This window comes from Amycolatopsis sp. lyj-90 (genome assembly GCF_046549035.1).
Lineage (GTDB): Bacteria > Actinomycetota > Actinomycetes > Mycobacteriales > Pseudonocardiaceae > Amycolatopsis.
In genome coordinates, this window is record NZ_JAJPWP010000001.1 from 798,490 (window position 1) to 856,160 (window position 57,671).

46 protein-coding genes (2 of these 46 only partly in view) are annotated in these 57,671 nt (G+C 71.2%); 26 read left to right on the forward strand and 20 right to left on the reverse strand.

The window, feature by feature from the left end; genetic code table 11:
• A protein-coding gene (locus tag ACLJPX_RS03215; RefSeq protein ID WP_410598638.1) for an FAD-binding protein crosses the window boundary here: on the forward strand, nucleotides 1-1,078 show its 3' portion. It extends 146 nt beyond the left edge of the window; 1,078 of the gene's 1,224 nt are visible here — the last part of the coding sequence; the start codon falls outside the window, past its left edge; the stop codon is at nucleotides 1,076-1,078.
• Here ACLJPX_RS03215 and ACLJPX_RS03220 read toward each other — a convergent pair.
• Together ACLJPX_RS03220 and ACLJPX_RS03225 are read right to left on the reverse strand one after the other, a co-directional pair.
• The gene (locus ACLJPX_RS03220) at nucleotides 1,075-1,425 is read right to left on the reverse strand and encodes a hypothetical protein (RefSeq protein ID WP_410598639.1); all 351 of its coding nucleotides are present in this window, start codon (nucleotides 1,423-1,425) and stop codon (nucleotides 1,075-1,077) included. The genes ACLJPX_RS03215 and ACLJPX_RS03220 overlap by 4 nt on opposite strands.
• A gap of 19 nt (nucleotides 1,426-1,444) precedes the next feature.
• Nucleotides 1,445-2,149 carry a FadR/GntR family transcriptional regulator gene (locus ACLJPX_RS03225; RefSeq protein WP_410598640.1) on the reverse strand — a complete coding sequence of 235 codons (705 nt, stop codon included), beginning with the start codon at nucleotides 2,147-2,149 and terminating at the stop codon, nucleotides 1,445-1,447.
• A 159-nt stretch (nucleotides 2,150-2,308) separates the two neighbouring features.
• On the opposite strand from ACLJPX_RS03225, the gene ACLJPX_RS03230 reads away from it, so the two are divergent.
• From ACLJPX_RS03230 to ACLJPX_RS03240, 3 genes are read left to right on the forward strand one after another with little or no spacing between them, the layout of a single operon-like run.
• On the forward strand, nucleotides 2,309-3,586 hold the full coding sequence (locus ACLJPX_RS03230) for an SLC13 family permease (RefSeq protein WP_410598641.1): 1,278 nt from the start codon (nucleotides 2,309-2,311) through the stop codon (nucleotides 3,584-3,586).
• Nucleotides 3,587-3,597: 11 nt separating this feature from the next.
• The gene (locus tag ACLJPX_RS03235) at nucleotides 3,598-5,019 is read left to right on the forward strand and encodes an acyl-CoA synthetase (RefSeq protein ID WP_410598642.1); all 1,422 of its coding nucleotides are present in this window, start codon (nucleotides 3,598-3,600) and stop codon (nucleotides 5,017-5,019) included.
• Nucleotides 5,016-5,825 carry an SGNH/GDSL hydrolase family protein gene (locus ACLJPX_RS03240; protein ID WP_410598643.1) on the forward strand — a complete coding sequence of 270 codons (810 nt, stop codon included), beginning with the start codon at nucleotides 5,016-5,018 and terminating at the stop codon, nucleotides 5,823-5,825. The genes ACLJPX_RS03235 and ACLJPX_RS03240 overlap by 4 nt, the downstream gene beginning before the upstream one ends.
• Here ACLJPX_RS03240 and ACLJPX_RS03245 read toward each other — a convergent pair.
• A complete protein-coding gene (locus tag ACLJPX_RS03245) occupies nucleotides 5,806-6,765 on the reverse strand; it encodes a helix-turn-helix domain-containing protein (RefSeq protein WP_410598644.1) in 960 nt (319 codons plus the stop codon). The two genes, ACLJPX_RS03240 and ACLJPX_RS03245, sit on opposite strands and share 20 nt — an antisense overlap.
• A gap of 100 nt (nucleotides 6,766-6,865) precedes the next feature.
• Between ACLJPX_RS03245 and ACLJPX_RS03250 the strand changes: the two genes are divergently transcribed.
• Nucleotides 6,866-7,870: a saccharopine dehydrogenase family protein gene (locus ACLJPX_RS03250; RefSeq protein ID WP_410598645.1), complete on the forward strand. Its 1,005-nt coding sequence runs from the start codon at nucleotides 6,866-6,868 to the stop codon at nucleotides 7,868-7,870.
• On the opposite strand, the gene ACLJPX_RS03255 is transcribed toward ACLJPX_RS03250, so the two are convergent.
• Nucleotides 7,860-8,366 carry a M15 family metallopeptidase gene (locus tag ACLJPX_RS03255; protein ID WP_101608265.1) on the reverse strand — a complete coding sequence of 169 codons (507 nt, stop codon included), beginning with the start codon at nucleotides 8,364-8,366 and terminating at the stop codon, nucleotides 7,860-7,862. The genes ACLJPX_RS03250 and ACLJPX_RS03255 overlap by 11 nt on opposite strands.
• A gap of 154 nt (nucleotides 8,367-8,520) precedes the next feature.
• Here ACLJPX_RS03255 and ACLJPX_RS03260 point away from each other — a divergent pair, with 154 nt between their 5' ends.
• From ACLJPX_RS03260 to ACLJPX_RS03335, 16 genes are all read left to right on the forward strand, one after another.
• Complete coding sequence (locus tag ACLJPX_RS03260) at nucleotides 8,521-9,255, forward strand: response regulator (protein WP_410598646.1); 735 nt, start codon at nucleotides 8,521-8,523, stop codon at nucleotides 9,253-9,255.
• Complete coding sequence (locus tag ACLJPX_RS03265; protein WP_410598647.1) at nucleotides 9,252-10,658, forward strand: ATP-binding protein; 1,407 nt, start codon at nucleotides 9,252-9,254, stop codon at nucleotides 10,656-10,658. The genes ACLJPX_RS03260 and ACLJPX_RS03265 overlap by 4 nt, the downstream gene beginning before the upstream one ends.
• Complete coding sequence (locus ACLJPX_RS03270; protein WP_410598648.1) at nucleotides 10,655-11,116, forward strand: GerMN domain-containing protein; 462 nt, start codon at nucleotides 10,655-10,657, stop codon at nucleotides 11,114-11,116. Before ACLJPX_RS03265 ends, ACLJPX_RS03270 begins: the two co-directional genes overlap by 4 nt.
• Before the next feature lie 96 nt (nucleotides 11,117-11,212).
• Nucleotides 11,213-11,962, forward strand: coding sequence for a 2,3-dihydro-2,3-dihydroxybenzoate dehydrogenase (dhbA, locus tag ACLJPX_RS03275; RefSeq protein WP_101608261.1), 750 nt, complete (start codon nucleotides 11,213-11,215; stop codon nucleotides 11,960-11,962).
• A 101-nt stretch (nucleotides 11,963-12,063) separates the two neighbouring features.
• Nucleotides 12,064-13,260 (forward strand): isochorismate synthase, encoded by a 1,197-nt coding sequence (locus ACLJPX_RS03280; RefSeq protein WP_410598649.1) that lies wholly within the window; start codon nucleotides 12,064-12,066, stop codon nucleotides 13,258-13,260.
• Nucleotides 13,257-14,879: a (2,3-dihydroxybenzoyl)adenylate synthase gene (locus tag ACLJPX_RS03285; RefSeq protein ID WP_410598650.1), complete on the forward strand. Its 1,623-nt coding sequence runs from the start codon at nucleotides 13,257-13,259 to the stop codon at nucleotides 14,877-14,879. The genes ACLJPX_RS03280 and ACLJPX_RS03285 overlap by 4 nt, the downstream gene beginning before the upstream one ends.
• The gene (locus tag ACLJPX_RS03290; RefSeq protein WP_101608258.1) at nucleotides 14,876-15,550 is read left to right on the forward strand and encodes an isochorismatase family protein; all 675 of its coding nucleotides are present in this window, start codon (nucleotides 14,876-14,878) and stop codon (nucleotides 15,548-15,550) included. Before ACLJPX_RS03285 ends, ACLJPX_RS03290 begins: the two co-directional genes overlap by 4 nt.
• Nucleotides 15,547-15,780 (forward strand): phosphopantetheine-binding protein, encoded by a 234-nt coding sequence (locus ACLJPX_RS03295; RefSeq protein ID WP_101608257.1) that lies wholly within the window; start codon nucleotides 15,547-15,549, stop codon nucleotides 15,778-15,780. Before ACLJPX_RS03290 ends, ACLJPX_RS03295 begins: the two co-directional genes overlap by 4 nt.
• On the forward strand, nucleotides 15,777-16,631 hold the full coding sequence (locus ACLJPX_RS03300; protein ID WP_410598651.1) for a siderophore-interacting protein: 855 nt from the start codon (nucleotides 15,777-15,779) through the stop codon (nucleotides 16,629-16,631). The genes ACLJPX_RS03295 and ACLJPX_RS03300 overlap by 4 nt, the downstream gene beginning before the upstream one ends.
• Nucleotides 16,632-16,659: 28 nt before the next feature.
• Nucleotides 16,660-17,664, forward strand: coding sequence for an ABC transporter substrate-binding protein (locus tag ACLJPX_RS03305; RefSeq protein ID WP_101608255.1), 1,005 nt, complete (start codon nucleotides 16,660-16,662; stop codon nucleotides 17,662-17,664).
• Nucleotides 17,661-18,644, forward strand: a complete 984-nt coding sequence (locus ACLJPX_RS03310; protein WP_410598652.1) for a FecCD family ABC transporter permease — start codon at nucleotides 17,661-17,663, stop codon at nucleotides 18,642-18,644. Before ACLJPX_RS03305 ends, ACLJPX_RS03310 begins: the two co-directional genes overlap by 4 nt.
• Complete coding sequence (locus ACLJPX_RS03315) at nucleotides 18,641-19,666, forward strand: FecCD family ABC transporter permease (protein ID WP_410598653.1); 1,026 nt, start codon at nucleotides 18,641-18,643, stop codon at nucleotides 19,664-19,666. The genes ACLJPX_RS03310 and ACLJPX_RS03315 overlap by 4 nt, the downstream gene beginning before the upstream one ends.
• Nucleotides 19,663-20,439 carry an ABC transporter ATP-binding protein gene (locus tag ACLJPX_RS03320; RefSeq protein WP_101608253.1) on the forward strand — a complete coding sequence of 259 codons (777 nt, stop codon included), beginning with the start codon at nucleotides 19,663-19,665 and terminating at the stop codon, nucleotides 20,437-20,439. The genes ACLJPX_RS03315 and ACLJPX_RS03320 overlap by 4 nt, the downstream gene beginning before the upstream one ends.
• Entirely contained in the window at nucleotides 20,433-30,437 is a 10,005-nt protein-coding gene (locus ACLJPX_RS03325; protein ID WP_410598654.1) for an amino acid adenylation domain-containing protein, read from the forward strand. Before ACLJPX_RS03320 ends, ACLJPX_RS03325 begins: the two co-directional genes overlap by 7 nt.
• Nucleotides 30,434-31,840, forward strand: a complete 1,407-nt coding sequence (locus ACLJPX_RS03330) for a DHA2 family efflux MFS transporter permease subunit (protein WP_410598655.1) — start codon at nucleotides 30,434-30,436, stop codon at nucleotides 31,838-31,840. The genes ACLJPX_RS03325 and ACLJPX_RS03330 overlap by 4 nt, the downstream gene beginning before the upstream one ends.
• Entirely contained in the window at nucleotides 31,833-32,882 is a 1,050-nt protein-coding gene (locus tag ACLJPX_RS03335) for a 3-deoxy-7-phosphoheptulonate synthase (RefSeq protein ID WP_410598656.1), read from the forward strand. The genes ACLJPX_RS03330 and ACLJPX_RS03335 overlap by 8 nt, the downstream gene beginning before the upstream one ends.
• Here ACLJPX_RS03335 and ACLJPX_RS03340 read toward each other — a convergent pair.
• The 8 genes from ACLJPX_RS03340 to ACLJPX_RS03375 all read right to left on the reverse strand — a co-directional run bounded on the left by ACLJPX_RS03340 (nucleotide 32,879) and on the right by ACLJPX_RS03375 (nucleotide 41,360).
• Entirely contained in the window at nucleotides 32,879-33,310 is a 432-nt protein-coding gene (locus tag ACLJPX_RS03340) for an SRPBCC family protein (RefSeq protein ID WP_410598657.1), read from the reverse strand. The genes ACLJPX_RS03335 and ACLJPX_RS03340 overlap by 4 nt on opposite strands.
• 110 nt (nucleotides 33,311-33,420) lie before the next feature.
• Nucleotides 33,421-34,044, reverse strand: a complete 624-nt coding sequence (locus ACLJPX_RS03345; protein WP_410598658.1) for a hypothetical protein — start codon at nucleotides 34,042-34,044, stop codon at nucleotides 33,421-33,423.
• 232 nt (nucleotides 34,045-34,276) lie between these two features.
• On the reverse strand, nucleotides 34,277-34,933 hold the full coding sequence (locus tag ACLJPX_RS03350; protein ID WP_410598659.1) for a response regulator: 657 nt from the start codon (nucleotides 34,931-34,933) through the stop codon (nucleotides 34,277-34,279).
• Nucleotides 34,912-35,982: a histidine kinase gene (locus ACLJPX_RS03355; protein ID WP_410598660.1), complete on the reverse strand. Its 1,071-nt coding sequence runs from the start codon at nucleotides 35,980-35,982 to the stop codon at nucleotides 34,912-34,914. Before ACLJPX_RS03355 ends, ACLJPX_RS03350 begins: the two co-directional genes overlap by 22 nt.
• Nucleotides 35,975-37,078 carry a sensor histidine kinase gene (locus ACLJPX_RS03360; protein ID WP_410598661.1) on the reverse strand — a complete coding sequence of 368 codons (1,104 nt, stop codon included), beginning with the start codon at nucleotides 37,076-37,078 and terminating at the stop codon, nucleotides 35,975-35,977. The genes ACLJPX_RS03355 and ACLJPX_RS03360 overlap by 8 nt, the downstream gene beginning before the upstream one ends.
• A gap of 25 nt (nucleotides 37,079-37,103) precedes the next feature.
• Complete coding sequence (locus ACLJPX_RS03365; RefSeq protein WP_410598662.1) at nucleotides 37,104-38,003, reverse strand: TolB family protein; 900 nt, start codon at nucleotides 38,001-38,003, stop codon at nucleotides 37,104-37,106.
• Nucleotides 38,000-39,214 carry an MFS transporter gene (locus ACLJPX_RS03370; RefSeq protein WP_410598663.1) on the reverse strand — a complete coding sequence of 405 codons (1,215 nt, stop codon included), beginning with the start codon at nucleotides 39,212-39,214 and terminating at the stop codon, nucleotides 38,000-38,002. Before ACLJPX_RS03370 ends, ACLJPX_RS03365 begins: the two co-directional genes overlap by 4 nt.
• A gap of 16 nt (nucleotides 39,215-39,230) precedes the next feature.
• A complete protein-coding gene (locus ACLJPX_RS03375; protein ID WP_410598664.1) occupies nucleotides 39,231-41,360 on the reverse strand; it encodes a metallophosphoesterase in 2,130 nt (709 codons plus the stop codon).
• A 190-nt stretch (nucleotides 41,361-41,550) separates the two neighbouring features.
• Between ACLJPX_RS03375 and ACLJPX_RS03380 the strand changes: the two genes are divergently transcribed.
• On the forward strand, nucleotides 41,551-42,450 hold the full coding sequence (locus tag ACLJPX_RS03380; protein ID WP_410598665.1) for an XRE family transcriptional regulator: 900 nt from the start codon (nucleotides 41,551-41,553) through the stop codon (nucleotides 42,448-42,450).
• Nucleotides 42,451-42,598: 148 nt separating this feature from the next.
• Nucleotides 42,599-44,230, forward strand: coding sequence for a choice-of-anchor A family protein (locus ACLJPX_RS03385; protein WP_410598666.1), 1,632 nt, complete (start codon nucleotides 42,599-42,601; stop codon nucleotides 44,228-44,230).
• Here the strand turns inward: ACLJPX_RS03385 and ACLJPX_RS03390 are convergent.
• From ACLJPX_RS03390 to ACLJPX_RS03400, 3 genes are all read right to left on the reverse strand, one after another.
• The gene (locus ACLJPX_RS03390; RefSeq protein ID WP_410598667.1) at nucleotides 44,227-45,105 is read right to left on the reverse strand and encodes a DUF2268 domain-containing protein; all 879 of its coding nucleotides are present in this window, start codon (nucleotides 45,103-45,105) and stop codon (nucleotides 44,227-44,229) included. The genes ACLJPX_RS03385 and ACLJPX_RS03390 overlap by 4 nt on opposite strands.
• 478 nt (nucleotides 45,106-45,583) lie before the next feature.
• Entirely contained in the window at nucleotides 45,584-46,969 is a 1,386-nt protein-coding gene (locus ACLJPX_RS03395) for an alpha/beta fold hydrolase (protein WP_410598668.1), read from the reverse strand.
• A gap of 107 nt (nucleotides 46,970-47,076) precedes the next feature.
• Nucleotides 47,077-49,287, reverse strand: a complete 2,211-nt coding sequence (locus tag ACLJPX_RS03400; RefSeq protein WP_410598669.1) for an RCC1 domain-containing protein — start codon at nucleotides 49,285-49,287, stop codon at nucleotides 47,077-47,079.
• Between the two features lie 246 nt (nucleotides 49,288-49,533).
• Here ACLJPX_RS03400 and ACLJPX_RS03405 point away from each other — a divergent pair, with 246 nt between their 5' ends.
• Nucleotides 49,534-50,427: a helix-turn-helix domain-containing protein gene (locus ACLJPX_RS03405; RefSeq protein ID WP_410598670.1), complete on the forward strand. Its 894-nt coding sequence runs from the start codon at nucleotides 49,534-49,536 to the stop codon at nucleotides 50,425-50,427.
• Here the strand turns inward: ACLJPX_RS03405 and ACLJPX_RS03410 are convergent.
• The gene (locus tag ACLJPX_RS03410) at nucleotides 50,424-51,095 is read right to left on the reverse strand and encodes a GntR family transcriptional regulator (protein WP_410598671.1); all 672 of its coding nucleotides are present in this window, start codon (nucleotides 51,093-51,095) and stop codon (nucleotides 50,424-50,426) included. The two genes, ACLJPX_RS03405 and ACLJPX_RS03410, sit on opposite strands and share 4 nt — an antisense overlap.
• The gene (locus ACLJPX_RS03415; RefSeq protein WP_410598672.1) at nucleotides 51,092-52,525 is read right to left on the reverse strand and encodes an aldehyde dehydrogenase family protein; all 1,434 of its coding nucleotides are present in this window, start codon (nucleotides 52,523-52,525) and stop codon (nucleotides 51,092-51,094) included. The genes ACLJPX_RS03410 and ACLJPX_RS03415 overlap by 4 nt, the downstream gene beginning before the upstream one ends.
• A 138-nt stretch (nucleotides 52,526-52,663) precedes the next feature.
• On the opposite strand from ACLJPX_RS03415, the gene ACLJPX_RS03420 reads away from it, so the two are divergent.
• Nucleotides 52,664-54,109: a GMC family oxidoreductase gene (locus ACLJPX_RS03420; protein WP_410598673.1), complete on the forward strand. Its 1,446-nt coding sequence runs from the start codon at nucleotides 52,664-52,666 to the stop codon at nucleotides 54,107-54,109.
• Here the strand turns inward: ACLJPX_RS03420 and ACLJPX_RS03425 are convergent.
• Genes ACLJPX_RS03425 through ACLJPX_RS03435 form a run of 3 tightly spaced genes read right to left on the reverse strand, consistent with a single transcriptional unit; the run spans nucleotide 54,093 to nucleotide 57,084 of the window.
• A complete protein-coding gene (locus ACLJPX_RS03425) occupies nucleotides 54,093-55,016 on the reverse strand; it encodes an alpha/beta hydrolase (protein ID WP_410598674.1) in 924 nt (307 codons plus the stop codon). The two genes, ACLJPX_RS03420 and ACLJPX_RS03425, sit on opposite strands and share 17 nt — an antisense overlap.
• Entirely contained in the window at nucleotides 55,013-55,972 is a 960-nt protein-coding gene (locus tag ACLJPX_RS03430) for an aldo/keto reductase (RefSeq protein WP_410598675.1), read from the reverse strand. Before ACLJPX_RS03430 ends, ACLJPX_RS03425 begins: the two co-directional genes overlap by 4 nt.
• An 8-nt stretch (nucleotides 55,973-55,980) precedes the next feature.
• Complete coding sequence (locus ACLJPX_RS03435; protein WP_410598676.1) at nucleotides 55,981-57,084, reverse strand: zinc-binding dehydrogenase; 1,104 nt, start codon at nucleotides 57,082-57,084, stop codon at nucleotides 55,981-55,983.
• Between the two features lie 50 nt (nucleotides 57,085-57,134).
• Here ACLJPX_RS03435 and ACLJPX_RS03440 point away from each other — a divergent pair, with 50 nt between their 5' ends.
• Nucleotides 57,135-57,671: the beginning of an amidohydrolase gene (locus tag ACLJPX_RS03440; protein ID WP_410598677.1), read on the forward strand. 843 nt of this gene lie beyond the right edge of the window; 537 of the gene's 1,380 nt are visible here — the first part of the coding sequence; its start codon is at nucleotides 57,135-57,137; the stop codon falls past the right edge of the window.

Consider the following 57,671-nt stretch of genomic DNA (forward strand, 5'->3'; position numbering starts at 1 on the left):
GGACTGTCCGGGCGGCATCCAGCTCGACCTGTCCGCGCTCGACACCGCGGTAGTACTCGACGCGCAGTCCGCGACGATCTCGGTGCCCGCCGCGGCGCGCTATGGCGACATCGCCGTTCAGGTGCACGCGGCCGGATTCGCGCTGGCCAACCTCGCCTCGCTGCCTCATTGCACGGTGGCGGGCACCGTCGCGACGGCGACCCATGGATCCGGACGGCGTAACCAGAGCCTCGCGTCGGCAGTGTCCGGTTTGGAGCTGGTCACCGCGAACGGCGACCTGCGGACCTACCAAGGGCACGACGGCGTGGTCGTCGGGCTCGGCGCGCTGGGCGTGGTGACGCGGCTGACCCTCGACCTGGTGCCGTCCTTCGACCTCCGCCAGGACGTCTTCGACGGTCTGCCCTGGGAGTCGGCCTACGAGCATTTCGAAGAGATCCAGGACGCGGGGTACAGCGTCAGCCTGTTCACGAACTGGGCCCGCGACGAGATCGACCAGGTCTGGGTCAAGGGTCCGGGACGGCCGGGCGCCGACTTCTTCGGCGCGAAGGCGGCGGACGGGCCGCGGCATCCGGCGCACGCGGCCGGCATCCGGGCGGACAACTGCACGCGGCAACTCGGGGTGGCGGGGCCGTGGCACGAACGGATCCCGCATTTCCGCCTGGACTTCACGCCCAGCGTCGGTAACGAGCTGCAGACCGAGTACTTCGTGCCCGTCCGGCACGCCGTCGCCGCGATGGAGGCGATGCGCGGGATCGGGCACCGGCTGGCGCCCGTCCTGCTCACCTCGGAGATCCGCACGGTCGCGGGAGACGACCTGTGGCTCAGCCCGTTCCACGGAGGCGACCGGGTGGCACTGCACTTCACCTGGCAGCCGGACGAGGACGCGGTTCGCGCCCTGCTCCCGGTGATGGAGGAACGCCTGGCGCCCTTCGGGGTCCGGCCGCACTGGGGGAAGCTCTTCCATCAGGCGGCGGACTACCCGAAGCTGGCCGATTTCCGGGCGCTGGCCGTCGAACTCGACCCGGACGGCAAGTTCCGGACGCCGTTCGTCCGGCGGAACGTGTTCGGGGAGCGCTAGTCCGACTGGGACCAGGCGGCGACGGGCAGGGAGAGGTACACGCCGACGTCGTCGATCCCGGTCGCGGATTCGATGCTCGTGCGGAGCAGGTCCACCCGTTCCTGGCGGTTGTCCGCCCGGCTGGGGAACCACTTGGACCGGACCTCGACCAGGAGGTCGAGCCCGAAGCGGTCGAACGGTCCCGGTCGACGGAAGCGCAGTTCGACGTCGCCCGGTTGCAGATCGCCGTCGTAGGGCTCCTCGGGGCACTCCACCGCGAGGGACACGAGATGCGGCAGAACCGAACCCAGCTCATGCAGCTTGGCTTCGGGAAGATGGGGCGAGTAGGTGATTTCCACGAGAGGCACGAGACCGAGCCTAGGGGAGCTAATCGCTCTGGGGGTCCCAGGACAGCAACCGGACCTTGCTGACCGTCTGGACGTGCCGGCGCATCGCGCTCGCGGCCGCCTTCGGATCGCCGTCGCGGATGGCGTCGGCGATCTTCCGGTGCTGGCCGAGCGATCGCGACGGCCTGCCGGGCTGACGCAGGGACTCGGTGCGGCTTTCCGCGATCTGCGCGTCGATCGAGCGCATGAACTCGGCCAGGAGGCCGTTGTTCGCGGCGGCGGTGATCGCTTCGTGGAACCGGCGATCGCCTTCGGCACCGTGCCCGCCCTCGTCGATCTCGGTCGCCATGAAGGCCAGCGCGGCGTCGATGGCGGCGAGGTCCGCGTCGGTCCGCCGCAGCGCGGCCAGTTCCGCGAGCTTGGTCTCCATCGCCTCGCGGGCTTCGAGTACCTCCGGAAGCCTGCTGCGCCGGGCGACGAGGACGTCGACCGGCTCGACGTCCAGAAGGTCGTTGCGCAGGTAGGTGCCCCCGCCGTGGCGGGACTCGAGGAGCCCCTGCACCTCCAGGACGACGATGGCCTGTTTGACCGACGCGCGGCTGACGCCGAGCCGCTCGGCGAGGTCGCGTTCACTCGGGAGCTTGTCGCCCGCGTTCAGGCCGGATTCCTCGACGTGCGCCTTGATCCGCTCGACGACCTGCTCGTAGAGCTTCGCCCGGTTCAACCGGCTCAACGCCTCCGGCACTGGCCCCCCTCGCTCGCACTGGACAAGTGGCTCAGCCAATTTACCACTCGTGGGTTGACAGGTGGTCGACGTCACAGGGAAAGTGGCTGAGCCACTAGTCCACTGAGCCGCCGGTTCTTTTGGCCGCCGCCAGGGCTCCCGCCGTCAAGGAGGACGGTCATGTCCGCCCAGCTGATCTCGATCCTCGTCCTCGTGGTGATCTTCACCCTCGCCACGACCCGCTCGATCAACATGGGGGCGCTCGCCTTCGCCGGCGCGTTCCTCGTCGGCACCCTCGCCGGCGGGCTGGACACCGACGGCATCTTCGCCGGTTTCCCCGGCGACATCTTCGTGGTGCTGGTGGGGGTCACCTACCTGTTCGCCATCGCGCGGGCCAACGGCACCACCGACTGGCTGGTGGCCGCCGCCGTCCGGCTCGTCGGCGGCCGCATCGCGCTCATCCCGTGGGTGATGTTCGTGGTCACCGGCGCGCTGACCGCGATCGGCGCGGTCAGCCCGGCGGCCTGTGCGATCGTCGCGCCGATCGCCCTCGGTTTCGCCGCCCGCTACCGGATCAGCCCGCTGCTCATGGGCGCGATGGTGGTGCACGGCGCGCAGGGCGGCGGGTTTTCGCCGATCAGCGTCTACGGCTCGATCGTCAACGGGATCGTCGAACGCAACAACCTCGCGGGCAGCCCCGTGGTGCTGTTCTTCGCTAGCCTGCGCATGAACCTCGCCATCGCGGCCGTCCTCTTCGTCGTGCTCGGCGGGACCAGACTGCGGCGCCGCCAGGTCGTGACGGCGGGCGGCGCGGCGACGGAGACCGACGAGGAACCGTTGCCGCACGAGCAGCGGATTCCCTTGGACGGCCCCAAGATCGTCACGCTGACCGGGCTGATCGCGCTCGTGGTCGGCACCCTCGTGTTCGACCTCGATCCGGGCCTGACCGCCATCACCGTCGCCGTCCTGCTGAGCGTCGTGTGGCCCAAGACCAGCCGTTCCGCCGTCTCCGAGATCACCTGGCCGACCGTACTTTTGATCTGCGGCGTGCTGACCTATGTGGCCGTGCTGAAGGAGATCGGCACCATCGACTACGTGGGCAACGCGGTCACCACCGTGGGGATCCCGCTGCTCGCCGCGCTTCTGCTCTGCTACATCGGCGGCGTCGTCTCCGCGTTCGCGTCCTCGGTCGGGCTGATGGGCGCGCTCATCCCGCTCGCCGTGCCGTTCCTGGCCCAGGGCACGATCGGGCCGGTCGGCCTGATCGCCGCGCTCGCGGTCTCGGCGACGATGGTGGACGTCAGCCCGTTCTCCACCAACGGCGCGCTCGTCCTCGCCAACGCCAAGGACGTCGACCGGGACAAGTTCTTCAAACAGTTGCTGGTCTACGGGGCGCTCGTGGTGGCCGTCGTGCCGCTGATCGCCTGGCTCGTGTTCGTCGTGCCCAACTGGGGCTGAGGAGGAGATCCATGCTGTCAGGACTGCTCGCCGGGAACGATCGCGTCGCCCTGCGGTTCGGTGCGGAATCCCTGACCTACGGCGAACTCGCGGCCGTCTCGGGATCGCTCGCCGCCGGGCTGGCCGGTCGCGAACGGGTCGCGGTGTGGGCGACACCGACGCTGCGGACCTGCGTCGCGATCGTCGCCGCGCTGACCGCCGGGGTGCCGGTGGTGCCGATCAACCCGAAGGCCGGATCGCGCGAACTGGCGCATATCGTCGCCGACAGCACGCCCGATCTGGTGCTGGCCTCGCCGGACGCCGTGCTGCCCGCGGAACTCGGGGCGCTGCCTCGGCTTCCGATCGAGCTGGACGCTTCGGGGACGCCCTGGCAAGGCGACGAGCCGGATCCGGAGACGCCCGCGTTCGTCATCTACACCTCGGGGACCACCGGGCCGCCGAAGGGAGTCCTGCTCCCGCGACGGGCGGTGGCGTCGAATCTCGACGCGCTCGCCGGGATCTGGGGCTGGACCGACGCCGACGTCCTCGTGCACGCCCTCCCGCTCTTCCATGTGCACGGCCTGATCCTGGGCGTGGTCGGCCCGCTGCGGCGGGGTGGCTCACTGCATCATCTCGGCCGGTTCAGCAGTGAAGCGGCCGCGAAGGAACTCGCCGGTCCGGGCACGATGCTCTTCGGTGTCCCGACCATGTACCACCGGCTGGCGGCCGATTGCGAAGCCGATCCCGCGCTGGCCGCGGGAGTGGGCGCGGCGCGGCTGCTCGTTTCGGGTTCCGCGGCCCTGCCCGCGACCGATCACGAGCGGATCGCCGCCGCGACCGGGCAGCGTGTGGCCGAGCGCTACGGCATGACCGAGACGCTGATGAACTGCGGCGTCCACGCCACGGGAGATCGCCGGCCCGGTTCGGTCGGCCCGCCGGTGCCCGGCGTCGAACTGCGTCTCGTCGACGATTCCGGAGAACCGCTCTACGGTGACACGGTGGGGGAGATCGAGGTCCGCGGCCCCAACCTGTTCCTCGGCTATCTGAACCGGCCGGAGGCCACCGAAGCCGCGCTGCACGACGGATGGTTCCGTACCGGTGACATGGCGGTGCGCGATCCGGACGGCTACGTGCGGATCGTGGGCCGCCGTGCCACCGACCTGATCAAGAGCGGCGGTTACAAGATCGGCGCGGGGGAGATCGAGAACGCGTTGCTGGAGCATCCCGGGGTGGCCGAGGCGGCCGTCACCGGGGAACCGGACGAGGACCTCGGCGAGCGCATCGTCGCCTGGATCGTCCCCGACGGGGTCAGGCCGACGGCGGGCGAACTCGCCGACCACGTCGCCGGTCTGCTCTCGCCGCACAAACGGCCGCGGGTGGTCCGTTACCTGGAAGCCTTGCCGCGCAACGAGATGGGCAAGGTCCTCAAACGCGAGATAAGGGGTTCGGAATGATGAAGGGGATACTCGCCGCGGTCGCGCTCGCCCTCCTGATCGCTCCACCCGCCCAAGCCGCAGGCACCGCCCGCTATGTCGCGATGGGCAGTTCTTTCGCGGCGGGGCCGGGAATCCCGCCGCAGCGGCCGGGGACGCCGGCGACGTGCGGACGGTCGACGAAGAACTACGCGAGTCTCGTGGCCGAGGAGCGCGGATTCGCCCTCACCGACGTCACCTGCAGCGGCGCGACCACCGCGAACGTCCTCACCGCCGGGCAGGCCGGTCAGCCGCCGCAGATCGAGGCCGTCACGCCGGACACCCGGCTCGTGACGGTCACCATCGGCGGCAACGACGTCGGCTACGTCGGCAGCCTGTTCACCTACGCCTGCCAGAACACCGGCGGCGCGAACTGCGGCCAGGTCGACCAGGACGCCGTCCGCGCGGCGCTCGCCACGGTGCACGAGAAGATCGGCGCCGTCGTCGCCGCGGTCCGCCAGCGCGCGCCGCGAGCGCGGGTGCTGGTCGTCGACTACCTGACGATCGTGCCGCGCACCCCTCCCGCCTGCGACGGAGTGCCGCTCACCCCGGCACAACTGGCCTTCGAACGCGAGGTCGCGGACAGGCTCGCGGCGGCGACCCGGCGGGCGGCGCGCACCGAGCGGGCCACCCTGATCCCGGCGGCCGCCGCAAGCGCGCACCATGACGGCTGCGCCGCGACTCCCTGGATGGAGCGGTACGCGACCGCACCGGGACGCGTTCCCTATCACCCGAACGAGGCCGGGATGGCGGCCGTCGCGGACCTGATCACCGCACGGCTCCGCTAGCCGCCTGAGCCCGGAAGGTGCGGCGGTAGCTGTCCGGCGGCACTCCGACGGTCCGGTTGAAATGCCGTCGGAGTGTCGTGGCGGTGCCCATCCCGGTGGCCTCCGCGATGAGGTCGACGCTGTCGTCGGTCCGCTCCAGAAGTTCCTGCGCGCGGCGGATGCGCTGGATCAGCAGCCAGCGCAACGGGGTCGTCCCGGTCGCCGACCGGAAGTGCCGCGCGAGGTTGCGGGAACTCATGTTGGCGTGCCGGGCGAGATCTTCGACGGTCAGCGGCCGGTCCAGTCGTTCGGTCACCCAGGGCAGCAGGCCGCCGAGCGGATGGTCGTCCTGCTCGGGAACCGGGGCGGTGACGAACTGGGCCTGTCCGCCCGCGCGGTGCGGCGGGACGACCAGGCGGCGGGCGACGGTGTTCGCGACCGCCGAGCCGTGGTCGGAGCGGACCAGATGCAGGCACAGGTCCATCGCCGCGGCCTTGCCCGCCGAGGTGAGCACGCTGCCGTTGTCGACGTAGAGGACGTCCGGATCGACCTCCACCAGCGGATGGCGGGCGGCGAGGACGTCGGTGTGCGCCCAGTGCGTCGTCGCGCGGCGGCCGTCGAGAAGACCGGCGGCCGCCAGGACGAAGGCACCGGTGCAGAGGGACGCCACCCGTGCGCCCGCTTCGTGGGCGGCTCGGACGGCATCGACGAGGTCGGCGGGCGGGTCGACGTCGATGTCGGCCCAACCGGGGACGATGACGGTGTCGGCGCTCACGAGCCTGTCGAGGCCGTGATCCGGTTCGAGGAGGAACCGGCCGACCTTCACCGGAGCCGGACCGCAGACGGTGAGTTCGTACCAGGAGCCGTCGTAGCCCGGCAGGCCCGAACCGAAGACCTCCTGGGCGATGGCGAGCTCGAACTGCAGCATGCCGTCGGTGGCGGCGAGGGCGACCGTGCTCATGTCCGAAAGTGTACGCATGATGGCGTTCCGGACACTGTCGACGGGCGGTTCCCGTCGGCAGGATGGTCCACAGTGGATCAGCCGAGGGCAGGAGAAACCCATGGGTACGGGGTATGACGTCGCGGTGTTCGGGGCCTACGGGCACACCGGCCGGTTCGTGGTGGCGGAGCTGCGCGAGCGGGGCATCGGGGTGCTGGCGGTCGGCCGCGACGAAGCGAAGCTGCGCGGCCTTCCTTGGCCGGACCTGGAAATCCGGCAGGCTTCGGTCTACGACCCGGCCTCGCTCGACCGCGCCTTCGAGGGTGCGGACGCGGTGATCAACGCCGCCGGGCCGTTCGCCGACACCGCCGCTCCGGTGATCGAAGCGGCGCTGCGGGCGGGCATCCCGTACCTGGACGTGGCCGCGGAGATCGAAGCGAACATCGACACGTTCGCGAAGTTCGGCGACCGGGCCGAGGGGGCGACGGTGATCCCGGCGATGGCGTTCTTCGGCGGGCTCGGCGACCTTCTGGTCACCGCCGCGATGGGCGACTGGACGTCGGCCGACGAAGCGCACATCGCCTACGCGCTGAGCAGCTGGCATCCGACGGAGGGGACCCGCGCGGCGGGCAAGGTCTCGCGGGAGCGCCGCAACGGTCGGCGGCTCCGCTTCTCCGGCGGCCGGATCGAACACCGTGACGACGCGCTGCCGGCCCTGGACTGGGATTTTCCTGCGCCGCTCGGGACTCGCGCCGTGCTCGGCGAGTTCACGATGGCCGACGTCGTCACCGTCCCGAGCCACCTCGCCATTCCCGAAGTGACCACGTACATGACGGTGAACGCGGCCAGTGAGGTGGTGACGCCCGAGACCCCGGCGCCCGGGACGGACGGCCCGTCCGCGCAGACGTTCGTGGTCGACGTCGTCGTGCGGTCCGGTGATGCGGAACGGCGGATCGTCGCCCAGGGCCAGGACATCTACGCGATCACCGCGCCGCTGGTGGTGGAGGCGGTGCAGCGAGTGCTCGACGGGCGGACCAAGGCGACCGGCGTCGTCTCGGCGGGAGAGGTCTTCGACGCGGCGGACTTCCTGGTGGCGCTGGCTCCCCGGGTGACCGTCACCGCGTGACTCCCACCTGCCAGCCGGGATACGGCAGCCGGGCGGGCGGGGCTTCCCCGGGCCGGTGCTCGAAATGCCACCACTCGTTGTCGTAGATCCGGTAGAGCGCGAAGCGGGCGCCGTGGTCTTCCAGCCACTGCGCGCCTTCACGCGGCCGGACGTCCAGCGCGGTACCCCGGACGTGCGCCGAATCCTGCGGCGGCAGGACGCGTTTCCCGTCCCGCCTGGCCTCGTCGAGGAACAGGCGATGCTGCTCGGCGGCATCGCGGTGACCCGACGTGAGGCCGAGCAGCGTCCGGTGCCGCCAGAAGGCTTCGGTCCTGGCGGCGGTGAACGCGGCGAGGGTTCCGCCGGTGAGCCCGGCCAGGTCTTCGGCGGGGAACCGCAGCGACAGCGCCCATCCGCAGGCGAGCCGCTTGGCGTGGCCGGGGGAGCGCAGCCACGCCGGGATCAGCAGCAAGACCGCGAGGACGCGGGTGATCACCGCGAGAACGAATTCCTTCATACCGTCCACAGTCGACGGCGCTTGTCCGAGGCCGATCGCGACGGCGTGCGCGGACGCCGACGAAAATGTCACCGTTCCGCACGGACCACGCTGTGACAGAACGAAGACATTCCGCGGACGCTCCGTGGATGCCGGGCGGGCACCATGGCGTGTCATGGACGAGCGGATTCCGTCCGGCGCTGCGATAGTCGTCGGCATGCCCAGGGTGCTGCTCATCGAGGACGACCAAGCCGTGCGTGAGGGGTTGAGCATGGCGTTGGGCGGACGGGGTCACGCGGTCGACGCGGTGGCCACCGGAGAGGAAGGTCTCGCCCGGCTCGCGTCGCGGCCGCCGGACATCGTCGTGCTGGACCTGATGCTGCCGGGACTGGACGGCTTCGAGGTCTGCCGCCGCATCCGGGCCACGGGTGATCTGCCGATCATCATGCTCACCGCGCGCAACGAGGACATCGACGTGGTGGCCGGGCTCGCCGCCGGCGCGGACGACTACGTGGTCAAACCCGCCAGGGCGCAGGTACTCGAAGCGCGGATCCGGGCGGTCCTGCGCCGCAGCGGGCAGACGCCGCCCTCCGCGCCCGCGCAGCCCGAGATCGAACAGCACGGCGACCTCGGCGTCGACCGTGCCGCGCTGACGGTGACCAAGGACGGCAAGCCCGTCGCCCTCGCCCCGACCGAACTGCGGCTGCTGCTGGAACTCACCCAGGTGCCCGGCCGGGTGCTCAGCCGCCAGTACCTGCTGGAAAACGTGTGGGAGCACGGCTATTTCGGTGACTCCCGGGTCGTCGACGCCTGTGTGCAACGGCTGCGCGCGAAGATCGAGGACGACTCTTCCGCGCCGGTGTTCGTGCAGACGGTCCGCGGGTTCGGCTACCGGTTCGGGCCACTGTGAAGCTTTGGGGTCTGCGTACCCGGCTGTTGCTGGCGTTCAGCCTGCTGGTCGTGATCACTGCGGCGACGGTCGCCGGTGGTGCCTATGTCCAGTCCCGCACGGTGATCCTCCAGCAGGCGCAGGACGCCACCGCCCGCGTCCTGGTCGACAAGGCCACCGCGCTGTACCCGCTCGGCCCGCTGCCGCCGGCGGGCGGGACGCTGGACCGGATCAGCGGCGAGCTGTCCGACCGTGACCTGAGTTCCCTGGTCCTGTACGAGGACCAGTCGAGCGGGAACGAGCAGCTCCGATCGCTGATCTCACCCGAGCTTCGCGAAGAGGTCGGGTCGGGAAATGTCGCGTGGCAACGTGTCGTCACCAAGGGTGTCCCGATGCTGGTGGTGGGCACCAGGTTCACCGTCGAGCTTCCGGGCGGGAAGCGGCAGGCTTCGGGTATCGAGGCCTACATCGCACGCAGCATGGCTTCGGAGGAAGAGAGCATCGCCGAACTCGCCACCCGTGCCTGGCTGATCGGCGGGGCGGCGCTGGTCTTCGCCATCGGTCTGGCGCTGCTGGCCGCCCGCGGCGTCCTGCGGCCGGTGCGGGAACTGGGCGAAGCGGCCCACCGGCTGGGTTCGGGTGACCTGCGGGCGCGGATCAGCGTCCGCGGCTCGGACGAACTGGCCGGAGTCGCGCGCACGTTCAACGAGACGGCCGAAGCACTGGAACGTCACGTCGGTGAGCTGGAACGGATGGAGGCCGACGCGCGGCGGTTCGTCGCGGACGTCTCGCACGAACTGCGCACTCCGCTGGCCGCGATGACCGCGGTCGCGGACGTGCTGGAGCAGGAAGCGTCACAACTGCCAGGCGACGCCGGCCGTGCGGCGCGGCTGAGCATCGACGAGACGCACCACCTGACCCGGCTGGTGAACGACCTCATCGAGGTGTCCCGGTTCGACGCCAAGGCCGCGGCCCTCGCGCCCGAGGAGGTCGACGTCGCCGAAGTGGTCGCGGCGAGCCTGCGCATCCGCGGCTGGACCGCCGAAGTGGAGGGCGACCTGCCCGCCGGGATCTTCGCCGGGCTGGATCCGCGGCGGGTGGACGTCATCGTGGCGAATCTGGTCGGGAACGCGTTGCGGCACGGGGAAAAGCCCGTTTCGCTCCGGCTCTCCGGAACGGGGGAGTGGATCACGCTGGAGGTCGCGGACCGTGGGCCGGGGCTCGCGCCGGAGGTGCTGCCGCACGTGTTCGACCGGTTCTACAAGGCGGATTCGGCCAGGGCGCGTTCCGGCGGGAGCGGGCTCGGCCTCGCGATCGCCTGGGAGAACGCCCGTCTGCACAAGGGGACCTTGATCGCCGAGAACGGCGTGGACGGTGGCGCGGTGTTCACGCTGCGCCTGCCCCGTCAGGTGGTGACGGCGTGAGGAAGACCTGGCTCGTCCTGCTCCTGATCGTGCCGGTGGTCACCGGTTGCGGCGTCCGGCCCAGTGGCGTGATCCCCGGCGCGCCCGCGCCGGTGGGCCCGGCCAACGGCGCGGTGCTCTACTTCGTGTCCGGCGGGCAGCCTGCCAGGGTGCTGCGCCCGATCGCCGGGGAACTGCCCCCGGCGAGCCCCGTCGACCTGCTCGCCGCCGGACCGGACGAGAGCGAGCGGGAACAGCGCTACACCAGCGAAGTCCCGCCGGGCACCGTTGTTCTCGACCAGACGGCGGGACCGAACGGGGTGACGCTGACCCTTTCGGTCGACGTCGCCGGGCTGTCGGCGAGGGCCGTCGACCAGATCGTTTGCACCGCCAGGGACTCGCTCGGCGGAGCCGCGCAGATCACCTTGCGGGGCGGAGAAACACAACGCGGGCCGCTGTCCTGCCCGCTGCCGGGTTAGGAGTGGCCCGAATCACCGGTGTCGTTCCCTCGCTTTGTCCGGATTCGCCAGCTAGCTTAGGCAAGGCTAAGCAATGGGACGTGGGGTGGTTGTGGCGTGGAAGGGATCGAGGGCAAGGTCGCGCTCGTCACCGGAGGCGCGCGCGGAATCGGGGCGGCCGTCGTGGACGGGCTCGCCGAAGCGGGTGCGATCGTGGCGGCGGTGGACCTGGCGGAAGGGCCGTCCCGGACCGGGGTGACCTCGTTCGTCGCGGACGTCGGCGACCCCGCGGCCGTGGCGCGGGTGGTCGGCGAGGTCGAACGCGAACTCGGGCCGATCGGGATCGGGGCGTCCGTCGCGGGTGTGCTGAAGCCGGGGTCCGTCTGCGAGACGAGCGACGAGGACTGGGCGGCGACCTTCGCGGTCAACTCCACCGGCGTCTTCACCGTGCTCCGCGAGATCTCCCGCCGGATGCTGCCCCGCCGGAGCGGGGTGCTGGTGACGGTCGGCTCGAACGCCGCGGGTGTCCCGAGGACCGGGATGGCCGCCTACGCCGCTTCGAAGGCCGCCGCGACGATGCTGACCCGCTGTCTCGGCCTCGAACTCGCCGGTTCCGGCATCCGCTGCAACATCGTCTCGCCCGGTTCGACCGACACCGAGATGCAACGTCTACTGTGGACGGACGAAAACGGCGCGGACCGTGTCATCGCGGGAAATCCGGAGCAATACCGCGTCGGCATACCGCTGGGCCGGATAGCCGAACCCGCCGATATCGCCGACGCCGTCCTGTTTCTGGCGTCTGATCGAGCGCGGCACATCACGATGCAGAACCTCTACGTCGACGGCGGCGCCACGCTCCGGGCGTGATCTCGATGACGCAACGAAGACTTCTCGGAGTGGTGTGATTAGGTTAGGCTAACCGAATATTACCTGCCTGATCAGTGGTATTTGCGAAAGGGAATCCTGTCGTGTCCTCACCTGCACCGGCCCGACCAAGGCCGGTCCACCAGGCGGCCGATCTGCTGGCGGCGTACCTGCCCGGATCGTTCTACTTCTCGTCCGCTCGAGGATCGCTGCTCGCCGACGGGGTGTACTCCCCGGTCCACGCGGCACCGGGCAGGCGTGCCCGTGCCGCCGCCGAGGTCCTCGACGCCGCCCTCGTGGCGGGCGTGACCGAGCCCGTGGTGGCGGGAGCGATCGGCTTCCGGCCGGATGCCCCGAGCAGCTTGGTGGTGCCCGCGGTGGTGCGCCGGGCCGGCGCGCCGGGAGCGGGCAGGCCGGTGGCTCCGCTCGGTGGCGGGAACTGGTCGGTGTCGCCCCGGCCCGCGCCTGAGGTCTACACCACCGCCGTGGCGAAGGCGCTGGACGAGATCCGCGACGGTGACCTGCGCAAGATCGTGCTGGCCCGCTGCCTCGACGTCACCGGTGGCGACCTCATCGCCGTGCCGCGGCTGCTGGCCCGTCTCGTCCACGCCGACCCGGCGGCCCACGCCTTCGCCGTCGACGTCAGCGCGCCCGGGGATCCCGCGCCGCGCACCCTGATCGGCGCGAGCCCGGAACTGCTGGTCTCCCGCCGCGGGCGGATCGTGACGGCCAACCCGCTGGCCGGATCGCGGCCGCGGGTCGCCGACGAGGCCGAGAACGCCCGGCGGATCGCCGATCTGCTGGCGTCCGAAAAGGATCGTGCCGAACACGCCCACGTCGCGGCGCAGGTGGCCGAGGTGCTGGGCCGGTTCTGCGTCGACCTCGACGTCCCCGCCGAACCCGAGGTGATCGGCACTCCCACGATGTGGCACCTCTCGACCAGGATCAGCGGACGGCTCGCCGACGCGGGCGACGTCGGTTCGTCCGCGCTCGCGCTGGCCGAAGCCCTGCATCCGACGCCCGCCGTCTGCGGCGTCCCGACCGGCCTCGCCCGCGACACCATCGCCGCGCTCGAACCCGAGGATCGCGGCTACTACGCGGGGCTCGTCGGCTGGACCGATCAGGATGGTGACGGCGAATGGGTCGTCACCATCCGTTGCGCCGAGGTCCGTGACCGGACCGTGCGGCTGTTCGCCGGAGCGGGTGTGGTGGCGGGCTCGGACCCGGAGGCCGAACTCGCCGAGACCGGCGCGAAGTTCGGCACCCTGCTTCGGGCGCTCGGCCTGGAGGGAGCGGCGTGAACCCCGACCACGTGCCCTGGCCGCCCGAGACCGCCGCGCGCTACCGGGCCTCGGGCCACTGGCGGGGCCAGACCTTCGGCAAGCTGCTCACCAGCCTCGCCGAGGCGTACGCCGAACGTCTCGCCGTGATCGGCGAAACCGCCCGCTGGACCTTCACTGAACTCGACGAGCGGGCGCACCGTCTCGCGGCGGGGTTCGCCGGTGCCGGGATCCAGGCGGGCGACCGGGTCGTCGTGCAGCTGCCGAACGTGCCGGAGTTCGCGTCCGTCGTCTTCGGGCTGTGGCGGGCGGGAGCGTTGCCGGTGTTCGCGCTGCCCGCGCACCGGGCCAGCGAACTGCGGCACTTCGCCGAACAGAGCGAAGCCGCGGCGATCCTGACCGTCGGCGAGCACGAACGGTTCGACCACGCCGCCATGGCGCGTTCGGTCGCGGCAGAAATCCCTTCGGTGCGGGAGGTCTTCGTCGTCGGCACGGACGAGTTCGCCGCGCTCGAAGCGACCACGCCGCGAGCGCTGCCGGATCCGGATCCCGCCGGGGTCGCGTTCCTGCAGCTGTCCGGCGGCAGCACCGGTTTGCCCAAACTGATCCCCCGCACGCACGACGACTACCTCTACAGCGTCCGGGAAAGCGCCCGGATCTGCGGCCTGCGCCCGGAAAGCGTGTACCTGGCCGCCTTGCCCGCCGCGCACAACTTCCCGCTCAGCTCACCCGGCCTGCTCGGGGCGCTGCACGCGGGCGCGGCCACGGTGTTCGCGCCGCGTCCGGACGCCGACACCGCCTTCCGGCTGATCGAGGCCGAAGGCGTGACGATCACCGGGCTCGTGCCGCCGCTGGCCGCCGCGTGGGCGCAAGCGGCCGCGAGGACCACCCGCGATCTGTCCTCTTTGGACGTCCTGCTCGTCGGCGGCGCCAAATGCGCCCGCGAACTGGCCGAGAAGATCGGGCCCGCGCTGGGCTGCCGCCTCCAGCAGGTGTTCGGCATGGCCGAGGGACTGGTCTGCTACACCCGGCTCGATGATCCGGACGAGTACGTCCTCGCCACGCAGGGGCGGCCGATCTCGCCGGACGACGAGATCCGGGTGGTGAACCCGGACGACCCACTGTCCACTTCGGACGATGTCGTCGCGCCGGGGGAGATCGGCGCGCTGCTGACCCGCGGGCCGTACACGATCCGCGGCTACTACCGCGCCACCGAGCACAACAAGACCGCCTTCACCGAGGACGGTTTCTACCGCACCGGTGACCTCGTGCGGCAGCACCCGTCGGGACACCTCGAAGTGGTCGGCCGGGCCAAGGAACAGATCAACCGCGGCGGCGAGAAGGTGGCCGCGGAAGAGGTCGAGAACCACCTGATGGCCCACCCCGGCGTGCTCGACGCCGCCGTCGTCGCGGTGCCCGACCCGTACCTGGGCGAGCGCACCTGCGCCTACGTCGTCCCCGCGGCCGGCGCCGAGCCCGCCGCGGCGGAACTGCGGCGGTTCGTGCGCGAGCGCGGGGTGGCGGCGTTCAAGGTGCCCGATCTGGTCCAGGTCGTGCCGGAGTTCCCGGTGACCGGCGTCGGCAAGACCAGCAAACGTGAGCTCCGGGCGGCCCTGGCCGCCCTGGCGAAGGAGGGATGAAAGTCGTGTCACTACCCGAAATCCGGTCCTACTCGTTGCCGACGGAGGCCGAGTTGCCCGCCGGACGGGTCGGCTGGAAACCCGACTCCGCCCGCGCCGCGCTGCTGGTGCACGACGCGCAGCGGTACTTCCTCGCGCCGTACGAGGGCTCCCCGGTGCCGGAGATGGTCGCGAACATCGCCGCGCTGACCGAAGCCGCCCGGGCGGCGGGCGTTCCGGTGTTCTACACCGCCCAGCCCGGCCACCAGGCCGCCGAGGACCGCGGCCTGCTCACCGAGTTCTGGGGCGACGGCATCGGCGCGGTCATCGACGAGGACCCCGCCGCCGCCGACGTCGTGGACGAACTCGCCCCGCAGCCAGGGGACATCGTGCTGACGAAGTGGCGCTACAGCGCGTTCCAGCGCAGCACGTTCACCGAACAGCTCGCCGAAGCCGGCCGGGACCAGCTGCTGATCACCGGCGTCTACGCGCACATCGGCTGCCAGGCCACCGCCGTCGAGGCCTTCATGCGTGACATCCAGCCGTTCCTGGTCGGCGACGCGGTCGCGGACTTCTCCCGGGAACGCCACGACCAGGCCTGCGAGTACGTCGCTCAGCGCTGCGGCGCCCTGACCACCACCGCCGCCGCGCTCGCCGCGATGGCCCCGATCCACGCCGGAGTACCCCGATGAGCCTCACCACCGGAAAGATCCACGCGGACGTCGCGGAACTGCTCGGCTGCGACGTGGCCGAGCTGAAGCCCGAAACCGATCTCACCGACCTCGGCCTCGACTCGATGCGGATCATGGGCCTGGTCGAGCAGTGGCGCTCCGAGGGCGCGGAGAACCTGGAGTTCGCCGATCTCGCGGAGCAGCCGAACCTCGGCCACTGGACGAAGCTCCTCACCGGGAACGCCGCGTGAGCCGCGCCGACCACCGCCACCGGCACCTCGAACGCATCGCCGAGGTCCGCGCCGGTCGGCAGGCGGAGAAGGTGCCGTACCCGATCCGCGTCCGGCAGGCCGAAGTCGTCCGCACCGAGATGATCGGCTCCGGGCTGCTCCGTGTCACCCTCGGCGGGTCCGGCACGGCGGGGTTCGAGGCCCATTCGCCCGACGAGCACGTGAAGCTGCTGTTCCCGGAGCTCGACGCCGAGCCGAAGCTGCCGGTGCAGGACGGCGACATGCTGCGCTGGCCGAAGCCGTCGCCGACGTCGCGCGAGTACACGGTCCGCCGCTACGACCCGGCCACCGGCGAACTCGATCTCGACGTCGCGCTGCACGAAGGCGGACTCGGTTCCGGATGGGCGGAGAAGGTGACCCCCGGAACGCCGGTGCACGTCGCCGGTCCGCCCGGCGGGCTGATCGTGCCGCACACCTACGACCGCTACCTGCTCGCCGGGGACATCACCGCGCTGCCCGCGATCGCGCGCTGGCTCGAAGAACTGCCCCGCACCGCCGCGGGCTGGGCGTTCATCGAGGTCACCGACGCGAGCGAGGAGATCGAGCTGTCCGCGCCCGAAGACGTCGAGGTGCACTGGCTGCATCGAGGTGACGTCGCGGCGGGCGACTCCGACGTCCTCGCCCGCGCGGTGCAGACGATCGAAGTCCCCGCCGGTGAACGGCTCTACGCCTGGGTCGCCGGGGAGGCCGGGCAGCTCAAGCCCCTGCGCCGCTGGCTCAAGAACGACCTCGGGCTCGGCAAGGACGACCACGACGTGACCGGCTACTGGAAGCGCGGCGTCGCGGACTTCGACGACGAGCACGACCACTGATCCCCACCAAGAAAACCGAGGAAAACCCATGAGCACCACCAGAACCCGCCGTTTCGCCGGAGCGATCGCCCTCGCGTTGACGGTCGCGACCGCGGCCACCGCCTGCGGCTCCGGCGACGACGCAGGGCAGGCCGGAGGCGGCCAGACCCGGGTGTTCGCCGCCGACAACGGCCAGATCACCATCCCGGTCTCGCCGAAGCGGGTCATCGCCACCGGCTACGCCGTGCCCGCCCTGCTCGAAGCGGGCGCGCCGCTGGTCGGGGTGTCCAGCTGGAAGCGCGGTATCCCGCTGTTCAACGAGCAGGAGCGCAAGAAGTACGACGAGCTGGCGAAGGTCGCCGGCGAGGCGGCCTCGGAGACGAACTACGAGGCGATCGCGCAGGCGGATCCGGACCTCATCGTCATCGGTGTGCCGAAGCCGGTGCTCGCCGACATCGACCTCAAGCGCCTCGAGGCGATCGCCCCGGTCGTGGCGATCGGCCCGTCGGTGCCGTCGATGTGGCGTGAACTGTCCCGCAAGCAGGCCGACGCCGCCGGTGCGGCCGCCGGGTTCGACGCGATCAAGACCGCCTACGACACCAAGGCCAAGGGCCTGGCCGACAAGTACAAGGCCGTGGTGCCGCAGCTGAAGCTCGGCCACGTCGGTGCCTACGGCGAGGTCGCCAAGGGCAACTTCCAGCGCGAGTTCAACGGCTCCTGGGGTACCAACATCGCGCAGGACCTCGGCGCCACCTACTACGGCCAGGTCAAGGTCAAGGGCGGCGGTTCCAAGGACGTCAGCGAGTACCCGTCGATCGAAGAGCTCTCGACGGCGTTCGCCGAGGCCGACGCGATCACCTACTCCGTCGGCCCGGACGGTGCCGTCCCGGCGCCGGTCAAGTACGTCCTCGACTCGCCGCTGTGGAAGGAACTTCCCGCGGTGAAGGCGGGCAAGGTCTACCCGTTCCGCTACACCGAGGCCGCCACCTACCGGGCCGCGACGTCCACTTTGGACGCCATCGACCAGGCGTTCGCGCCGCTGCTCACGAAGTGACCACCACCGGGCGGTCCGCGCTGCTCGGCGCCGCACTGCTCGGGCTCGTCGTGGTCGCCGTGCTGAGCGTCGGCATCGGCGCGCACGCCATCGCCCCCGGCGAGGTCGTGCGCGCCCTGCTGGGCGAAGGGAATCCGAGTGACCGGGCGGTCGTCCTGGACATCCGGATGCCGAGGGCGGTGCTCGCGGTCGGTGTCGGCGCGGCACTCGCCGTCGGCGGAGTGCTCGTGCAGGCCTTGTCCCGCAACGCTTTGGCCGAACCCGGTGTGCTCGGCGTGACCGCGGGCGCCGGATTCGCCATCGCGGTGGGGTCGGCCTTCGGGCTCACCGCGTCGGCTCCCGCCGAAGTCGGCCTGGCGGTGGTGGGCGCGGTCGGCGCCGTGGCGCTGGTCTACGCGGTCGGCAGCCGGTCGCCGCTGCGGCTGGTGCTCGCCGGCACCGCGCTGAGCGCCGTGCTGCTGGGCCTCACCCTCGGCCTGAGGCTGCTGTTCCCGGACACCTTCGACGTCTACCGGTTCTGGTCGGTGGGTTCGCTCGCCGGCCGCGAACAGGCGCCGACCACGATCCCGCTGATCGTCATCGGCCTTTCGCTGCTGGGCGCGTTCGCGGTGAGCCGTCAGCTGAACGCCATCGCGCTCGGCGAGACGGTCGCGCACACGCTCGGCGCCAACGTCGCGCGTGTCCGGGCGTTCACCCTGCTGCTGATCACGCTGATGGCGGGCGCGGCCACCGCGCTGGCCGGGCCGATCCTGTTCGTCGGGCTGATCGTGCCGCATCTGGCGCGGCGGGTGGCGGGCGCGTCGATCCCGTGGCTGATCGCGTTCGCCACGTTGCTCGGCCCGGTCCTGATGCTGGCCGCGGACGTCGGATCCCGGGTCCTGCTGCCGACCGGTGAGGTACCGGTCGCCATCGTGACCGCGTTCCTCGGCGGCCCGGTGCTGATCTGGGCCGTCCGCAAGTACGGGGCGGCGCCGCTGTGACCACGACATTCGTCCTGCGGCGCGGGCGGTTCTCCGCCCGGCTGGAACGCCGCACCCTCTGGTTCCTCGTCGCGATGACCGTGGTCATCGCCGGGCTGACGCTGCTCGGGCTCTGTTACGGTGCGGCGTGGGCGAGTCCCGCCCGCGTGTTCGCCGCGCTCACCGGTTCCGGCGGCGGCCCGGGAGTGGTCATCCGCGAATGGCGCCTGCCCCGGGTCCTGGCCGGGCTGGTGTTCGGCGCCGCGCTGGGCCTGGCGGGCGCGATCTTCCAGAACATCACCCGCAATCCGCTCGGCAGCCCGGACGTGATCGGCCTCGACTCCGGCGCCTACACCGGCGCGCTGTTCGCGATCACCGTGCTGTCGGGGACTTCGACGCAGCTGACGATCGGTTCGGTGCTCGGCGGCGTGATCACGGCGGCCGTCGTGTACGCGCTGTCGCTCGGCGGCGGGCTGTCCGGACTGCGGCTGATCGTCATCGGCATCGCGGTGAACGCGATGCTGACCGCGCTCAACTCGTGGATCGTCCTGCGCGCCGAACTGGAGGTCGCGATCGCGGCCGTCGGCTGGCACGCCGGTTCGCTCAACGGGGTCGGCTGGGACGACGTCGCGATCCCGTTCGGCGTGCTCGCGGTGCTGTTCGTCGTGCTGTTCACCAGGGCGCCCGCGCTGCACCAGGCCGCGCTCGGCGGAGCGCTGGCGGTCACCACCGGTGTCCGCTGGGACCGCCTGCGGCTGCTGCTGGTGCTGATCGGGGTCGGCTGCACGGCCACGGTCACCGCCGTCGCCGGGCCGATCGCGTTCATCGCGCTGGCGGCGCCGCAGATCGGGAGGCGGCTGGCCCGCACCCCCGGTATCGGCCTGCTTCCCGCCGCGCTCACCGGCGCCGTGCTGCTGACGGGCGCCGACCTGGCCGCCCAGATGCTGCTGGCGCCCGTCTCATTGCCTGTCGGCGTGGTCAGCACCGTGATCGGCGGCGGCTACCTGATCTGGCTGCTCACCAAGGAGGTGCGGCGCTCATGAGTGCTCGCTTGACCGCCCGGGATCTGACCCTGCGCTACGGCGACCGGGTCGTGTCGACCCGGCTGAACCTCGACGTGCCCGACGCCGCGTTCACCGCGGTCGTCGGACCGAACGCCTGTGGCAAGTCGACGTTGCTGCGCGCGTTCGTCCGGCTGATGCGCCCGGCCGAGGGCGAGGTCCTCCTCGACGGCAAGGACGTCGGTTCGTTCCCCGGCAAGGGTCTGGCACGGGAACTCGGGTTCCTGCCGCAGGATCCGGTCGCGCCGGAGGACGTCCGGGTCCGGCAGCTGATCGCGCGCGGCCGGTTCCCGCACCAGTCGTTGTTCGCGTCGTGGTCCGAAGAGGACGAACGCGCGGTGCTCGACGCGATGACCGCGGCCGGGGTGGCGGGACTGGCCGACCGGCCGGTCCAGGAGCTCTCCGGCGGGCAGCGTCAGCGTGTCTGGGTGGCGCTGGTGCTGGCACAGAAGACGCCGTACCTGCTGCTCGACGAACCGACGTCGTTCCTCGACATCGCGCACCAGTACCAGTTGCTGGGGTTGCTGGCGCGCCTGCGGGACGAGGGGCGCACGGTGATCGCCGTCCTGCACGACATCAACCAGGCCTGCCGCTACGCCGATCACCTCGTCGCACTGCGAGACGGCCGGATCGTCGCCGAAGGCGCGCCCGCCGAGATCGTCGACGCCGAGCTCATCAAGGAGGTCTTCGATCTCCCTTGTGTCGTCGTGCCCGATCCGGTGACCGGAACCCCGATGGTGGTGCCGTCATGCTGAGCCTCACCGGAGCCCAGCTGGGCATCTGGACCGCGCAGCGCTTGGAACCCGACTCGCCCTACTACGTCGTCGGCGACGTGGTGGAGGTCCGCGGGGAGCGTCCGGTCGACGTCGCCGCACTGGCCGAGGCGATCCGGGCGACCGCCGAGGAGGCCGACAGCCTGCGGCTGCGGGTCTTCGAGACGCCGGACGGCCCGCGCCAGCAAGTGTCGGCCGATCCCGTGCCGACGCCGGAGGTGCTGGACCTGCGCGACGCGGCCGATCCGGTGGCCGCGGCGCACGAGCGGGTGGAGGCCGAACGCCGCCGCGTCGCCGAGGCGTGCCGCGACATGGTCGGCAGGCCGCTGTTCGGTCATCTCGTGCTGCGGCTTTCGGACTCGGAGGTGTGGTTCACCCAGCTCGGGCACCATCTCGTGTTCGACGGGTACACCGCCGCGATGCTCGCGCGGCGCACCGCGGCCCGCTACACGGCCGCCGTGTCGGGGAAGGACGTGCCGCCCTCGACGTTCGCCCCGTTCGCCGACCTGGTCGAGGCGGATCGCGCCTACCGGGAGAGCGAACGGTTCGAGCGGGACCGGGAGTACTGGCGGGAGCGGTTCACGCCGTTGCCGGATGTCGACGACGGCAGCGGCTCCTCGGGGCCTCCGGAGAGCACGGTGACCGCCCGGTCGGTTCTGCCCGCGTCGGATCTGGCGCGGCTGCGCGAGCTGGGCAAACGCGCCGGGACGACCTGGGGCGACGCGCTGATCGCCTGCTACGCGGCCTTCCTGCACCGCGTCCTCGGCTGGACCGACGTCGTGTTCGCGCTGCCGTTGATGTGCCGTGAGGGAACGGCGCTACGGACTCCGGCGATGGCGGTCAACGTGCTGCCGCTGCGGGTCACGGTGCGTCCGGACGACTCGGCCGCGGACCTGACCGCGCGGGTCGCGGTCGCGCTGAAGGAGATGCGCGCGCACCAGCGTTACCGCGGTGAGGATCTGCCGCAGGATCTGGCGGTGCCGGGCGCCGGCGCGCTGCTGCACGGCCGGGGCATCAACCTCAAGGCGTTCGACCTGAAGCTCGACTTCGCGGGCTCGCACGGCACCATGCGCAACGTCGCGGGCGGGCCGCCCGAGGACATGGGCCTGTCCGTGCTGCCGAACTCGGACGGCGGGCTGCTGCTGGGCTTCGAGGTCGACGCGCGCACCCACGACCAGGCCGCCGTCGACGCGAAGCTGACCGCGCTGCGCTGCCTGATCACCGCGCTGACCGACCCGGACGGCCCGGCCGTCGGGGGCGCCGACCTGGTCCCGCAGGGGGAGCGGGACACACTCCTGGACGCGTGGTCCACTCCCGCTCCCGCCGCTGAACTCCTTGGCGTACCGGAACTTCTCGCCGAACTCGATCCCGGGCAGACCGCTTTGGTGTCCGGTGACGAGCGGCTGACCGCCGGCGAACTCGTCGCGAAGGTCCACCGGCTCGCGCGGGCGCTGCGGGCACGCGGCGTCGGGGCCGACGACGTCGTCGCACTGGCCTTGCCGCGGTCGGCCGATCTCGTCGTCGCCCTGCTGGCGGTGCTGGACGCCGGTGCCGCCTTCCTGCCGCTGGATCTCGCCCATCCGGCCGAGCGGTTACGAGAGCTGGCCGCCGAAGCCGGTGCCGTCCTCACGGTGACCCACGATGCGGAGATCGTGCCGGGCCCGCACCTTCTGCTCGGCGAAACCGATCTGTCCACACTGGACGGATCGCCGCTGTCGATTCCGCGTCACCCCGAACATCTCGCGTACGTCATCTTCACGTCCGGCTCGACCGGCCGCCCCAAGGGCGTGCTCGGCAGGGTCGGCGGGCTGGCGACGCTGCTGCGCCATCACCGCGCGACCACGGTCGCCGAAACCGAACGCGCCGCGGGCAGGCGGCTCCGCGTCGCGCACACCTACTCGTTCGCCTTCGACTCCGCGCTCGACCAGCTGATGTGGCTGCTGTTCGGCCACGAACTGCACGTCTACGGCACCGACGTCGCCCGGGACGCCGACGAGCTGCTGGCCGCGTTCGCCCGCGACCGGATCGACGTCGTCGACACCACGCCGTCGATGGCCGCGCCCCTGATCGAGGCCGGACTGCTCGGCGGACCGACCCCGCCCGCGTTGCTCGTCCTCGGCGGCGAGGCGACCCCGCCCGCGCTGTGGCGCCGCGTCGCCGAGTCGGGTGTCCGCGCCCGCAACATGTACGGCCCGACCGAGGCCACTGTGGACGGTGCCGGATCCTGGCTGGACGACGGGGACCCGACGATCGGGACGGCGGTGCCGGGTACGGCCGTCCGGGTGCTCGACGCCGCGCTGCGCCCGGCGCCCGCGGGAACGCCGGGTGAGCTGTACCTCGCCGGACCGCATCTGGCGCGCGGCTATCTCGGGCGTCCCGGCGCGACCGCCGAGCGGTTCGTAGCCGATCCCTACGGCGCGCCCGGCGACCGGATGTACCGCACCGGCGACCTCGCCCGCTGGGTGCCGGGCCGCGGGCTGGAGTACCTGGGCCGCCGTGACGGCCAGGTGAAGGTGCGCGGCCACCGCGTCGAACTGGGCGAGGTCGAGGCGGCGCTGGCCACCGTCCCCGGGGTGCGCGCGGCCGCCGCGGCGGTGCGGGGACCGCGGCTGGTCGGCTACGTCGTCGGCGAGGTCGTCCCGGACGACGTCCGCGCGGAACTGGCCACGCGCGTGCCGGAACATCTCGTTCCCGCCGCAGTGGTCGTCCTCGACACGCTTCCGTTGACCTCCAACGGGAAGATCGACCGGGTGGCGCTGCCCGCCCCGCGCGCGGCGGCGGGCCGGACCGCGGCCACCGAACGCGAGCGGCTGCTGTGCGCGACCATCGCCGAGGTCATCGGCGTCGACGAGGTAGCCGTCGACGACGACTTCTTCGCACTCGGCGGCGACAGCATCACCGCGATCAGCGTCAGCAGCAGGCTGCGCGCGCACGGCCTCGACCTGCGCCCGCGCGATCTGCTGGCCCGGCGCAGTTTCGAGGCGCTGGCGGCGGCGAGCGCGGAGATCGGCGGCCCGGCGGAAGCGCCGGACGAGCCCGTCGGAGAGGTGCCCGCCCCGCCGATCGTCCGCGCGCTGCTCGACCCGCATCCTGACGTCCGGGTGGTCGACGGGTACACGCAATGGACCGCGATCCGGCTCGACGAGGACCTGCCGCCGTACCTGCTGATCGAGGGCGTGCAAACGCTGCTGGACCACCACGACGCCCTCCGGCTGCATCTAGAGGACGAAATGCGGGTCCGCGAACGCGGTTCCGTGCACGCCGCCGACATCGTCGTCGAAACGACGGGCGATCCGAAGGACGTCGCCCAGGATCTCGCGGACTCGCTCGATCTCCGGACCGGAGTGCTCAGGGTCGCGCTGCTCCCGGACCATCTCGTCATCGTGATCCACCACTTGGCGATCGACGGCGTTTCGTGGCGGATCCTCTTGCCGGACCTGCGCGCCGCCTGCGCGGGCCAGAAGCTCGAACCGGCCGGGACGTCGTGGCGGCGGCACGCGCTCCGCCTCGCCGAACAGGGGACGTCCGGTGCCCGGCGCGGCGAACTCGGCCACTGGCGCGACGCGCTCGACGGGCCGCGCCTCGGTCACCGTCCGCTCGACCGGACCGCCGACACGGTCGCCACCGCGCGGCGCTCGGTCACCCTCGCCTCGCCGGAGCAGACCGACGCGGTCCTCACCGATCTGCCCGCGGCTTACCGGGCCGGGCCGGACGACGTCCTGCTCGCCGCGCTCGTGCTCGCCCTCCGGTCATGGCGGGCCGCTCCGGTCACGGCCGAAACCGTGTCTCTCGAAGGACATGGCCGGGACCAGGACGGATTGGACCTGTCGCGCACCGTCGGCTGGTTCACCGCCGAACATCCGCTGCGCGTCCCCGCCACAGCGGTCGCCACGACGTCGGATTTCGAGAGCGCGCTCGCGGGCGGTGACGCGGCAGGAAAGCTGCTGCGGGCAGCCAAAGAGGCCAAACGCGCCGTGCCGGACAGCGGTGTCGGCTTCGGAGTCCTGCGCCACCTCGACCCGCTGACCCGGGACGAACTCGCCGCCGTCCCGCCGCCGGACGTCGTCCTGAACTACCTCGGCCGGTTCGCGGCCCTGCCCGGCACCGGCTGGAAACTGCCGGAGGAAGACCCGTTCGCGGTCACCGAACCGGACGCCAAGTCGCTGGAACAGGTGCTGGCGCTGAACTGCTTCGTCCGCGAGGACGGACGTCCGCGGCTGGCCGTCGAGTGGACCGCCGCGAGCGCGATCCTGCCGCCGGACAGTGTCGAGGCGCTTCAGAAAGCATGGTCGCGAGCGCTGGAAGCGATGGCCGCGCACGCCGCCCGGATCGGTCCGGACGGCGGCGGTCTCACGCCGTCGGATCTGCCGCTGGTCGGTCTCGGTCAAGCCGACATCGACGCGCTCGAACGCCGGGGCCGCATCGAGGACGTCCTGCCCGCGACCCCGCTGCAGACCGGGCTTTCGTTCCACACGCTGGCGCGCGGCGCCGACGACACCGACGTCTACGTGGTGCAGGCCGTCACCCTGCTCAGCGGGGCGCTCGACGCCGGCCTGATGCGCGAGGCCGCGGCGGAAGTGCTGCGGCGGCATCCCGCGCTGCGCGTCCACCTGCACACCACCGACGCGGGCGAGGTCGTCCAGGTGGTGCCGGAGGCGGTTTCGCTGGACTGGCGGCATTCGAACGCGACGCCCGAGGAGGTCGTGGCCGAATGCCGGGTCGAACTGGCCCGCCCGTTCGACCCGGCGACCCCGCCGCTGATCCGGTTCCTGCTGCTGACGCTCGGCCCGGCCGAGCACCGTCTGGTGCTCACCAACCATCACGCGCTGCTCGACGGCTGGTCGATGCCGCTGGTCGGCCGGACGCTCTTGGCCACCTACGCCGAACTCGGCGGCGGCCCGGCGGCCCCGGTCGCCCCGCCGCTTTCGGAGTACCACCGGGTGCTCGGGGAACGCGATCCGGACGCCGCACTGGAGGCATGGCGCGAAGCGCTGGCCGGACTCGACGAGGGCACCCGGCTCGCGCCCGCGAGCCTGGAGTCCACTGTGGAGCGCCCGGAGCGGGTCACCGTGGAACTGGGCGGGGAGTTCAGCGAACGGCTGCGCGCCTTCGCCCGCGAACGCGGGATCACGCCGACGACGGTGTTCCAGACCGCGTGGGGAGTGCTGCTCGCCAGGCTGACCGGCCGCCGCGACGTCGTCTTCGGCTGCCCGGTGTCCGGCCGCCCGGCCGACGTCCCCGGCGTCGAGCGGATGATCGGGCAACTCGGCAGCACGATCCCGGTGCGGGTGCGCTTCGACCCGGCCGACACCGCGGTCACCGTGTTGGAGCGCGTGCACACCGAAAGCGTCCGGCTCACCGATCACCATCACGCCGGGCTGCCGGACATCCAGCGCGCGGCCGGTGTCGGCGACCTGTTCGACACGATGCTGGTGATGGAGAACTTCCCGCTCTCCAGCCGCGCCCGCACCACTTTGGCGCCGGGGCTGGACCTCGTCGGGGTCGACATCACCGACGCCACGCACTACCCGCTCACGGTGATCGTGCTGCCCGGCGACGAGTTCACCGTCGGGCTCGGCTACCAGCCGCAGGCCTTCACGCGCGACGAGGCCGAGTCCTTCGGCCGCTGGCTGCGTGCCGTCCTGCACGAGATCGTCACCGATCCCGCGCGGCCGGTCGCCCGGCTGCGGGCACTCGGCGCCGACGAGGAACGCGCGATGTTGCGCCTCGGGGAAGGACCGGAACCGAAGCGGGAGCGCGGCGGCGCCTTGGCCGAGTTCGGCCGCTGGGTGCGGGAAACCCCGGACGCCGAGGCCGTGGTCTGCCGCGACCGGAGCCTGACCTACGCCGAACTGGACCGGCGGGCCAACCGGCTCGCGCACAGCCTGATCGACGTCGGGGTGAAACCGCAGGACCCGGTCGCGGTCCTGTTGCGCCGCGACGTCGACCTGGTGGTCGCGCTGTTCGGCGTGTTCAAGGCCGGGGCGGTCCACGTGCCGATGGATCCGGACTATCCGGCCGACCGGCTCGCCTACATGCTCGGCGACATCAGGCCCGCCGCCGCCGTGTCCACTTCGGACGTCGACGGGCTGCCGGTGGTCGATCCGGGCGAACTGTCCCTTGTGGACACCGATCCGTCCGTGCCGGTCACCGACGATTCGCTCGCCTACGTCATCTACACCTCCGGCACCACCGGGAAGCCCAAGGGGGTCGCGGTGCCGCACCGCGGGATCCCGAGCCTGATCGCGCTGCAGGAGGACATCGTCGGGATCGGGACCGCCGAGCGGTATTTGCACTTCGCTTCGACCAGTTTCGACGTCGCCTTCTGGCAGTTCATGCTTCCGCTGCTGTCCGGCGGCACCTCGGTCATCGCCCCGGAGGAGGTGCGCGTCTCCGGCGACGACCTGCTCGCCTACGCCGCCGAACACCGCGTCACCGGGCTCAACCTGCTGCCCTCGTTCCTCTCCGCGATGCCCGACGACGCGACCGTCGACCCGGACGTGTTCTTCGTCGTCGGTGCCGAGCGGCTCGACCCGGAACTGGCCCGGCGCTGGGGGAACCGGCGAGCGCTGTTCAACGCCTACGGCCCGACCGAGGTCACCATCAACTCGGTCACCTGGCACTACGACCCGGACGACCCCGGTCCGCTGCCGATCGGCCGCCCGGACCCCGAAGTCCGCGCGTACGTCCTCGACGGAGGGCTGCTCCCGGTCGGGACGAACGTCACCGGCGAGCTCTACCTGGCCGGGCCGAAGCTCGCGCAGGGCTATGTCGGCAGGGCGGCACTGACCGCCGAACGGTTCGTGGCCGACCCGTTCGGGCCGCCCGAAAACACCGCGGCGCGTAGCGCCTCCGTGGGGGGTGGTGGTCGGGTGACGGGTGGGAGGATGTACCGCACCGGTGACCTGGTCCGCTGGCGGCCGGACGGGCAGCTCGTCTTCCTCGGCCGCGCCGACCACCAGGTCAAACTGCGCGGGTTCCGGATCGAACTCGGCGAGATCGAGACCGCGCTGACCGCGCACGACGACGTGCGCGCCTCCGCGGTGATCGTCCGCGAAGACCGGCTGGTCGCCTACGTCGTCCCGGTGGACGGCGCCGAACCCGACCCGGCCGCGCTGCGCGAACACCTCGCCGCGGACCTGCCCGCGTACATGGTGCCCACCGCGTTCGTGCCGCTGGACCGGTTGCCGCTCGGCCCGAGCGGCAAACTCGACCGGGCGGCGTTGCCGGCACCGGAAACCCGGTCCGCGGAGGGGCGGGAGCCCACCACACCGGCGGAAGCCGTGCTGCTGCGGGTGGTCCGCGACCTGCTCGGTCCCGGTGTCGGCCTGGACGACGGCTTCCTGGACGCGGGCGGGGACAGCATCGCGTCGCTGCGCGTGGTCTCCCGCGCCCGCCGTGAAGGACTGCACCTGACCGCGCGCGACGTCCTCGAAGGCGGCACGGTCGCCGGGATCGCGGCGCGCTGCGGCGAACCCGAGCGGGCCGAGGAAGCGCCCGCGGTCGGCGACGCACCGCTCACGCCGGTCATGCGCGATCTGCTGCTGCGCGCGGAAAAGGCGGCCGACGGGTTCTGCCAGTGGGTCGAGATCTGCGTGCCCTCGGCAGACGATGTGGCGCGGTGGCGCTCGGTGCTCGACGCCGTCCTCGCCCGCCACGATGTCCTGCGCGCGCACCTCGCCGAGGACGCGCTGCGCATCCCGGACGTCGGAGCCGTGACCGCCGACTCGGTGCTCACCACCTTCCGGGTGCCCGGCGATCCGCGCGCCGTGCTGGACGCGGAGGTCGAGCAGATCGTGTCCCGGATGGACCCGCGCACGGGGCCGCTGCTCCGGGCGGTGCTGGTGGACGCGGGCGAGGAGCGGCCGGGACGGTTGCTGCTGGTGGCACACCATCTGGTCGCCGACGCGGTGACCTGGCGGGTGCTGCTCGACGACGTCGAACAGGCCTTCCACGGCAACACCCTGCACCGGCGCGGGCAGTCTTTCCTGGGCTGGGCGCGCTCGCTGCGTGCCGCCGCACCGCACCGGCGGGACGAACTGCCCTACTGGCAAGGGATCGCCGCCGCGCCGGTGACCAGGCTCGGCCGCGCCGGGCTCGATCCGGCGCGCGACACCGTGGCCACCGCGCGGCATCACCGGATCGACATCGGCGCGGACACCACCCACGCCGTGCTCACCGCGCTGCCCGCGGCCTACCGCACCGGCCCGGACACCGTCCTGCTGACCGCGCTCGCCCGCGCGGTCGCCGCGTGGCGGGGGACCGGGGCCGATCTGCTCGCCGCCGTCGAGAGCCACGGCCGGCCGGGACACACCCCGGATTTCGCGGGCACCGTCGACCTGGCGCAGACCGCGGGCTGGTTCACCGCCGTGCATCCGGCCAGGATCGCCCCGCCCGCCGGATCGCTGCCTGCCGCGCTGCGGGCGGTGCGCGACCACTTGCGGGCGGCGGGCGACGGCCTCGGCCATGGGATCCTCGGCGTCGAAGGGCCGCGGCCCGAGGTCGCCTGGAACTATCTCGGCCGGTTCCCCGCGGCCCCGGTCGCGGAAACCCCGTGGCAGCGCCCGCCGGACGCCGATCCGCTCGGTTCGGGCGGCGGCGCGGACCTGCCGCTGCCGTACGCGCTGACGGTGAACGCGATGGTCCCCGACGGCGGCACGCTCGGCGTCCGCTTCACCTGGCCGTCCGCGCTGTTCACCGCCGACGAGATCACCGTGCTGGGCGAGCACTTCCGCCGTGAGCTGGACGAACTCGCCGCCGACGTGCCGGGACCCGGCGAGGTCATGCCGCTGACGCCGTTGCAGGAGGTGATCCTGCGCGAGTCGCGGGCGGCGGGCGACGCGGATCCGTACCCGGTGCAGGCCGCGTTCACGCTGTCCGGTGACCTCGACGTCGAGGCACTGCGGGCGGCGGCGACCGCACTGGTGCGGCGGCAGCCGAACCTGGGCGCCGTGTTCCCGCCGTCGCACGAGGTCCAGGTGATCCCGGCGGCACCAGAGGCGAGGTTCCGGGTCCGTGAAGTGTCCGAAGTGGACCCAGCGCTGGACGAGGAGCTCGCGGAACCGTTCGATCTGGCGCACGGGCCGCTGTGGCGGGTGACGGTGCTGCGGCAAGGACCCGGGCTTCAGACCTTGGTGCTGACCAGTCACCACCTGCTGTCGGACGGCTGGTCCGCGCCGCGCATCCTCGGCGAGCTGTTCGCGCTGTACGCGGGCAAGCCGTTGCCGGAGCCGGTTCCGCCGTCCCGGTACACCCGTCTGCTCACCGCGGCCGACCACTCGGCCGACGTCCGGGCCTGGCGGGCGGAACTCGACGGTCTTCCCGAAGGCGACCACCTGCCGCGTACCGATGGCCCGGCCGAGCCGGCACTGTTCACTGTGGACGGTCCGCTGGTCGCGGAACTGACCCGGCTGGGTGCGGCCCGCGGGCTCACGGTCAACACGCTGCTACAGGGCGCGTGGGCGGCCGTGCTCGCGGCGCGCGCCGGGCGCCCGGACGTCAGTTTCGGGGTGACGACCTCGAACCGGACGTCCGAAGTGGACGGTGTCGAGGAGATCATCGGCCTGCTGGCGAACAGCGTGCCGGTCCGGGCCAGGTTCACCGGAACGGTCGCCGAAGCGCTGGCCGATCTGCAGGCACGGCAGCAGGCGATGGCCGGGCACCACCGGATCGGCCTGCCGGAACTCGCGTCGCTCGCCGGACGCGAGCGGCTGTTCGACAGCTTGCTCGTCTTCGAGAACTACCCGGTGGATCCGGCGAAGCTGCGCGAACCGGCGCCCGGCCTGACCGTCACCGGCACCCGGTTCCGTGAACGGACCCACCATCCGGTGAGCGTCACCGTCGTTCCCGGCCAGGACGGCTGGGACGGCGTCCTGTACGCGCGGGACGCCCGGCCGCTGGCCGACGAACTGGTCCGGTTCCTCCGGGAGCTGCCGTCGTGGCTGGACGGCGACGCCGCCGGATTCGCGGGGAAGCGATGACCGCGCGACCGATCGACGCCGCGCTGTGGCGGACGGCCGCCGTGCTGGTGCTCGGCACCTTCATGGCGACCCTGGACAGCACGATCGTCTCGGTCGGCGTCGACACGCTCGCCGAGGAGTTCGGCGCGCCGGTCACCGGCGTCCAGTGGGTGACGACGGCGTATCTGCTGGCCGTGGTCACCGCGGTACCGGCGTCGGGCTGGCTCGCCGACCGGTTCGGCGGCCGTCGCGTCTGGCTCAGCGCCGTCGTCGTGTTCCTGCTGGCGTCCCTGTTGTGCGCGCTGGCACCGACCCTGCCCGCGCTCATCGCCTTCCGCGTCCTGCAAGGGCTCGCGGGCGGTCTGTTGCCGCCGACCGGGCAGGCGCTGCTGGCACGGGCCGCCGGACCGGACCGGATCGGCCGCGTGATCAGCGTCGTCGGCCTGGTGCCGCTGTTGTCACCGGTGCTCGGCCCGCTGGCGAGCGGCACGATCCTCGCGGTCGCGGACTGGCCGTGGCTGTTCTACGTCAACCTCCCGGTCGGCGTGGTCGCCGTGCTGCTGGCACGGCGCTGGGTACCGGCGGGCGAACCGGGCGGCCGGGGTGACCGGTTCGATTTCCGGGGCGCGCTGCTGCTTTCGCCGGGTCTCGCGGTGCTGGTGTTCGGGCTCACCTGGTTCGAGCGGGGGAGCCCGGTGCTCGCCGGGCTCGCCGTCGCAGCGGGCGTGGTGATGCTCGCGGCGTTCGTCCGGCACGGACTGCGGGCCGAAGCGCCGTTGCTCGATCCGCGGCTGTTCACCAAACCGCCGTTCGGGGTCGCCGCGCTGGCGCTGGTCCTGCTCGGCGCGTCGGTGTTCGGCACGATGTTCCTGCTCCCGCTCTACCTCCAGCGCGGCGCCGGACTGTCCACTTGGGACACCGGGCTGCTGCTGGTGCCCCAGGGCATCGGCGCGGCGGCCGGGTCGGTTCTGGTGAACCGGCTCGTCGACCGGATCTCGCCGCGCACCCTGGTGCTGAGCGGGATCGCGCTGGTCGCGGCGGGCACCGCTCCCTTCACCCAGCTCGGCCCGGGCTTCCCGGACTGGGTGATCGTGGTTTCCCTGCTGCTGCGCGGTTTCGGCGCGGCGCTGATCGGCGCGCCGGTGATGACGATCGTCTACCGCCGGGTCGAACCCGCCCGGCTGCCCCGTGCGGCCGGGGCACTGAACCTGCTCAACACGCTCGGCGGATCGATCGGCACCGCGGTGCTGGCCGTGGTGCTGCAGGCCCGGCTGGCCGCGCGCGGCCAGGACGTCGCCGGAGCCTTCGCCGACGCCTTCTGGTGTGTTCTCGGCCTCGCCGTCGTGGCGGTCGCCGGTGCGACGCGGCTGCCCCGGGCCGGGGTGGCCGCCCCCGACAAGAAGAGAGGTCACGCGGATGCCTGACCAGGACACCCTGCCCAGCCCGGCCGAGGTGGCCATGAGCGGAGTCGTGCCGGACGACGTGGCGCGGCACCGCGAAACCGTCGCGGATGTCCTCGCCCGGCGGGATTCCCGGCTGCTCGTCGTCGTGGGCCCGTGTTCGGTGCACGACGCCGACGGCGCACTCGAGTACGCGCACCGGCTCGCCGACACGGCCCGGCGCTTCGCCGACGACCTCGTCGTGGTCCTGCGCGCCTACCTGGAGAAACCGCGGACGATCGCGGGCTGGACCGGCCTGGTGCCCGACCCCACCCTGGACGGCAAGGGCGATCTCGCGTCCGGGGTGCGGATCGGACGGCGGTTCCTGGTCGACGCCGCCGCGACCGGGCTGCCCCTGGCGTACGAGTTCGTCGATCCGTTCCTGGCGCCCTATTTCGCCGACACCATCAGCTGGGGCGCGATCGGCGCGCGGACCGTGGCCAGCCAGCCGCACCGGCATCTGGCGTCGTGGCTGCCGATGCCGGTGGGCATGAAGAACTGCGTCTCCGGGCGGCTGGACACGGCCGTCGCCGCCGTGCGGGCGGCCGGGCTGTCGCACGTGTTCCCCGGCTCCGCGGCCGACGGGCACCCGCGGATCCTGCGCAGCACCGGGAACCCGGACGCCCACATCGTCCTGCGCGGCGGCCCTAAACCGAACCACCACGCCCACGCCGTCGCGGACGCCCTCGACGCGCTGACCGCCGCCGGCCTGCCGCACCGTCTCGTCGTCGACGCCTCGCACGGCAACAGCGGCAAGGACCACAACCGCCAGCCCGTGGTCGTCGCGGATCTGGCGGACCAGATCTCGGCGGGCAACGACGCGCTGGCGGGCGTGATGATCGAGTCGTATCTCTCCGACGGCAGACAGGACGTCGGTTCCGTGCCGCCCCGGCCCGACCTGAGCATCACGGACGCCTGCCTCGGCTGGGAACGGACGGTGCCGCTGCTGGAGTCGCTCGCCTGCGCGAACGCGGTGCGGCGGCTCAGCAACCCGAGGCGGCGGTCTCTCGAGTCGCCGCGGGTTTAGAGAGCTTCCAGCGTCGTCTTCATCGCCGGCACCAGCTCGTCGCCCATCTTCTCGAATTCCCGCTTCAGCAAGGGGTCCGCGAGTTTCGCCAGCCCGTGGAACTTGATGGTGGCGTGGTAGCTGATGGTCGTCGTGCCGCCTTCTTCGGTCACCGTCAGATCGTCGGTGGACGTGGCGGTCTTGTTCGAGCCGACGAACACGATCCGTCCCGGTTCGAGCCGGTCGAGGCGGTAGGTCAGCTCGGTCTTCTTGCCGCGGAACTCGGACACGTTGTGCCACTGCGCCCCGACGGCGATCGGGCCGGTGTCGGACCGGGTGCAGGACACGGTGCCGGGGTCCCAGGCCTCGGCGTGCGCGAAGTCCCTCAGATAGTCGACGACGGTCTGGACAGGGGTTCGGACGGTGATCGTCCGGTGCACGTGGACCATTCGGCAACGGTACTCAGGGGCACCGCGACCCGCAGAGTGGCCGGAAGTACGTGAAGGCCCCCTTCACTGCGCTGGACGCAATGAAGGGGGCCTTCACGGAGAGATGTTCCCTACTTCTTCCAGATGACCGGCTTGTCCTTGTAGCCGTCGCTGTCGGTGTAGGTCGCGCCGCCGACCTCGCCGCCGTCGCGGATGGCCTGGAGCTCGCACGTCTCGTAGGTCGCGCCGGCGGCCTTGAAGTCCTTCTTCGCGGTTTCGGACTGGCACTTCGGGGTCTCGCCGGTGATGATCACGCCGGTGCCCTTGTCGTCCGGGCCCACCGCGCGCAGCCGCACCGTGCTGTAGGTGAGGTCGGTGCCGCCGACGTTCTCCACCGACATCCGGATGTACACCGGCGTCATGCCCTTGGCCTTCTCGCCGTAGGCGGCGAGGTCTTCCTTCGCGCCCAGTTCGATCGACTTGACGGTGATCGCGATGGTGCCGGTCTTGTCGGTGCCGTACTTGAACGGGACGACGGCGCGGTCGCCGACCTTGAGCTCGCTGCCGGGCGCGGTGGCGTCCGCGTTCGAGACCGGGACGGTGCCGCTGGTCGCGGGCGAGGACGCGGGAGCCGACGTCGGAGCGGACGAAGGGGCGGGGCTCGCGTTGCCCGATTCCTCTTTGCCGCCGCACGCGGAAAGCAGCAGCACGGCGGCGCAGCCGGTGGCGAACAGGGCGATGCGGTGGGACTTCATGGATCTCCTCGGACTTCTCGCCGAATTCGGCTCAGGCGTGCTCGCCACGCACCGTAATCGACACGGGAGCAGTGCGGTGTGGGCCGTTAGCACCACAAACGATCACGAATCGGTTGCGCTGATCAGCCCAGCGGTGGTCACTTCGTCCAGCTGACCGGGTCGTCCTTGCACCCGCCACGCACCGTAATCGTCGAGGTCGCCCGCCGGTGTGGCCCGTTCACACCACAAGCGATCACAAATCGCTCACGCCGATCAGCCCGTCCTGGATCGCCCGGGCGACGAGCGCGGCCTTGGTCGGGGCGTCCCTGCCGATCTGGGCGTACTTGACCCGGATCCGTTCGAGATGCGAGTTGACCGTGTTCGGCGAGATCCCCAGCCGGTGCGCGACGAAGTCCTTCGACTCGGACTGGAACCACTCGATGAGCACTTCCGTTTCCCGCGCCGAGAGGGCGGGACGCCGCTCCGAGCGGTCCCCGGCGAGCGCGCCCGCCAGCGACGGCGGCGTGTACGACCGGTCGGCGGCCGCCGCGCGCACGGCTTCGAGGAGATGCTCGGCGCCCTCGGCCTTGGTGAGGTAGCTGAGCGCGCCGAGTTCGAGGCACTGCAGGACGGTCTCGTCGTCCGCCCGCATCGAATAGACAACGACGCGGCGGCCCGCCTCGGTGAGCCGGCGCAGATCGCCCATCGCCGGGGTGGTGCTGTTCAGGTGCAGGTCGAGGATGACGACGTCGGCCTGCGCGCCTTCGCCGATCCAGGCGGCCCGCACGTCCTCGCCCTCGGCCACGACGGTGACCGGCGGGGTGCCCGAGGACAGCCAGTGCACGACCCCGGCCCGCACGGCCGGATGATCGTCGACGACCACCGCGGTCAGTTCGGTCGCGAACGCCATTTCGCCTCCATCCACGATCGTTCTCCCAGTGCGTGCCATTCGACGTCGACGGCGCCCGATCCGTTCGGTCGCGCGTCCGGTTCACCGTCCGTGATCGCCGCGACCCGGATTTCGTCGCCGGTGCGGAGCACGCTGACCCGCGCCTGCGACCGGGCGGCGACGAGCGCGGTCATCAGCGGGCCGGTCAGTTCGCGCCGGACCGCCGTCGGCACGGGCGCCGGTTCGCCGCTGACCGCCACCGTCACCGTCAGGCCCCGCCGCTCGGCGAGATCGACGCACGCCGACACCTCGTGCATCAGCGGGTCGGGCACGTCGTCGTTCTCCGCGAACAGCCGCCGCAGCTGTGTGGCGGCGAGCGCGCACCGTTGCCGGACCACTTCGTCACGCGGGTCCAAAGTGCGGTCGGCCAGTCCGGCCAGTAGCGGCAGCGTGGCGCCGAGCTGACCGGCGAACCGGCTCTTCTGGTCGGCTTCCTGCTGTTCGGCGAGCGCCTTGCGGTGGGCCAGCCGGTCCCGTTCGAGCAAGGCCTCCGTGGCTTCGCCCGCCCGCCGGTTGACGACCCGGACCAGCGCCAGCGTCGCGACCTGGAAGGTGATCACGCTGAGCCCGACGATCACGACCCCGCCGATCTCGAACCGGTCGGTGGGCGCGGAGGCCACGAGCCGGGCGAGGGTGAGCGCGAGTTGCGCGCCGAGGGCGACGACGGCGGCCACCGGACGATCCAGCAGCAGGACCAGCAGATGCCAGCCGGCCAGGCCGAAGACCCAGTGCCGCTCGCCGAACAGTTCGCCGGGCGGCATCGCCCAGGTCGCGACTGCCGAGGCCGTCAGCACCACCACGGCCATCGGCACCGCCACGGGCCAGGGGACCGCCCGGCCGCGCAGTACCCAGAACGCCGCGACCACCAGCACCGCCCCCAGCGCCGCGAAGGCGGATCCGCTCGCGGTGCCGCTCACCAAGGGCAGGCTGAGGCCGACCTGGATCACCGCGGTCACGATCAGCAGCGCGATCCGGCAGCCGCCGAGGACCCGGTCCGCCGTCTCACCCATCGGGCCACACCAGTTCCACCGTGGTTCCGGCCCCGGGCGCGGAAGTCACGTCGGCCCGGCCGCCCGCCGCGGCCATGCGCTCGACGAGCGAGCCCCGGACACCTCGCCGGTGCGCCGGGGTCCGCGACGGATCGAAACCGCGGCCCTCGTCCCGGACCGTCACGCGCACACCGGCGTCGACCGTCAGCCGGGCCTCGCCGACGCCCGCGTGCCTTTCGACGTTCACCAGCGCCTCCCGCACGGCCCGGACCAGCGCGAGCGCGGCCGCCGCGGGTATCGGCGGGACCGGCGCCCAGTGCGACTCGACCTTCACCGGGCTGTGCGCGAGCACGCCGCGCAACGAGGTCTCGAGGTCGACCTCGCCGCCGCGACCGGATTCGCCGGTCAGGATCGCGAGATCCCGGCGGGCGTACCCGGCGACCTCGGCAGGCCCCGCGGTCTCCCCGCGCTGGGCCACGGTGAGAAAGGTGGCCGCCGCCGTGTCGTGCAGGACGGCCAGATACTCCCGTTCCTGACGTCGTCGTTCCACGGCAAGGGATTCCTCACGCGCCAGCCGGGCCCTGCGAGCGCGGAGATGGTCGATCCGGCGCGTCGTGCGGGACAGCAGGAGGAAGGCGCCCCGCGCGAGCGTGGCTTCGAGCAGCACTCGCAGCACCACCGAGAGACCGTCCTCGAAGCCGAGCGGCACCACCTCGATCGCGAGCAGGCAGGCGACGGCGGGCACGGTGATCTTCGGCGGCCATTCCCACTGCAGGGTGATCGCGGTGACGGTGAGGACGTTGAGTGCCCACTGGTTCACCTCGCCCGCCTCGGGCGCGGTCACGAACTGGGTTCCGCAGATCGCCGCGGCGCGCACCAAGGTCAGCGCGAACGCCACCGGTCTGCCCCGGCCCGTCTTGCCCGCCAGATGCTCGGCCACGGCGGTGACCAGCGCGAGCGCGAGCAGGCCGAAGCCGAGCGGGAGCGCGCCCGTCGGTGTCGCGAGCACGCCGAAAACGCTGATCACCAGCAGCCCGGCGCCCCGGGCCGGGCCGGCGAACCGGCCGACCACCGTCAAGAACTCCGCTTCTACGGAGGTCTCACGATCTGACGGCACGGGCAGCAGTCAAGCAGGCAAAGGGTCACCGCACCACCGCGGGGGAGGAGGCGGCGGGCCGGACGACGACGGGCGCGCCGGTCCCGTCGGCGGGCACCGCGTGGATCGCCTTGTCGCGGCCGTAGGCGACGGTCCGATCGTCCAGCCACTGTGGCTGGTCGTCGAGATGCGCGGGGTCGGCGAGCGGGACGTCAAGGCCGTCGGCGAGGGAAAGCACGTGCAGCCGCCAGCGATCGCCTTCACGGAACTTGTAGGCGACGCGCGTGCCGTCCGGCGAGAGCGACGGGCATTCGACGTTGCGCCGCAGCGCGGTCAGCGTGCGGCCGCGGAGGTCACCCCGCACCAGCCAGGTGCCGCCCGCCGATCTGACGGTGGCGTAGAACGTCCGGTCGTCCCGGGCGAAGGTCACTCCCCAGTAGTTCAGATCCTCGGCCGGGTACGGCTTTCCGTCCACCGTGAGCGCGAAGTCCTCAAGGGAGCCGTAGTGGCTACCGGTCTCCAGATCGAAGATCCCGGCGGTGGTGGAGAACGTGCCCGCTCCGCCCAGATAGGAATCACCGGAACGGAACACCGTCCAGCCCACCAGCCGCCCGGAGGGTGAGACCCGGACCCGCGACGGCAGTCCCCATTCGGAGATCGTCCGCGGTCCGGCGCCCGGTTTCGTGACGACCAGCTCGGCCTGGTCGGGCACCGCCGTCGCGCGCAGGCACGCCAGCGTCCCCGCCGCGACGTCCACGCGCTGACAGGACGGCCCGACACGGTCGTCCTGCCGGACCCGGCCCGACTCGTCCACGGACAGCAACCCGCCGCGGGCCAGGTCGAGCTGCTGTTCCGCCACCGCGCCGCCGGTGCGAGAGCCGACGAAGACCGCCCCTGCCGCCACCGTGATCACGACCGCGGCGATTCCTGCCCAGGTCCGTCTCATTTCACCCTCGTTCCGGCCAGCACCGACACCAGCAGCACGACGGCGAAGAGTGCGAACGCGGGCCGCAACGCCGTCCCGGCCGCGAGCGCGCCGAACACCACCGCGCCCGCCGCCCTGGCCAGCGACTGTCCTGTTTGGACGAAGGCCAGGCCGGTGGCGCGCAACGACTCCGGCACCAGCGGCGACGCGTGCGCCATGAGGACGCCGTCCGTGCACGCGTAGAACACGCCGTGTGCCGCCAGGACGACGGCCGCGACGGCCCATCCGACGGCCGAAGCCGCCAAGACGACGTACGCGGCGAGCAGCACGACGTGACCTGCGAGGAACACCTTCCACCGGCCGACCCGGTCGGCGAGTCGCCCGATCGGCGACGCCAGCGCCATGAACGTCAGCGCCGTCGCCAGCGGCAGCAAGGGAAGCGCCCCCGGCGGCAGCCCGGCGGACTGCTGCACGCCGACGAAGAGGAACATGTCGCCGACCGTGCAGACACCGAGCGCGGCCGCGGCCAGGCACGTTCCGCGCAGGCCGGGCTGTCGCAGAAGGGCGAAACCCGCCCGCAGCCGTACCCGCGACCGCTCGACCGCCCCGGCGGGAGCACGGACGAACACCGCCAGCACGAGCACCGCGATCACGGCGAGGCAGAAGCTCACCCCGAACACCGCCGGGTAGTCGCCGACGAGGACGGTCAGCAGGCCGAACGCGATGATCGGCCCGAGCAGCGCGCCCGCGGTGTCCATCGCGCGGTGGACGCCGAACGCGCGGCCCAGCCCGCCGTCGGGGGTGGCGAGGGTGATCATCGCGTCCCGCGGCGCGGTGCGGATGCCCTTGCCGGCGCGATCGGCACCGATCACCAGGCCGATCGCGCCAAGCGAGGACCCCGCGGCAGGGAACGCGAGTTTGGTCGCCGCCGAGAGGCCGTAGCCCACCAGGGCGACGGCCTTCGGGCGGCCGAGGCGGTCGGCGAAGTAGCCGCCCGCCAGCCGTAACAACGCCGTCGCGCCCGTGTAGAGCCCGTCGATCGCGCCCAGTTGCAGGTAGCCGACGCCGAGCCCGTAGACGAGATAGAGAGGGAGCACGGCGGTGACCATCTCGGCGGACATGTCCGTGATCAGGCTGACCACGCCCAGACCGACCACGGTGGCGGGCACGGCGTGCTTCGCACGGCCGCCGGGCAGGGCTGGACCGGTAGAGCGGACGCTGGAGACGTACATGTCCGGCCTTCCCGCGCTACGCGGTGACGCGGAGGTCGTCGACCGCTGATTCCCACAGCGACGCCGTGCTCGCGTCCGCGGCTTCGACCAGCAGGCGGACACTCCGTCCGGCGAACGACGACAGGTCGGCGGCGGCGGTCTGCCAGGCTCCGGCGACCTCGGTCGCGGAGCCGAGTTTCTCGAAGACCGTCGTCGGCGTGGTGCCGTCGAGGACGCGGATCCGCAGGTAGTCGGCCGACGTCGCGTTGTCGCCGTGCGCGAAGGTGTAGGAGAAGGTCAGCTTCCCGCCCGAGGGCACGGTGAACGACGGCGAAGTCATCGACGAGGCGCCGCCGTCGAGGTCGTTGGCCCCGTACTCCGATCCGGCCAGCCGCCCGGTGACCAGGCAGTTCGCGCCACTGGTCGTGTCACCGCGCTGCTTGACCTGGTCGCTGTAGGTCGAGGTGGTCTCCTCGGGATCACCGCGTTCCCATTTGCCCGAGGTGGCGGTGTCCGAACCGGCCGCGTCGACCCGCCAGCCCTTGTCGGTCTCGAAGTCGTCGGAGAACGCTTCACCACCACCGGAGCCCACACTGACCGCCACGGTCGCGGTCTGGCTGACCGAACCTGAGGATCCGGTGACCGTGGCGGTTGCCGAACCGGTCGCCCCGGCCGAGGCGGTCAAGGTCAGCGTCGCGGTCGCGGTGCCGTTGGCCGGAGGGGTGACCGACGACGGCGAGATCGTCCCGGTCACTCCCGAGGGCAGGCCCGACACCGAAAGCGCGGTCGCGGAGGTGAAGCCGCCGGTGCTGGCGACGGTCACCGACACCGACGCGGTCCCGCCCGGTTTCACCGACACCGACGAGGGGCTGGTGCCGACGGAGAAGGCGGGGGAGGAGGCGGCCTTCTTGCATGTGCCGGTCGTGGAATCGGTGAAGGTGCGGCCCGACACCGGCACGAAGTCGCTGCGGTAGCCGGTCGCGGTCAGCGTCAGCTTGCTCACGCCGAAGGTGTTGGTGTTACCCACTTCCTGCTCGGCGGCCGACGACTGGTCGAAGGAGTAGTAACCCCGGCCGCCGGTGCCGATGAGCAGCTGGCGGACGCCGTTGACGTCGTCACGTTTCCCGTCGGGCCGCGACTGCGCGAACCGCTGGTAGTTGTGGTCGTGGCCGACGACGACCAGATCCGCCTTCGCGTCGTAGAGCGTCTGGAAGAACGGTGTCACCGACGTGTCGTCACCGTGGGTGCCGCGGCTGAACCGCGGATGGTGGAAGAACGCCGCCGTGCACGGTTTGGTGCTCGCCGCGAGGTCGTTCTTCAGCCAGGTCACCTGCGCCGAACCCGCCGTGCGGGTGATGTTGGAGTTGAGCGCGACGAAATGCCAGTCACCGACGTCGAAGCTGTAATAACCCTTACCACGTTCGCCCGCCTGCTTGCCGAAGTAGTCGAAGTAGCCCGCCGCGCCGGAGGTGTTGTACTCGTGGTTGCCCGGCGTCGGGTAGGTGATGGACCTGAACTGTCCGTAGTAGGGGTGGTAGTTGCTGTTGTACTCGGACAGCGTGCCCGAGCTGTAGGCGTTGTCCCCGGCCAGGATCAGCGCCTGCGGGTTCATGTTCTTCACCAGCGGCGCCGTCTGGTTGCACGAGGCGCCGCACACGTCGCCGACCGCGGCGACGGTCGAGGTCGCCGCGGCGAGCGCCCGGTCACCCGCCTGGTAGGAGTCGATGGCGAACCGGCTGGCGGGGTCGGCCAGCGCCGCCGAGACCCGCACGCAGTCGCCCTCGAAGGCACGGGTGTGGAACGCCTTGCCCGGCCAGTTCCGCGCGGTGAGCGTGAACGAGCCGGAGCCGCTGCCGGTGAGTGTCACGGAGTCGTTGCCGCGTAACGCAAGCTCGGTGAACCGGACGCGGAGCCACTGCGCGCCGGGAGCGCAGACGGAGCGAGCGGAGGAGGCTTGCGAAGACGTGCCACCGGTCACCGACGCGGGGCCGCCGGTGACGCCCGCCTCGGTCAGTTGCGGAACCTGATCGGCCACTTCGGGTACGGCGGGCGCGGCTCCGCCCGCCGAAGACTGTGCGGCGACCAGGAAGGCGCCGGCCGCCAGTGCGGAGGTCGCGATGGCGAGCGTCCGGCGGTGCCATCGTCGCTGTCGTGTCGCTGAGCGCATGAGAATCCTCTTCCGGCTAGGCAGGGGGATGAGAAATTCGGGAACGGGGCAGGGAAATCCGGGATTCTTCCGACCCTAATCACGGCCGGTTCCCCGTCAACGAAAAGCCGTTCGATACGCTGGACAACTCTGAACGGGGCCCGGTTCACCCGACGAAAGTCGGGCGTTCCGGGCGGTACTCTGCGCTTTCATGACGAGCACCGTTCCGGCGGAATTCGGACCAGCGCTGCGCACCGCCATCGAGCGCAGCGGGCTGAGTCTCAACGAGATCAGCCGTCGTCTGCGAGCCAGGGAGACGCCGGTCAGCATCAGCGCGCTCAGTTACTGGCAGAACGGGGAGAACCGGCCCGAACGGGCGAGTTCGCTCGCCGCCGTCACCGCGCTGGAAACCATTCTCGGTCAGCGGCCGGAAACGCTCACCGGACTGTTGGGACCGCGAAGACCGCGCGGCAGGTCGAACCATCGCATGGTGGCTTACGACCAGGTGTGGCGCCGTCCCGAGACGATCGCGCGCGCACTGGCCAAAGTGGACGCGACGCCGGAGGAACTCGATACCCCGCACCGGCTCTCGCAGTACGTGTCGTTCCGTGTCGACGAATCCGGGCACGAGGAGTCGATGCGGGTGCGGCGGCTGGTCCGCGCCGATCACGACGGGACGTCCCGCTTTCTCTTCGTGATCCGGTGTTCCAGTCTCACCAGGGAGCCGGTGGTGCTGTTCACCGAGGGCTGCAGTCCGGCGCGGTTCCGCGCGGACGTGCCGTCGTCCACCTGCGCGTTCGAATTCGCGCTGGACCGGACACTGGCCGCGGGGGAGCTGGCCGTCGTGGAGTTCGGCGTCCGGTTCCCGCCGGGACAGAACGGAGAGCACGCCCAGATGGCCATCTACCGGCCCGCCAGGGACATGGTCCTGCAGATCTCCTTCGATCCGGCGTGCCTGCCCCGGCACTGCACCGCGTTCTTCCAGCCGCGCACCGCTTCTCCGCCGGAAGAACGCAGTGAAGCTTCCTTCGACCGGGAAACCGGCACTTTCCAGTTCATCACGCTCGATCCGCTCCCTGGCCAGTACGGAATCCGGTGGAGCTGGACCTGACCGCGTCGTCAACCGCCGGATTCGGCGTTTCACCAGCAATTCAGTCGTCCGGATAACACGAATGGGTCGGGTTACCCGCCTCGCCCGGTCGGGGGTATTTCCGGATTTCGATTGTGTTCATCCGGCCGGAGGGCACAAGAATCGCCCCATGCGTGCAAGGCGGTTCGCCTCGATTTCTGCCGGTGCCGCCGCCGCGGTGTGCGTGGCGGCCCTCGTGGTCACCGACGGCGCGGTCGCCGCCCCGTTGCCGGGCGGACTGGGACCGTGCGTCGGTTCCGCCTGCCCCGGCAAGTACCCGCCGGTGAACAATCAGGACTACGCGGGCCGTGACAACGGCATCAACGTCTTCGTCGGCGGCGAATTCCAGGTACGCGAAGCGGCGGCGGAAGCCGAAGGCCGAGTCGTCGTCCTCGGCAATTTCGACATGGCGAAACGTGCGGGCGTGTCCGCCATCTACAACGTCGGCATCGCCGGGGTCGGCTCGCGGGTCCCACCCTCCGACGGCGCGGACTTCCTGACCACCGGCGGGAACGTGAGTGTCGCCTCGTCGCAACGGCTGGTCGCCGACGACGGTGTCGTCCGGCACGCGGGGACCGTCACCGGGACGGTGGACGGAACGCTCACCAAGGATGCGGACGCGGCGAAGCCCTATGTCGGCCTGCGCGAGGATCTTCGGGTGGCGAGCCAGTGCTACGCACGTGAAGGCACCACGCCGCGGCCTGCCACGGGCACGGCGCGCAACGAGGGATACCGCACCCTGTTCACCGGGGACGGGAAATCCGCGTTGCAGGTGTTCACCGTGGACTTCGACGTGACCGCGGCCAACGGCGGTATGCAGGGCATCGAGTTCGAAGGCATCCCGGCCGGGGCGACGATCCTGGTCAACATGGTGGGGGCGGCCCGGACGATCAACACCTTCACCGGTGACCCGGGCGACACGGACCCGATCAACAAGCTCCGGGAACGCCTGCTGTGGAACTTCCCGGACGCCACCAAGGTGAAGATCGCCGGTGGCGCCCAGTTCCAGGGAAGCGTGCTGATCGGCGATCCGGGAAGCACCGCGACGGTCACTGCGTCCGGGATGAACGGCCGGTTCTTCACCACGGGCACGCTGGTGCACTCTTCCGAGGCCACCGGCGGTGGCGGGCAGGAGTTCCACGCCTACCCGTTCGACGGCGACCTGCCCGACTGTGGCACCACGCCGACCACGACGCCGAGCAGCTCGACGTCCACGTCGTCGTCTTCTTCGTCCTCGTCGAGCTCCACGAGCCCGACCACGACCAGCAGCTCGCCGACGAGCAGCAGCTCGACCACCACTTCGTCGTCGACCACCACCACCTCGTCCTCGACCACGACGTCCTCGTCTTCGACGACTTCGTCCTCGACCACTTCGTCGAGCCCGACGAGTACCACCACCACGTCAAGCAGCAGCACGACCTCGTCGAGCCCGACCAGTTCGAGCAGCAGCGCCACGTCGTCGAGCCCGACGAGTTCCAGCAGCTCGTCATCGAGCAACACGCCGTCGTCGAGCTCGTCCAGCAGCACGTCGCCGACCACCAGCAGCAGTACGTCGAGCACCACGCCGGGACCCGGCGTCACGGCGAGCACCACACCCGGGCAGCCGGGAGCGACCACTCCGGGCGGCGGGCCGTCCGACAGCGGCCCGCTGGCCTCGACCGGCAGCGAGATCCGTGGCCTGCTGGTTCCCGGCCTGTTCCTGCTGCTGCTCGGTGGCGCGCTGGTGGCGATCACCCTCCGGTCGAGGCGCCGCGAGTCCTAGGCGAGCGCGGTGTCGATGATGTCGCGGCGGTCCGCCAGCAGGGCCTCCGCGGCGGTGCGCCCCGTCGCGGCCAGGTAAGCGTCGACGAGACGGTTGCCGACCGCGTAGCCGGCACCGGTCGGCAGCCCGACAGGCGTGCCGCCGTAGCGGGCGGCGCTCTCGTCGCCGTGCACCCAGGCCACGAAGTTCTGCATACCGGTGATCTCCAGTCCGGAGACGACCTTCGCGAACACCGCGTCGTCGTGCAGATGCGGCACGCCGATGCGGGCGTAGCCGAGTTCGTCGCCGTACAACTGACGGGCGAACGCGTCGGCCAGCCCCTCGGACACGATCTGCTCGCCGACGGTGACCGTCGCCGGATCCCAGATCACCCCGCCGGGGCTGTAGCGGAGGTTATGGTTCAGCTCGTGGACCGCCGTGGCCTCCAGCCGCGCCAGGTTCTCCGGATACGGCCAGAAGTTGAGGTAGATGTAGCCGGACATACTGCCGTTCGCCGACATCCCCAGGTTCGGTCCCATGAAGTGCGCGTCGCCGGGGTCACCCAGAACGGTGAGGACGGTGATGTCCGGTACCGCGAGTCCCGGCGTCGCCGCGACCTGCGCGGTGACGGCGTCGTCGAGCGCCCGCCGGATACGGTTCCAGGCGTCGGCCTCGTGCAGGGCTTCGAGGGCCTCCAGGCAGCGCTCTTCGTCACGGTCGAGCGGGAAGCCGGAGCTCATCGCGTGCATCGCGACGAGATCGACGTCGCCGGGGAAGTAGCGGTACATCCCGGCGGCGGGTTCGACCATCGCCTTGAGCAGCTCGGCGCGGTCCGCCTGAGGCGCGCGCAGGATCCCGCGCATCGCCGGGTAGGTGTCAAGAACCTTGATCGTCATGAGGGAGACGCTAAAGGCTCCAGTGGGTGGAGACTCAAGTCCTCGTGAGTGGTAAGGACGGTTAGAACCGACCGGTATTTGCCTACCTACGCGTGACCAGGGCGAAGGTGTGGTGCGGTAGTCGAGGGGGTCGGTCCGGTCTCGGAGTTCGATGACACCGGAATCTCACCATGTCAGGTTCGAGCGTGGAGGATTTGGGACGTTCAACGTCCTGAATCCTCCACACTCGGCTGGGGTGGCGCTCACGCGTGTGCCGGGCGTTGACGATGAAGGATTTGGGACGTTGAGTGTCCCGATTCCTTCATCGTCGGGGGGTCGCTCCGGTCTTGGTACTTGATCGACGGAGGATCGGGGACACTCAACGTCCCCGATCCTCCGTTGATCAAGACCGAGCCACCGAGATGACATCAGGATCCAGTGGGTAGGCAAATACCGGTCCACCAGAACCGTCCTTACCACTCACGAGACCGAGCACGGCTTACCCGGCGAGGAACTCCGCCACGGCCTTCCGCCCCGCGTCGCCCGGCTCGCGGTTCTGGATCGAATGCGCCGCTCCCTCGACGATCACGACCTTCCCGCGCGGCGCGACCTTCGCCTCCTCGTACGCCCACTCCATCGGTGTGGACAGGTCGTGGTCGCCGTTGAGCAGCAGCACCGGGACGTCCGGGAGTCGCCCGCCCGGGTTCGAGCTCGGCGGCTCGACTGGCCAAGGCAGGCAGGTCTGGATGAATCCCTGTCCGGTCGCGACGGCCGGGCTGAACGGCCACGTTTCCCGCGCGCTCAAGCGTTTCTCGGCCAGTTTCAGCAGCGGCTCGCGGACGAAGCCCGGCGTTCCGGCGTCGCCCCAGGGGAACCGCATGTCGGCGCACAGCGTCGCCGCGTGCAGTCCGGAGCTGAAGGAGGCGAGCGGGTCGCCGCCGGAGGCGAGGTTCCGCAGCAGCGAGTCGAGTTTCGCGGTGTCGCCACCACGCGCGGTGCGCAGCGCGGTGATCAGGTCGGTCCCCATCACCGAGGGGTCCCGATAGCTCGGATCGACGAATTCGTAGGTGACGATCATGTCGAACAGCGCGACACCGGCCGCGGTGTCCCGGTTCCGGACGAGCCACGCGAGGTCCTCGGCCGGATCGGATCCGCACGCGGGCGGCTTGGCGCACGCGCTGCGCAGCACCCGCGCGGTCGCCTTCAGCCCCTGGAGGTACAGCGACTGGTCGACCGTCGCGTGGTGGGGGAGTACCGAATCGAGGATCACCTTCGCAACGTTGCGCGGATGCGCGACGGCGTACCGCGCCGCGGTCAGCGAACCGTAGGAGACCCCGTCCACCACCATTTTCCGCGCGCCCAGGGCCCGGCGGAGCAGATCGAGGTCGGCGATCGTCGAGTCGCTGCCGTAGAACCGGGCCTTGGTGCCGAGCACGGCGGCACAGCCGTCGACGGCCGCGCGGGTCGGCGGTTCGATGTCCGAGCTGCCGACCTGGGCCTGCAGTTCCGGGCAGTCGAGGGCGTTCCCGCCGGTGCCGCGCTGGTCGATCATCACCAGCCGGTGGTCCCTGAACACCTCCGGCATCCGGTCGGACACCCTCGTGCTGAAGGGAACGCCGGGCTGTCCGGGGCCGCCGGTGAGGAACAGCAGCACCCCCTTGGGCGCGTTCGTGTTGTTCGCGGTGGCGACCTGGAGTTTCAGCGTGCCGGGTGTGCGGCCGCGATGGTCGAGCGGCACGGTCAACGTCGAACAGGTGAATCGCGCGTCGTGCGGGCAGGCCCGGGAATCCTCCAGCCGCGGCCCGGAGGCCGAGGCGGTGGCCGGTCCGGCGAGACCGGCCGACAGTGCGACGATCGCGGCGAGGACGAGCGTTTTCGATCGCATGGACCGATTCTGACCAGCCGCGACCGGGGCCGTCCGGGGTTTCGCCGAAGTTGCTCCGGTCGGGGCACCCGCCGGCCCGGGCAAAGCCGGACCGGCGGGTGTGCCGTCTACTGCCGCAGGGCGAGGCCGTCCGTGATGGCCTTGACGCCGCTCAAACCGGGAATTCGGACGGGCACCGTGGTGTAGTAGGGATAGTTCTGCGCGGTGGCGCCCAGCCTGAACGCCTGGTTGTCACCCCAGCCGAGAACGGTGCCGTCCGCGCGAACGGCGTAGCGGTTCCCGATGGCTTTGGCGTCGGTGATGTCGCCGACCCGCACCGGCACCGTGGACGTGCAGTCCGGACCGGTACCGGACTCGCAGTCCAGCCCGTTGCCGAGTGCGCCGCGCAGGTTGGAGCCCCACGCGTAGACGGTGCCGTCCTCGCGGAGCGCCATGCCGTCGGTCACGGAGGTGACCCCCGTCAAACCGGTCACCGGCACCGGCGTGCGGGAGACACAGCCCGACGGGGTGGTGCAGGCGACACCGTTGCCGAGCTGACCGCCGGAGTTGTAACCCCAGGCCACGAGCGTGCCATCGGCCTTGACCGCGTAGCCATTGGCGGTGCCTGCGCCGATCGACTTGATCCCGGTCAGTCCCGAAACCCGCACCGGGGTGTCGGACCGCGCCACGGTGGAGCCGTTCCCCAGTTCGCCGTTGGTGTTGTCGCCCCACGCCCACACGGTGCCGTCGGTCTTGAGCACGTAGGCGGTTCCCCACCCGGTCGCGAGGGCGGCACCCCCGGTCAGCCCGGCGACCTGCACCGGGGCGTTGACGTCCTGACCCCACTGCCAGACGGTCCCGTCGGTCTTCACCGCGTAGCCCCGCGAGCCACCCCTCCCGATCGCCTTGACGGAGGTGAGCCCCACCACCGGGACGGGTGCCGCCGAACCCGAGCCGACGGTCGCCCACCACCCGTTGCCGAGCTGGCCGGTCGAGTTGCCGCCCCAGGCCTTCACGGTTCCGTCCGCGCGCAGGGCGACGCCGTTCTCGGACGAACCGGCGAGGGCGACGACGTCACTCAAGCCAGTGAACGGCTTCGCGTCCGTGATAGCCGTGGTTCCTTGCTCCCAGGCGTGCGGGCCCCAGGCCGACACACAGCCGGACTGGCAGTCGGCGGGAGGAAGGGTGAAGTAGCCGGAGAGATCGGCGGTCACGTCGACGGAACCGTTGCGGTTGTGGACATAGACGGAGCGCATGATCTCGGACGGCGCGCTGGGCGACGGCGTGATCGCGGTGACCACGGGGGCGACCGCCACCGAGATCGTCTGACCGGGTCCCAGGTGCACGCTGGCCGGCGGCTCGCGGGTCGTCCAGAGATCCCAGGCGGTGATGGCGGTGTCCGCGGTGGCGGAGTGACCGGTGAGGTTCAGCGCCAAGGCGAGCGTGTTCGACGGGAGCGGTGACCGCAGGCGATAGGCGATGTCGGTGTTCGGCCCGATCTTCTTGGGCTGACCGTCCCACGTGCCCAGCCCCGTGCGGCCGTCGAGGACCCGTTCCGGTGCCACCGGAGTGAAGAGAGCGCCGTAGTCGGCGGCGTAGAAGCCCACCACGTTCAGGTCCGTGTTCACGGTGCCCGCCAGGTTGTACAGGTCGATCGAGCGGTTGGCGCCGATCTTGACCGTGATCAGGTTCGAGCCCTGACCGCCCGGGTACGCGGCGACGCTCGCCATGGTCGGCCGAGGGGTGGCGGCGGGGGAGGCGGTGAGGTACGTGGCCACGGTCGGCTGGGACAAGGTCGCGCTGAACGTGACCGCGGTGGCCGTCGCCGGGACATGACCGGTCAAGTTCAGCCGGGTCGTCGCGTTGGGACCGATCGAGTAGACCGGCAGCCGGGACGCGCCCACCGGCGTGTACCGCGAACCCGGGACGGTCGTGTAGTAGCCCATGATGCTCGCGATCAGATGGGTCGACCCGGACGCGTTGTGGAAGTCCAGCATCCGATCGGCGCCGACCTGCACGGTGACCTGATTGGACCGCCGCTTTCCGTTCTGCAACAACAAGCTCGGCAGACTCGGTCGCGCCGTGCCGTGCGGGAAGACCGTGACCGCGGAGTCGGCCGTCGGGCTTTCCGCCCACAGGTTCAGCACGACCGCGGTGGTGCCTTCGGGCGCCAAACCCGCGGCGCTTCCGGTGACCGTGGTCCCCGCGCCGACCGGACCGACCGGGACCCCGACACCGCGGACGGTGTCCAGGAACCGGGTCGGCTGCACGGCGACGAAGCTCGATGCCGGAGAGGTGAGAGCCGTGGCGGGTGCCGCCTCGGCGGCGAAGCCCGTCACGACCGAAGAAAGTGTGAGGATCCCGGCGGTCAAAGCCGCCAACCGGGATCTGAAAGTCGCTTGTGGACGTGAAGAATCCAGTGCAGGTCTCATGTTTCCCCCAGTAGAGCCCAAATCGGACTCACGGAATCTACCTTCGCGCTGGTCCGCCCCGGTAGCGGCCGTTCGGGCTATCGGGCGACCCTGAGACCGGACCCGGGAAAAGCCCGGATGTCCCCGAAGACGCCCGCCCCTAACCTCATGATCATGATCCGACGCATGCTGCTGGCCCTCCTCGCCGGCACGGCGGTCTGCCTCGTGCCCTGGACCGTCTACCTCGCCCACACGCTGCCCGACCGGTACGACACCGGCCAGTGGCGCGCGGCCTGGGTCGGATTCGACGTCGCCCTCTTGCTCTGCTTCGCCGCCGGGGCCTGGCTGGGCTTGCGCCGCCGCCGGGCGGCCGTGCCGCTGCTTTCGGCGACGGCCGCGATGCTGTGCTGCGACGCGTGGTTCGACGTCATGCTCGGCTGGACGTCGGCCGAGCGGTGGGCCAGTGTCGCCCTCGCCGTCTTCGTCGAGATCCCCGTCGCCGTGGTGCTGGCCCTCGCCGCGCGACGGCTGCTGAGCGAGGCGATGCCGCGACGATCGGTGACGTTGAGCGACATCGCGATGCGGGAGGACCCGCGATACCAGCAGGTGACCCGCGAGCTTCCCGCCGGCACCGACGAGGTGGCGCGCAGGACGGGCCTCGAGCGAGCCGACGTCGCGGAATGCCTGAATACGTTACAGGACAACGGCTTCGTGCGCCGTGACCGGAAAGGGAACTGGATCGCGATCCCGCAGGACCTGCGCGAGCCGAAGCCGGACGACTACGAAGGCGCCGACCGGGAGCGGGTCACCGCGTTCCTCGACGCGAAGTACGCGAACGAGGTCGCGCTGCTGTCCTGGGCCGCCGAGCACCGCGACGAGTTCGGCCCGTGGTCGACGGCTCAGCGGACCTCGGCGCGGCTGACCGAAGAGGAGTTCCGCGAACTGGACGCGGAATACCGCGAGCTGATCAACCGGTACTGCCACCGGCGGCGGCGTCCGGCGGCGGGCGAGAAGGAGATTTCCGTGCGCTTCTACGCTTTCCCGCCGCCGGAGACCGTGCCGTCCTAGGGATGCCGCCAGGCCATGAACGTCTCCAACGTGGTCAGCCGGTGCTCGCGCACGGCCAGTTCGATCTCCCCGGCCGGCGCGCTCCGGTCGAACAGGTCGAGGATCTTCTGGTGCTCCTGCACGGATTCGTGCGCGCGGCCGGGCACGAAACTGAACGTCGAGGTGCGCAGCCCGGCCAGCCGGTTCCAGCCGCGGTTGACCAGGTCGAGCACCTGGGGATTGGGGCAGGTGCCGAACAGGACGCGGTGGAAGTCGCGGTTCAGCGCGGTGAACCGTGACGGCTCGAAGTTGTCGAGGCAGGCGGTGAGTTCGGCGTTGATCCCCTTGGCCTCGTCGAGCGCCTTGCCGGGCAAGGACGGCGCGGCCAAGGCGGCGGCGTAGCCCTCGACCAGCGCGAGCGTCTGCATGGTGTGCTGGTAGTCGCTCTCGTCGGCCATCGCGACCTGCGCGCCGATGTTGTGCTCGTAGGTCACCAGCCCTTCGGCCTCCAGCCGCCGGACCGCCTCGCGCACGGGCACGGTGCTGACCCCGAGTTCCTGCGCGATCTGCCCGAACACGAGGCGGTAGCCGGGGGAGAAGGTGCCGTCGTCGATCCGCGCCTTGATCCAGTGATAGGCGATCTGCGACTTGCTCATCGCGGTCGAGTTCACCGCGTCGCCTGCGGTCACGAGTAGTGCAGCCAGACGGATTTGATCTCCGTGTACGCGTCGATCGCCCACGGCCCCATCTCACGCCCCCAGCCGGACGCCTTGTACCCGCCCCACGGCGCGGCCATGTCGGGGATCGGCGGCATGTTGACGAAGACGGCACCCGCCCGGATGCCGTTGGCGAACCGGTGCGCGACGCCGAGGTCGCGGGTCCACACGGTGGCCGCGAGCCCGTACTCGGTGTCGTTCGCGCGCGCCAGGAGTTCGTCCTGATCGTCGTAGGCGGTGACGGCGAGGACCGGGCCGAAGATCTCTTCGCGCATGATCGTCATGTCGTCGGCGACATCGGCGAAGAGCGTCGGCGAGTAGAAGTAGCCTTCGCGGTCGACGGCCTGGCCGCCGGTGACCAGCTCCGCGCCCTGCTCACGGCCGGTCGAGACGAGGAAGTCCACGTGCTCGCGGTGCTTCGCGGACACCAGGGGCCCGAGCTGGGTGGACTCGTCGAGACCCGGCCCCAGCTTGAGGCCCTCGAGCCCGGCGGCCAGTTTCGCGACGAACTCCTGCTCGCGTTTGCGGTCCACGAAGAACCGGGTGTACGCGGCACAGACCTGACCGCTGTTCAGCGTCGCGCCCGCGAGGTTGCCCGCGACGGCGGCGTCGATGTCGGCGTCGCCCGCGATGATGCTGGGCGCCTTCCCGCCGAGTTCGAGGGTGAGCCGCTTGAGGTTCGACTCCGCGCTGGCCGCCGTGATCAGCTTCCCGACCGCCGTCGACCCGGTGTAGGACAGATGGTCGACGTCGTCGTGCCTGCTCAGGAGCGCGCCCACCGCGCCGTCGCCGGTGACCAGGTTGACCACGCCCGGCGGGAACCCGGCCTCGTCCACCAGTTCCACCAGCCGGATGCTGGTCAGCGGCGTGACCTCGCTGGGCTTGATCACCACGGTGTTGCCGGTGGCCAGCGCGGGCGCCAGCTTCCACACCAGGATCATCAGCGGGAAGTTCCACGGCGTGATCAGCGCGTTGACCCCGACCGGCTCGCGGCGGGTGTAGTGCAGGGTGTCCGGGAAGGACACCGGGTTGGTGGTGCCCTGGATCTTGGTCACCCAGCCCGCGAAGTACCGCAGGTGCTCGGCCGCGCCGGTGACGCTGACCTGGCGGGAGATGCCGATCGGCTGGCCCTGGTCGCGCGTTTCGAGCGCGGCCAGCTCTTCGTGGTGCGTGTCGACCAGCGCCGCCAGCTTGAACAGCAGCGCGGCTCGCTGGACGGGCAGCAGCCCCGCCCAGGCGGGGTCGTCCAATGCGTTGCGGGCGGCACCGACGGCGGCGTCGACGTCGGCGGCCGACGCGGTGCCGACGTCCTCGATCACCTGGCCGGTGGCCGGATCGTACGTCGGCAGGGATCCGCCTCCGGCGGCGGTCCACTGTCCGTCGATGAACAGGCGTGTGGCCATGGCTAGCTCCTCCTCGACCGGTGTGTGATCGAGTATCGGGCGCCACGCGCTCTTCGGTCTTGCCCGCCAGGGCACGCCGATTGTCGGCCAGCGAACCGAATCCGCCGCACCGGGTCCCGACTTGCGAGGGTGGGGGACATGGACGTCATCGTGGTAGGAGCGGGTTCGGCCGGTTCGGTGGTCGCCAGGAGACTGGCCGACTCCGGGGCGTGGGTCACCCTGCTCGAAGCGGGCGGGCCGGACACCAACCCGGCCATTCACGACCCTTCGCGGGCCGGAGAGCTGTGGCACGGTCCGGAGGACTGGGACTACTACACGGTGCCGCAGCCGCACGCGGCGAACCGGCGGCTGCACCTGCCGCGCGGCAAGGTGCTCGGCGGGTCGCACGCGCTCAACGCGATGATCTGGGTGCGCGGCGCCCCCGCCGACTACGACGGCTGGGACCTGCCCGGCTGGCGGTGGGACGACGTGCGCCCGGTGTTCGAGCGGATCGAGAAGGATCTGCTCGACGTCGTCCCGAACGAGCCGCTGCACCCGATCCAGCAGTCCATTGTGGACGCGGCGGTGCAGACCGGTCTCCCGTTCAACCCGGACTACAACGGCGACGAGCTCGACGGGGTCTCGGTGCAGCGCGTCACCACACGGGACGGCAAACGGCTCAACACCTGGCTCGCGTACGGGCAGCCCGCGGCCGAGCGGATGACCGTCCACACGGGAGCGCTGGTGCACCGGCTGCTGATCGAGGGCACCAAGGTGACCGGGGTGCTGGCCGAGATCGACGGCGAACTGCGGAAGGTCTTCGCCGACGAGGTCGTGCTCGCCGCCGGGGCGCTGGCCTCGCCGGCGATCCTGCTCCGCAGCGGTATCGGCCCCGTGGACGAGTTGGAGGTGCACGCCATCGACGTCGTCGCCGAGCTACCGGGAGTCGGGAAGAACCTGCACGACCACCTGCTGTCCCCGGTCATCTTCGCGACCGACCGGCGTGAGGTCGAGCCCCCCGCGCCCGGCCGTTCGGTCACGCAGACCCATCTGTTCTGGCGCAGCCGTCCCGGGCTGGCGGTGCCCGACACCCAGCCGATCCACTTCAGCGTGCCGATGTACGAATCGTGGATGACCGGCCCGGAAACCGGGTTCTCGCTGATGGCGGGCCTGGTGACGCCGCGCAGCCGGGGCAGTCTCCGGCTTTCGGGGCCGAGTCCGCTCGACGAGCCGCTGATCGACCTCGCCGCGCTGGAAGACCCGGCCGACTTCGAGAGCCTGGTCGCGTCGGTGGAACAGTGCCGGGAAATCGGCCGGGCGGCCGCGCTGGCGGAGGACTGGGGTGCCCGCGAGCTGTACCCGGGGCCGGACGCCGACGTCCGCGAGTACGTCCGGCGGACCGCCATCACCTACCACCACCAGGTCGGGACCTGCCGGATGGGGACCGACGCGGAGTCCGTGGTCGATCCGGAACTCGCCGTGCACGGGCTGAGCGGGCTCCGGATCGCCGACGCGTCGGTGCTGCCGCGGGTGACCACGGGCAACACCAACGCGCCGGCGGTGCTGGTCGGCGAGCAGGCCGCTCGGTTCATGCTCGGCCGATAGTGCGGCGCAGCCAGGAGGCCCGGGTGGCGCGCGCCGCCCGGGCCACTTCGCTGTCCGGGGCGAACCGGTCGAAACCGTGGTACGCGCCCGCCCAGACGTGCAGTTCGGTGGGCACACCCGCTCGCCAGAGGCGGCGCGCGTAGTCGACGTCCTCGTCGCGGAAGATCTCGGCCGCGCCGACTTCGATGAAGGCGGGCGGGAGCCCGGCAAGATCGGTCGCGGTCAAGGGGACCGCGTACGGCGAGGTCTGTCCCTTCAGGAGTGATCGCCAGCCGAACTCGTTGGCTTCCCGGCTCCAGACCCCGCGTTCCGCGAATTCCACTGTGGACGCGGAGTCGTTGCGGCTGTCGATCATCGGGCACAGCAGCAACTGCCCTGCCAGTGCCGGTCCGCCGCGATCCCTTGCCAGTAGGGCGATTCCGGCGCTGAGCCCACCGCCCGCGCTCCCGCCGCCGACGATCAGCCGCGCGGGATCGAAGCCGAGTTCGGCGGCGTTCTCGACCATCCAGGTCAAGCCCGCGTAGCAGTCCTCGATGGGTGCCGGATGCGGGTGCTCGGGGGCGAGCCGGTAGTCCACGGTCACCGCGACGAAGCCGAATTCCTCGACGAGCGCGACCATCCGGGGCAGGTCGGCGAACCGGTTGTCCAGCACCATGCCGCCGCCGTGGATGTTGTACAACCCCGGTGCGCCTCGGGCGTCCCGTGGCTTGACGACGGTCACGACCACGTCGGTGCCGGGGACCGCCCGGTCTTCCCAGACGAGATCCCGGTCGCCGATCGCTTCGGCGCAACTCAGGTTCATCTCGGCCATGGCCTGCCGCATTCCCGCCAGCGACTCGGCGCTCAGCGGAGGTCCGGACGGCAGGCCGACGAGCGCTTCGGCGAGTTCGGGGTCGAAGGCCGTCACGGTCCCTCCGGATCGACGACGTCGCGGTCGGCCCAGTACGGCTCGACGAGTCCGCGAAGTTCTTCTGCGCCCACGCGTTCGACGAGGTCGACAGCGCCCAGGTTGTCTTCGAGCTGCGTGGTGCTGGTCGCGCCGAAGAGCGTCGTCGTGTTGGCGGGGTGGGTGAGGGTGAAGGCCAGGCACAGCTGCGCCGGTGTCGTCCCCAGTTCGGTCGCGATCTTGGCGAGTTCCGGGGCGGAGGCGGCGATGCGCTCGCGGATGTCGCCGGGGTCGCGGCCGACCTGCCGCGCGCCGCTGTTCTTGCCCAGCAGGATCCCGCCTTCGAAGATGTCCGAGGACTGCAGCGTGACCCCGAGTTCGCCGAAGACCTGCTTGAAGGGTTCACCGTCCGGAATGGACCGCCGGGCGACGCTGTACTTCAGTTGCGCGATGGCAGGGCCGGGCACGTTCTCCGCCGCGGCGAAGTCGTGCAGCGCCTTGATCGTGCCGGCGGACCAGTTGTTCACGCCCCACTGCCGGATGAGCCCGGCCTCGCGGAGTTCGTTCAGATCCAGGACGAGCCGGTGCAGATCGGTGTCTTCGCGACGGAGATCGCCCAGCACCACCAGATCCGCGTGCTCGACGCCCGCGCGGAACAGCGCGTTGTCCAGCTGGTCGCGCAGGTTGTACTCCGGGTAGCCCTCCAGCCAGAGCTTGGCCGAAAGCAGGTAGTCCTCGCGCTTGATCCCGGCCGCGCGGACCATGGCCGAGAACAGCACGTCGGTGTAGACCGGGGTGGCACCGGGGAAACCGTAGACACCGACGTCGAAGAGCGTGATCCCGGAATCGACCGCGGTGCGGACCAGGGTCACCGCCTCGCGGAAGTCCATCCGGTCGTAGGTGTGCCAGGAGCCGAGCGAGAGCACGCCGGTGAGCGGGCCGTCGCGGCCGATGCGGCGCTGGGGGATGACAGGCATGGGGTCTCCTAGGGAAGACGGGGATCGATGACGGCTTTGAGTTCGCCGAGCCGCGACATCGACTCGACGCTCTTGGACGCTTCGGAAAGGCCGACGGGTGCGCTGAACAGGTCGTCCCAGGGCAGCCGATCGGCGAAGGTGCGAAAGAAGTCCACCGAGCGGTGGTAGTCGGCGATGTCGCCGTTGAGCGAGCCGACGACCGTGAGTTCCTTGCCCATCACGGTGCCCAGTGCCACGGGGGAGGGCGCGGGGCCGGTGGAACCGACGATCGCGATCGTCCCGCGCTGGGCCGCGAACGCGACGGCCTCCTCGCCGATGGTGGGCCCGCCCGCGAAGTCGAAGACGTGGTCGGCGCCCCGGCCTCCGGTGAGTTCCTTGACCCGCTCGACGCGCTCTTCGGCGGTGCCGTCGACCGGGATCGTCGCTGTCGCCCCGAAGCGTTCGGCGGTCTCCAGCCGGTCGGCGGGCCCGCCGATGGTGATGACGTCACCCGCGCCGGAGATCCGGGCGACGGCGGTGGCGAACACGCCCAGCGCGCCGGCGCCCTGGACGACGACCGTCGCACCGGGACGGATCCCGCCCGAGCGCGAGACGGCCCGCAGCACGGTCTTGCCCGCGCAGCCCGACATCGAGGCCCAGGTGTCCTTGACGTCGTCCGGGAGCAGGAGCTTGGCCGCGCCGGGGGTCACGTAGCAGTACCGGACGAGACCGCCCGTGGCGTACGGGAAGACGTCGGAACGCTGGAGGAAGCCGTAGCCGCGCTTCTCGCAGGCGACCGGTTCGCGCAGGATCGTGCAGCCGTAACACTTTCCGCAGGTCGATTCGGACCAGCCGATGCGGGCGCCCTCGGTGATCTCGCGGCCGAGGGTGTCGGTGGTGCCCGGTCCGACGGCCACCACCTCGCCGACCATTTCGTGTCCCAGCACCATCGGGAGCATGCCGGGGAAGGTCATCTGGCCGGACCAGATGTGCACGTCGGTGCCGCACAGGGTGGTGCAGGTGATCCGGACCAGCGCGGCGCCCGGTTCCGGCTCTTCCGGCAGCGGTAGTTCCCGCAAGGTGAGCGCGGAGCCGTGTTCGGTGAGCACCGCCGCTTCGGTTCTGTTGACCATCTTTTTAGTCTACAGTCGTAGGAGAAAAAGTCCAGATCCTGGAGGAAACCATGCCGTCGCAACGTATTCGTCCCGCATCGCTCGTGGTTCGCGGCGGTCCTGTGCTCACCTTCGACCCGGCGGGCACCGTCGTGTCGGCGATGGCCGTCCGCGACGACCGGATCGTCGCTCTCGGCGATGTCGCCCTGGACCACATCGGTCCGGAGACCGAGGTGATCGACCTGGCGGGCAGAACCGTTTTGCCCGGTATCAACGACGCGCACCTCCACGCGACCTGGCTGGGTGCCCGGTGGCCGGACACGCTCATCGGTGGCGCGGGATTCACCGGGGGAGAAGAGAAAACGGTGCGCAGCGCGGCCGAACGACGGGCCGCCATCCTCCGCGCGGGTGACCTGTGCGCGTCACTCGGCATCACCAGCTACACCGAGCCCGGTCTGGGGCCCGGCGAAACGGGTTGCTTCGGCGCCGAGGTGCTGGAGGAATACGCCACGCTCGCCCGGGAAGGACTTCTGCGGGCGAGGGTGACCGCGCTGCGGCTGTTCGGCCTGCTCGATGGTGCGAGCTCCCTGGCGGACTTCGAGCGCGGG

Bases quoted from the DNA above. Each gene is read 5' to 3' on its own strand.
- ACLJPX_RS03230 (WP_410598641.1), top strand. From the start codon at position 2,309: ATGTCCGCCCAGCTGATCTCGATCCTCGTCCTCGTGGTGATCTTCACC.
- ACLJPX_RS03235 (WP_410598642.1), top strand. From the start codon at position 3,598: ATGCTGTCAGGACTGCTCGCCGGGAACGATCGCGTCGCCCTGCGGTTC.
- ACLJPX_RS03240 (WP_410598643.1), top strand. From the start codon at position 5,016: ATGATGAAGGGGATACTCGCCGCGGTCGCGCTCGCCCTCCTGATCGCT.
- ACLJPX_RS03245 (WP_410598644.1), bottom strand. From the start codon at position 6,765: ATGAGCACGGTCGCCCTCGCCGCCACCGACGGCATGCTGCAGTTCGAG.
- ACLJPX_RS03250 (WP_410598645.1), top strand. From the start codon at position 6,866: ATGGGTACGGGGTATGACGTCGCGGTGTTCGGGGCCTACGGGCACACC.
- ACLJPX_RS03255 (WP_101608265.1), bottom strand. From the start codon at position 8,366: ATGAAGGAATTCGTTCTCGCGGTGATCACCCGCGTCCTCGCGGTCTTG.
- ACLJPX_RS03260 (WP_410598646.1), top strand. From the start codon at position 8,521: ATGGACGAGCGGATTCCGTCCGGCGCTGCGATAGTCGTCGGCATGCCC.
- ACLJPX_RS03290 (WP_101608258.1), top strand. From the start codon at position 14,876: ATGAAAGTCGTGTCACTACCCGAAATCCGGTCCTACTCGTTGCCGACG.
- ACLJPX_RS03295 (WP_101608257.1), top strand. From the start codon at position 15,547: ATGAGCCTCACCACCGGAAAGATCCACGCGGACGTCGCGGAACTGCTC.
- ACLJPX_RS03305 (WP_101608255.1), top strand. From the start codon at position 16,660: ATGAGCACCACCAGAACCCGCCGTTTCGCCGGAGCGATCGCCCTCGCG.
- ACLJPX_RS03320 (WP_101608253.1), top strand. From the start codon at position 19,663: ATGAGTGCTCGCTTGACCGCCCGGGATCTGACCCTGCGCTACGGCGAC.
- ACLJPX_RS03325 (WP_410598654.1), top strand. From the start codon at position 20,433: ATGCTGAGCCTCACCGGAGCCCAGCTGGGCATCTGGACCGCGCAGCGC.
- ACLJPX_RS03330 (WP_410598655.1), top strand. From the start codon at position 30,434: ATGACCGCGCGACCGATCGACGCCGCGCTGTGGCGGACGGCCGCCGTG.
- ACLJPX_RS03335 (WP_410598656.1), top strand. From the start codon at position 31,833: ATGCCTGACCAGGACACCCTGCCCAGCCCGGCCGAGGTGGCCATGAGC.
- ACLJPX_RS03340 (WP_410598657.1), bottom strand. From the start codon at position 33,310: ATGGTCCACGTGCACCGGACGATCACCGTCCGAACCCCTGTCCAGACC.
- ACLJPX_RS03345 (WP_410598658.1), bottom strand. From the start codon at position 34,044: ATGAAGTCCCACCGCATCGCCCTGTTCGCCACCGGCTGCGCCGCCGTG.
- ACLJPX_RS03350 (WP_410598659.1), bottom strand. From the start codon at position 34,933: ATGGCGTTCGCGACCGAACTGACCGCGGTGGTCGTCGACGATCATCCG.
- ACLJPX_RS03355 (WP_410598660.1), bottom strand. From the start codon at position 35,982: ATGGGTGAGACGGCGGACCGGGTCCTCGGCGGCTGCCGGATCGCGCTG.
- ACLJPX_RS03365 (WP_410598662.1), bottom strand. From the start codon at position 38,003: ATGAGACGGACCTGGGCAGGAATCGCCGCGGTCGTGATCACGGTGGCG.
- ACLJPX_RS03370 (WP_410598663.1), bottom strand. From the start codon at position 39,214: ATGTACGTCTCCAGCGTCCGCTCTACCGGTCCAGCCCTGCCCGGCGGC.
- ACLJPX_RS03375 (WP_410598664.1), bottom strand. From the start codon at position 41,360: ATGCGCTCAGCGACACGACAGCGACGATGGCACCGCCGGACGCTCGCC.
- ACLJPX_RS03380 (WP_410598665.1), top strand. From the start codon at position 41,551: ATGACGAGCACCGTTCCGGCGGAATTCGGACCAGCGCTGCGCACCGCC.
- ACLJPX_RS03385 (WP_410598666.1), top strand. From the start codon at position 42,599: ATGCGTGCAAGGCGGTTCGCCTCGATTTCTGCCGGTGCCGCCGCCGCG.
- ACLJPX_RS03390 (WP_410598667.1), bottom strand. From the start codon at position 45,105: ATGACGATCAAGGTTCTTGACACCTACCCGGCGATGCGCGGGATCCTG.
- ACLJPX_RS03395 (WP_410598668.1), bottom strand. From the start codon at position 46,969: ATGCGATCGAAAACGCTCGTCCTCGCCGCGATCGTCGCACTGTCGGCC.
- ACLJPX_RS03405 (WP_410598670.1), top strand. From the start codon at position 49,534: ATGATCCGACGCATGCTGCTGGCCCTCCTCGCCGGCACGGCGGTCTGC.
- ACLJPX_RS03415 (WP_410598672.1), bottom strand. From the start codon at position 52,525: ATGGCCACACGCCTGTTCATCGACGGACAGTGGACCGCCGCCGGAGGC.
- ACLJPX_RS03420 (WP_410598673.1), top strand. From the start codon at position 52,664: ATGGACGTCATCGTGGTAGGAGCGGGTTCGGCCGGTTCGGTGGTCGCC.
- ACLJPX_RS03430 (WP_410598675.1), bottom strand. From the start codon at position 55,972: ATGCCTGTCATCCCCCAGCGCCGCATCGGCCGCGACGGCCCGCTCACC.
- ACLJPX_RS03435 (WP_410598676.1), bottom strand. From the start codon at position 57,084: ATGGTCAACAGAACCGAAGCGGCGGTGCTCACCGAACACGGCTCCGCG.